At 60.7% G+C, this 57,671-nt stretch carries 44 protein-coding genes and 1 pseudogene (1 of these 45 running past the window's edge); 24 read left to right on the forward strand and 21 right to left on the reverse strand.

Annotated features, from left to right (window positions below; genetic code table 11):
• Positions 1-203: pseudogene (locus tag ACQKRQ_RS23895) on the reverse strand (hypothetical protein); the annotation flags it as partial.
• Positions 204-762: 559 nt separating this feature from the next.
• Here ACQKRQ_RS23895 and ACQKRQ_RS23900 point away from each other — a divergent pair.
• From ACQKRQ_RS23900 to ACQKRQ_RS23930, 7 genes are all read left to right on the forward strand, one after another.
• Positions 763-1,752: a CobW family GTP-binding protein gene (locus tag ACQKRQ_RS23900; protein WP_427479822.1), complete on the forward strand. Its 990-nt coding sequence runs from the start codon at positions 763-765 to the stop codon at positions 1,750-1,752.
• 24 nt (positions 1,753-1,776) lie between these two features.
• Complete coding sequence (locus ACQKRQ_RS23905) at positions 1,777-2,280, forward strand: DUF1097 domain-containing protein (protein ID WP_427479824.1); 504 nt, start codon at positions 1,777-1,779, stop codon at positions 2,278-2,280.
• 25 nt (positions 2,281-2,305) lie between these two features.
• A complete protein-coding gene (nthB, locus tag ACQKRQ_RS23910; RefSeq protein ID WP_427479826.1) occupies positions 2,306-3,049 on the forward strand; it encodes a nitrile hydratase subunit beta in 744 nt (247 codons plus the stop codon).
• Positions 3,050-3,082: 33 nt separating this feature from the next.
• On the forward strand, positions 3,083-3,724 hold the full coding sequence (gene nthA / locus ACQKRQ_RS23915) for a nitrile hydratase subunit alpha (protein WP_408179760.1): 642 nt from the start codon (positions 3,083-3,085) through the stop codon (positions 3,722-3,724).
• A gap of 2 nt (positions 3,725-3,726) precedes the next feature.
• A complete protein-coding gene (locus tag ACQKRQ_RS23920) occupies positions 3,727-4,074 on the forward strand; it encodes a nitrile hydratase accessory protein (RefSeq protein WP_427479828.1) in 348 nt (115 codons plus the stop codon).
• An 84-nt stretch (positions 4,075-4,158) separates the two neighbouring features.
• Entirely contained in the window at positions 4,159-5,214 is a 1,056-nt protein-coding gene (locus ACQKRQ_RS23925) for a HoxN/HupN/NixA family nickel/cobalt transporter (protein ID WP_132379814.1), read from the forward strand.
• Positions 5,215-5,269: 55 nt separating this feature from the next.
• Entirely contained in the window at positions 5,270-6,274 is a 1,005-nt protein-coding gene (locus ACQKRQ_RS23930) for a GlxA family transcriptional regulator (RefSeq protein WP_408179758.1), read from the forward strand.
• A gap of 113 nt (positions 6,275-6,387) precedes the next feature.
• On the opposite strand, the gene ACQKRQ_RS23935 is transcribed toward ACQKRQ_RS23930, so the two are convergent.
• A complete protein-coding gene (locus ACQKRQ_RS23935; protein ID WP_243658403.1) occupies positions 6,388-6,654 on the reverse strand; it encodes a DUF3331 domain-containing protein in 267 nt (88 codons plus the stop codon).
• Positions 6,655-7,324: 670 nt separating this feature from the next.
• The gene (locus ACQKRQ_RS23940; RefSeq protein ID WP_132381217.1) at positions 7,325-8,005 is read right to left on the reverse strand and encodes a response regulator transcription factor; all 681 of its coding nucleotides are present in this window, start codon (positions 8,003-8,005) and stop codon (positions 7,325-7,327) included.
• Between the two features lie 231 nt (positions 8,006-8,236).
• On the opposite strand from ACQKRQ_RS23940, the gene ACQKRQ_RS23945 reads away from it, so the two are divergent.
• The 3 genes from ACQKRQ_RS23945 (at position 8,237) to ACQKRQ_RS23955 (ending at position 15,236) form a co-directional block, all read left to right on the forward strand.
• A complete protein-coding gene (locus ACQKRQ_RS23945) occupies positions 8,237-13,831 on the forward strand; it encodes a trifunctional serine/threonine-protein kinase/ATP-binding protein/sensor histidine kinase (RefSeq protein WP_427479831.1) in 5,595 nt (1,864 codons plus the stop codon).
• A 208-nt stretch (positions 13,832-14,039) separates the two neighbouring features.
• The gene (locus tag ACQKRQ_RS23950) at positions 14,040-14,408 is read left to right on the forward strand and encodes a response regulator transcription factor (RefSeq protein WP_427479833.1); all 369 of its coding nucleotides are present in this window, start codon (positions 14,040-14,042) and stop codon (positions 14,406-14,408) included.
• A 252-nt stretch (positions 14,409-14,660) separates the two neighbouring features.
• Positions 14,661-15,236, forward strand: coding sequence for a hypothetical protein (locus ACQKRQ_RS23955; protein ID WP_427479835.1), 576 nt, complete (start codon positions 14,661-14,663; stop codon positions 15,234-15,236).
• A 150-nt stretch (positions 15,237-15,386) separates the two neighbouring features.
• On the opposite strand, the gene ggt is transcribed toward ACQKRQ_RS23955, so the two are convergent.
• The 6 genes from ggt to ACQKRQ_RS23985 form a co-directional block, all read right to left on the reverse strand.
• A complete protein-coding gene (ggt, locus tag ACQKRQ_RS23960; protein ID WP_427479837.1) occupies positions 15,387-17,024 on the reverse strand; it encodes a gamma-glutamyltransferase in 1,638 nt (545 codons plus the stop codon).
• A gap of 63 nt (positions 17,025-17,087) precedes the next feature.
• On the reverse strand, positions 17,088-17,984 hold the full coding sequence (locus tag ACQKRQ_RS23965; protein ID WP_132379807.1) for an ABC transporter permease: 897 nt from the start codon (positions 17,982-17,984) through the stop codon (positions 17,088-17,090).
• Entirely contained in the window at positions 17,984-18,928 is a 945-nt protein-coding gene (locus ACQKRQ_RS23970; RefSeq protein ID WP_132379805.1) for an ABC transporter permease, read from the reverse strand. Before ACQKRQ_RS23970 ends, ACQKRQ_RS23965 begins: the two co-directional genes overlap by 1 nt.
• A gap of 6 nt (positions 18,929-18,934) precedes the next feature.
• Complete coding sequence (locus ACQKRQ_RS23975; protein WP_427479840.1) at positions 18,935-20,437, reverse strand: ABC transporter substrate-binding protein; 1,503 nt, start codon at positions 20,435-20,437, stop codon at positions 18,935-18,937.
• Positions 20,438-20,538: 101 nt separating this feature from the next.
• The gene (locus tag ACQKRQ_RS23980; protein WP_427479842.1) at positions 20,539-21,672 is read right to left on the reverse strand and encodes an ABC transporter ATP-binding protein; all 1,134 of its coding nucleotides are present in this window, start codon (positions 21,670-21,672) and stop codon (positions 20,539-20,541) included.
• Positions 21,669-22,691 carry an ABC transporter ATP-binding protein gene (locus tag ACQKRQ_RS23985; protein ID WP_427479844.1) on the reverse strand — a complete coding sequence of 341 codons (1,023 nt, stop codon included), beginning with the start codon at positions 22,689-22,691 and terminating at the stop codon, positions 21,669-21,671. The genes ACQKRQ_RS23980 and ACQKRQ_RS23985 overlap by 4 nt, the downstream gene beginning before the upstream one ends.
• A 128-nt stretch (positions 22,692-22,819) precedes the next feature.
• Between ACQKRQ_RS23985 and ACQKRQ_RS23990 the strand changes: the two genes are divergently transcribed.
• The 3 genes from ACQKRQ_RS23990 (at position 22,820) to ACQKRQ_RS24000 (ending at position 25,528) form a co-directional block, all read left to right on the forward strand.
• Positions 22,820-23,686: a LysR substrate-binding domain-containing protein gene (locus ACQKRQ_RS23990; protein WP_408179750.1), complete on the forward strand. Its 867-nt coding sequence runs from the start codon at positions 22,820-22,822 to the stop codon at positions 23,684-23,686.
• 91 nt (positions 23,687-23,777) lie between these two features.
• Positions 23,778-24,737 (forward strand): AraC family transcriptional regulator, encoded by a 960-nt coding sequence (locus ACQKRQ_RS23995; RefSeq protein WP_408179749.1) that lies wholly within the window; start codon positions 23,778-23,780, stop codon positions 24,735-24,737.
• Between the two features lie 89 nt (positions 24,738-24,826).
• Positions 24,827-25,528, forward strand: coding sequence for a fumarylacetoacetate hydrolase family protein (locus tag ACQKRQ_RS24000; protein ID WP_408179748.1), 702 nt, complete (start codon positions 24,827-24,829; stop codon positions 25,526-25,528).
• A gap of 203 nt (positions 25,529-25,731) precedes the next feature.
• Here ACQKRQ_RS24000 and ACQKRQ_RS24005 read toward each other — a convergent pair whose 3' ends face one another.
• Genes ACQKRQ_RS24005 through ACQKRQ_RS24015 form a run of 3 tightly spaced genes read right to left on the reverse strand, consistent with a single transcriptional unit; the run spans position 25,732 to position 29,109 of the window.
• Positions 25,732-26,538 carry an NAD-dependent epimerase/dehydratase family protein gene (locus ACQKRQ_RS24005; protein WP_132379791.1) on the reverse strand — a complete coding sequence of 269 codons (807 nt, stop codon included), beginning with the start codon at positions 26,536-26,538 and terminating at the stop codon, positions 25,732-25,734.
• 34 nt (positions 26,539-26,572) lie between these two features.
• Complete coding sequence (locus tag ACQKRQ_RS24010; RefSeq protein ID WP_427479846.1) at positions 26,573-27,316, reverse strand: GntR family transcriptional regulator; 744 nt, start codon at positions 27,314-27,316, stop codon at positions 26,573-26,575.
• Between the two features lie 53 nt (positions 27,317-27,369).
• Positions 27,370-29,109 (reverse strand): IlvD/Edd family dehydratase, encoded by a 1,740-nt coding sequence (locus ACQKRQ_RS24015; RefSeq protein WP_408392172.1) that lies wholly within the window; start codon positions 29,107-29,109, stop codon positions 27,370-27,372.
• Positions 29,110-29,251: 142 nt separating this feature from the next.
• Between ACQKRQ_RS24015 and ACQKRQ_RS24020 the strand changes: the two genes are divergently transcribed.
• A complete protein-coding gene (locus ACQKRQ_RS24020; RefSeq protein ID WP_408494972.1) occupies positions 29,252-30,250 on the forward strand; it encodes a 2-hydroxyacid dehydrogenase in 999 nt (332 codons plus the stop codon).
• Positions 30,251-30,291: 41 nt separating this feature from the next.
• A complete protein-coding gene (locus ACQKRQ_RS24025; RefSeq protein WP_427479848.1) occupies positions 30,292-31,221 on the forward strand; it encodes a dihydrodipicolinate synthase family protein in 930 nt (309 codons plus the stop codon).
• A 70-nt stretch (positions 31,222-31,291) separates the two neighbouring features.
• Here the strand turns inward: ACQKRQ_RS24025 and ACQKRQ_RS24030 are convergent, their stop codons facing one another.
• From ACQKRQ_RS24030 to ACQKRQ_RS24045, 4 genes are all read right to left on the reverse strand, one after another.
• Positions 31,292-32,458 carry a mandelate racemase/muconate lactonizing enzyme family protein gene (locus ACQKRQ_RS24030; RefSeq protein ID WP_427479850.1) on the reverse strand — a complete coding sequence of 389 codons (1,167 nt, stop codon included), beginning with the start codon at positions 32,456-32,458 and terminating at the stop codon, positions 31,292-31,294.
• A gap of 110 nt (positions 32,459-32,568) precedes the next feature.
• Positions 32,569-33,861, reverse strand: coding sequence for an MFS transporter (locus ACQKRQ_RS24035; protein ID WP_132379779.1), 1,293 nt, complete (start codon positions 33,859-33,861; stop codon positions 32,569-32,571).
• Positions 33,862-33,934: 73 nt separating this feature from the next.
• On the reverse strand, positions 33,935-35,242 hold the full coding sequence (locus ACQKRQ_RS24040; RefSeq protein ID WP_427479852.1) for an MFS transporter: 1,308 nt from the start codon (positions 35,240-35,242) through the stop codon (positions 33,935-33,937).
• A 99-nt stretch (positions 35,243-35,341) separates the two neighbouring features.
• Positions 35,342-36,889, reverse strand: a complete 1,548-nt coding sequence (locus ACQKRQ_RS24045) for a UxaA family hydrolase (protein WP_427479854.1) — start codon at positions 36,887-36,889, stop codon at positions 35,342-35,344.
• Between the two features lie 236 nt (positions 36,890-37,125).
• Here ACQKRQ_RS24045 and ACQKRQ_RS24050 point away from each other — a divergent pair, with 236 nt between their 5' ends.
• The 3 genes from ACQKRQ_RS24050 (at position 37,126) to ACQKRQ_RS24060 (ending at position 40,756) form a co-directional block, all read left to right on the forward strand.
• Entirely contained in the window at positions 37,126-38,064 is a 939-nt protein-coding gene (locus ACQKRQ_RS24050) for an SMP-30/gluconolactonase/LRE family protein (protein ID WP_427479856.1), read from the forward strand.
• A gap of 86 nt (positions 38,065-38,150) precedes the next feature.
• Complete coding sequence (locus tag ACQKRQ_RS24055; RefSeq protein WP_427479858.1) at positions 38,151-38,555, forward strand: heme-binding protein; 405 nt, start codon at positions 38,151-38,153, stop codon at positions 38,553-38,555.
• 41 nt (positions 38,556-38,596) lie between these two features.
• On the forward strand, positions 38,597-40,756 hold the full coding sequence (locus tag ACQKRQ_RS24060; RefSeq protein ID WP_427479860.1) for a malate synthase G: 2,160 nt from the start codon (positions 38,597-38,599) through the stop codon (positions 40,754-40,756).
• A gap of 360 nt (positions 40,757-41,116) precedes the next feature.
• Here ACQKRQ_RS24060 and ACQKRQ_RS24065 read toward each other — a convergent pair whose 3' ends face one another.
• Positions 41,117-41,395, reverse strand: a complete 279-nt coding sequence (locus tag ACQKRQ_RS24065; RefSeq protein ID WP_408179739.1) for an HU family DNA-binding protein — start codon at positions 41,393-41,395, stop codon at positions 41,117-41,119.
• A 2,897-nt stretch (positions 41,396-44,292) separates the two neighbouring features.
• On the opposite strand from ACQKRQ_RS24065, the gene ACQKRQ_RS24070 reads away from it, so the two are divergent.
• Positions 44,293-44,433, forward strand: a complete 141-nt coding sequence (locus ACQKRQ_RS24070; RefSeq protein WP_165923958.1) for a hypothetical protein — start codon at positions 44,293-44,295, stop codon at positions 44,431-44,433.
• Between the two features lie 1,033 nt (positions 44,434-45,466).
• Here the strand turns inward: ACQKRQ_RS24070 and ACQKRQ_RS24075 are convergent.
• Complete coding sequence (locus ACQKRQ_RS24075) at positions 45,467-46,441, reverse strand: ParB/RepB/Spo0J family partition protein (protein WP_408317773.1); 975 nt, start codon at positions 46,439-46,441, stop codon at positions 45,467-45,469.
• Entirely contained in the window at positions 46,438-47,655 is a 1,218-nt protein-coding gene (locus tag ACQKRQ_RS24080) for a ParA family protein (protein WP_408224030.1), read from the reverse strand. Before ACQKRQ_RS24080 ends, ACQKRQ_RS24075 begins: the two co-directional genes overlap by 4 nt.
• Positions 47,656-48,891: 1,236 nt before the next feature.
• On the opposite strand from ACQKRQ_RS24080, the gene ACQKRQ_RS24085 reads away from it, so the two are divergent.
• Positions 48,892-50,388, forward strand: coding sequence for a replication initiation protein (locus ACQKRQ_RS24085; RefSeq protein ID WP_408179737.1), 1,497 nt, complete (start codon positions 48,892-48,894; stop codon positions 50,386-50,388).
• A gap of 84 nt (positions 50,389-50,472) precedes the next feature.
• A complete protein-coding gene (locus ACQKRQ_RS24090; RefSeq protein WP_427479863.1) occupies positions 50,473-50,847 on the forward strand; it encodes a putative quinol monooxygenase in 375 nt (124 codons plus the stop codon).
• A gap of 605 nt (positions 50,848-51,452) precedes the next feature.
• Here the strand turns inward: ACQKRQ_RS24090 and ACQKRQ_RS24095 are convergent.
• Positions 51,453-52,220: an N-acyl homoserine lactonase family protein gene (locus ACQKRQ_RS24095; RefSeq protein ID WP_427479865.1), complete on the reverse strand. Its 768-nt coding sequence runs from the start codon at positions 52,218-52,220 to the stop codon at positions 51,453-51,455.
• A 1,025-nt stretch (positions 52,221-53,245) separates the two neighbouring features.
• Between ACQKRQ_RS24095 and ACQKRQ_RS24100 the strand changes: the two genes are divergently transcribed.
• Positions 53,246-54,238 carry a LacI family DNA-binding transcriptional regulator gene (locus tag ACQKRQ_RS24100; RefSeq protein WP_408179736.1) on the forward strand — a complete coding sequence of 331 codons (993 nt, stop codon included), beginning with the start codon at positions 53,246-53,248 and terminating at the stop codon, positions 54,236-54,238.
• A gap of 393 nt (positions 54,239-54,631) precedes the next feature.
• Here ACQKRQ_RS24100 and ACQKRQ_RS24105 read toward each other — a convergent pair whose 3' ends face one another.
• Positions 54,632-55,531, reverse strand: coding sequence for a LysR family transcriptional regulator (locus ACQKRQ_RS24105; protein ID WP_408179735.1), 900 nt, complete (start codon positions 55,529-55,531; stop codon positions 54,632-54,634).
• A gap of 374 nt (positions 55,532-55,905) precedes the next feature.
• Here ACQKRQ_RS24105 and ACQKRQ_RS24110 point away from each other — a divergent pair, with 374 nt between their 5' ends.
• Both ACQKRQ_RS24110 and ACQKRQ_RS24115 read left to right on the forward strand, forming a co-directional pair.
• On the forward strand, positions 55,906-57,201 hold the full coding sequence (locus ACQKRQ_RS24110) for an MFS transporter (protein WP_427479867.1): 1,296 nt from the start codon (positions 55,906-55,908) through the stop codon (positions 57,199-57,201).
• A gap of 183 nt (positions 57,202-57,384) precedes the next feature.
• A protein-coding gene (locus ACQKRQ_RS24115) for a polysaccharide deacetylase family protein (RefSeq protein ID WP_427479869.1) crosses the window boundary here: on the forward strand, positions 57,385-57,671 show its 5' end (the start). It continues 493 nt past the right edge of the window; 287 of the gene's 780 nt are visible here — the first part of the coding sequence; it begins with the start codon at positions 57,385-57,387; the stop codon falls past the right edge of the window.

Below are 57,671 nucleotides of genomic sequence, written 5' to 3' on the forward strand. Positions count from 1 at the left end.
CGCGCGGTGAAGCGCGCGGCGTTCAACGGGTTCTCGACGATTTCCTCGCACGCGAACGCGACGCCAGGCGAGTACGCCAGCGCGAGGTCGCGCTGATTGATCATCTGCTTGGTCGGGGCGATCGCGATCTTCCCCGGGGTGGGGAACTCGTGGTAATCGAGGGCGGCTTCGCGAATGTTCTGTGCGGCAGTCTTGTTTGTCATTCTGGTGTTACTCGCAAACTATGATCGGTACCGTTGGATATCGAATGCATCAGCAGTCGCCATTGAACGTATAGCTGGTGGGCAATGCATGAAGGTGCCGCCTGAGACATCGCATGTGGGTCAATGTACGGGGAACTCGGAAGTGGGAAGTAATAGCTTATCCGCGGGAGGCACGTTATGACTTCACCGAAAATCACTTGTTTATTTACTTTCAGTGAAAACTGACATCGCCTTCTGAGAGCGGAACAGCCGTAGGCAATGCCCGTTATTGCTGAATCCGCGCTCATTAGCGTTTTCCAGAGTCGTCATCGCCACCGCAGCGCATAGCTACCGAACATTGCGCACCGTCGCAGGGCATCGAATCTCACACCTGCACCAGCGCTTGGCATCGGATTCATGCCGCCTGATCGCACCATGTTGTCCTCAATGTCCGCCTCGGACAAAAACAGCCACATTTCCCGTGCATTCGGGACAAGCTGATTTCCTGCACAGACGGATGACGGCGACAGGCCTGGTACTCGCTCTATTGAGTCAGTCTCGATCAGCAACGGACTCTCTCATGACTCGCACACCCACACCGCTCAAGCTTCCCGTCACTGTCATCTCCGGGTTTCTCGGCTCGGGTAAAACCACTCTCGTCAATCAGTTGCTGCAGCAACGGGCGCCGGGATCAATCGGCGTGGTCGTCAACGAATTCGGCGAAGTCGGCATCGACGGACAATTGATCGTCGCCGAAGAACAGGCGCTGGTCGAAATCAATAACGGCTGCGTGTGCTGCACGGTGCGCGCGGACCTCGTCGATAGTGTGAAAGCGCTGCTGGCGCGTTCGCACACCGGCACGGCCCCCATGCAGCGCCTGATCGTCGAGACATCCGGACTCGCCGATCCGGCACCGGTCCTGCAAACGTTCCTCGCCGATCCCGACCTGCGCGAAGCCGTGGATCTCGAATCGGTCGTCACCGTGGTCGACGCGCTGCATCTGCGCCGGCAACTCGATGACGACATTGCGCGCGAGCAGGTGGCGTTCGCCGACGTCATTCTGATCAACAAGCTCGACCTGATCACGGAAGACGAGCTAGTCGCCGTCCAACGAACGATCCGTTCTTTGAATCCAACCGCCGCCATCATCACCTCGACCCGCTCGCAAATCCGCGCGGACGCTCTGCTGGGTGTGCGCCGCTTCTCGCTCCCCACGCTGCTCGCGATCGAGCCCGATCTGCTCGACGAAGGCGCTCACGACCACGAACACGACGTGTCGATCCAATCGTGCGCGCTGGTCGAAAAGGGCGACCTCGATGCCACGCGCTTTAACCGTTGGATTAACGAACTCGTACAAAAGCAAGGCCAGCAACTGATGCGCATGAAAGGCGTCCTCAACTTTCACGCCGAAGCGCGACAGTTCCATTTCCATAGCGTGCATATGTTGCTGGAAGCCAAACCCGGACGCGCATGGCAGAAGGACGAGCCGCGCGAGAACAAGTTCGTGTTCATCGGCCGCAATCTGGATTTTCCACGACTACGCGAATCGTTTCTCAGCTGTATCCACTAGCCAACTTATCTCGAGGAGTCTGCAATGAAAAAGACTGATGCGCTTACCGTCAGTATCGGCGTGCTCGCCGTCGTCGACACCTACGTCACGGCAACGGTGTTTCCAGTCCCCGTCTGGGTCACGTTTATCGCGTGGGCATCGTTCTTCGTGGTCGGCGGCGGTCCGCGCGGCTTCGTGCAGAGCGTCGCGTCGAATCTCACCGGCCTCGTCATCGCGTCGCTCTCGTTGATGGCGATCGCCAGTAGCGGCACGGCCCCGCTCGCCGCAGCGATCTGCGTCGGCGTCGGAAGTGCGGCGATGGTGCAGGTGTCGAAACTGAAGCTGCTGAATGTGCTGCCCGCCGTCGTGTGGGGCTTCGCTTCGACGGTCGGCACCACAGTCGCCACCGGTAAGGCGATTACCACGGTCGGTATCCAGAACCCCGCGTTGGTGGCTGCCGCCGCGCTCGTCACCGGCGCCGTCTTCGGCATCGTCTCCGAAGCGTTCGGCGAAGCACTAAGCCACAAGGCTCAGCCTCAACTCAACTGACCCCCCACTTCAGGAATCGCACGTCATGAAACTACAGCACAGCCTTGGCGGGCTCGAAAACCTCGGACCCGTCAATGTCGAGACACGGGTTTTCGTCGAGCCGTGGGAGAAGCGTATTTTCGGCATTCATACGGTGATGATGGCGGAAAGCAGGCATCTGTCGGACGCATTGCCAAAGTACCCGGTGGCGACGCTGCCTACCACGTTCAGGAATACGTGGACCTGGGCGTCGCTGCGCACCGGCGCCGAAGGCATGCAGCCGTTCGAATACTTCAAATACCGGTACTACGAAAAGTGGCTGATGGGGATTTCGCAATTCTTCATCGATCAGGGTTATGTATCGGCCGACGAGCTCGCGCAGAAGACCGCGCATTACCGCGCCCAGCCCGATGCGCCGTTGCCCGCGCAGCCGAATCCGGCCATTGCCTCGCAGATCAACGACTACCTTGCAAAAGGCGATTCGGGGCTGAACGCACTGACGCAGACGCCGCGCTTCGAACCCGGTGCCCAGGTGTGCATCGCCGATCCGGCCGCCGTCGATCACACGCGTTTGCCCGGCTACCTGCGCAACAAGCGCGGTGTGATCGACTTCGTCTATCCGGGTGCCTACTCCTACTTCGTTTCGACAGGGCCAGATGGCATCGGCGAGCCGATGCCCGTCTATCGCGTTGCATTCAAGGCCGAGGACATCTGGGGCAAGGAAAAGAGCGAGCCAAACACGACGATCTACGCCGACCTATACGAAGCGTATCTCGATGCATCGAACTGAATCTCTACACCCATCACCTGGTATGGAACCAACATGAGCGAACTTTTCAAATACGACGACGAGCGCGAGGCCGCGAGCGCGGCCAAGGTACGGGCGCTCGAAGCGCTTCTGATCGAGAAAGGAGTGCTGGGCAGCGACTCGGTCGATACCGTGCTGGCTCATTTCGAAACGATGGCTGGCCCGTTCAATGGCGCGAAAATTGTGGCGCGCGCGTGGATCGATCCGGCGTTCAGAGAACGCCTTGTCGAAGACACGCCGAAGGCGATTGCGGAAATGGACTTCCCGGCCGGGATGGAAGGCGCGGAAGGCGAACACATGGCCGCAGTCGCCAACGGCGACGGCGTTCACAACCTCATCATCTGCACGCTCTGCTCCTGCTATCCCTGGCCTGTGCTGGGTCTGCCGCCCTATTGGTACAAGGACCCGGTGTTTCGCGCGCGCGGCGTGCGCGAACCGCGCGCCGTGCTGAAGGAGTTCGGCGTGCCGGTTTCGGACGAGACAGAAGTCAAGGTATGGGACAGCAGCGCGCAAATCCGCTGGTTCGTCATCCCGGAGCGGCCCGCGGGCACTGAAGGCATGAGCGAAGCGGAACTGGCCGCGCTCGTGACACCCGAAGCGATGATGGGTGTGGCGCTGGTGCCCTCGCCTGACGCATCGCCTCGGCCGGCGGTCTGATCATGTTTACCCGGTTCGAGGAATATGCCGCCTCCAGCATGCTTGGACATCCGGACTCTCCGCCGCGCATGCACGGCAAACTGCTGTTCGACAAGCCATGGGAGCGGCAGGTATTCGGGCTCGCGCTTTCGCTGTCGAAGGCGGGGCACTTCGAGTGGGAAGACTTCCGCCAGAATCTCATCGAGTCGATCGCGGAATGGGAAGACGGATACTGCGCGGGGCAGCCACCGTGGGACTACTACGAGCGCTTTCTGCTCGCCCTCGAAAAGACCGTGACGCAGGCTGGGGTGCTGTCGGCCGCAGACATGGCGTCGCTGAATCTGCGCGCATTGCGTCCGTCCAGCGACTGAGCCGTGCCCTTGCGTCCGGCGTTCAGACAAGGGCACGAGAATGCTCGCCATATCGCGTAACGAAGTTTCATCAGGATATCTATCATGCTCAAGCAACTGTCCAATGTACTTACCGGATCCGATCCTCAGGTCCAGCGCAAGCTCTTTGGCATTTACGGCCTGCTGCTGGTAACTAATGCCGCCGCGTGGATCTGGGCGTTCGTGTCGTTCTGGGACCACCCGGTGCTGCTTGGCACCGCGTTGATCGCCTATGGACTAGGCTTGCGCCATGCGGTCGATGCCGATCACATTGCCGCGATCGACAACGTGACCCGCAAGCTGATGCAGGAAAAAAGGCGCCCTGTCGCCGTGGGCTTTTTCTTCTCGCTCGGTCACTCGACCATCATCGTCATCGCCTCGCTCGCGGTCGTGGCGGTCGCAAGCGTGCTGAGCACACGCTTTGCCCAATACAAGGAATTGGGCGGCCTGATCAGCACGTCGGTGTCGACAGTCTTTCTGTTCGCAATAGCGTTCCTGAACCTGCTGATTCTGAAAGCGATCTTCCAGGCATGGCGCCACGTTCGCGCAGGCGGTGCCTACGTCGACGACGACTTCGACATGTTGCTAGCCGATCGCGGCTTTCTCGCGCGGATTTTTCGCCCGATGTTTCGGCTCGTCACGCGCAGTTGGCACATGTTCCCGCTTGGCTTTCTGTTCGGACTGGGCTTCGACACCGCGACTGAGGTGAGCTTGCTCGGCATGTCCGCGTCGCAGGCTTCGCACGGCATTTCGCCATGGGCGGTCATGGTGTTCCCGGCGCTCTTCAGCGCGGGAATGTCGCTGGTGGATACGCTCGATGGTCACCTGATGCTTGGGGCCTACGGCTGGGCCTATCTCAAGCCGATTCGTAAGATCTACTACAACATGACGATCACACTGGTGTCGGTCGCGGTCGCGCTGCTGGTCGGCACGATCGAGGCCTTGGGCCTGATTTCTGACCACTTGAAGCTCGAAGGCAAGCTGTGGGATGCTATCGGGACGCTGAACGACAACTTCGGCACGCTGGGCTACATCATCATCGGCATCTTCGCCGCGAGCTGGCTCGTATCGATGGTGCTTTACCGAACCCGGCGCTTCGACGAACTCGAGGCGAGCCGCTAGGCGAGCGCATGCGGCATGCGTCGCGCCAGCCTCGGCTCCATTTTGACTGACCCCTATGCGCAAGATCACCGTCGGAATGGTGCTGTTCCCCGGATTCCAGCTGCTCGATATCGCCGGGCCCAAGGACGCCTTTGCGGAGGTCCGCATCCTCAGTCAGGGAGCCTGCGAATACGAAATGCTGACGATCGGCACGACGCGCGGTAGTGTGCTGTCTTCCAGCGGGCTCACGGTAATGCCGGACCGGACCATCTTCGATCCGTGTCCGCATTTCGACACGGTAATCGTGCCCGGCGGCCTTGGCGTATTCGAAGTACTCGAAGACTCGACGCTCAGCGAATGGCTCGCGAAGCAGCACAAGAGCACGAGGCGGATCGCCGCTATCTGCAACGGCGTTTTTGCTTTCGGCGCCGCCGGCATGATCGACAACCGTACGGTCACGACCCACTGGATGGACGCCACGCGTCTTTCGTCAATGTTTCCGAAGGCGAAGGTCGAACCCGACCAGATCTACGTAAAAGACAGCGGCCTCTACACGACCGCAGGCGTGACCGCCGGCATCGATCTCGCGCTGGTCATGATCGAAGAAGACTTCGGCAAGCAAATGGCGCTCGACGTCGCAAAGTATCTGATCGTATATGTGCGCCGCGCGGGCGGCCAATCGCAATTCAGCCCCCTGTTGGAAACCCAGGCCGCCAGCGATTCCCAGATCCAGTCAATTCAGCAGTACCTGCTCGACAACCTTCATCTGAATCACACGACCACGTCGCTTGCGCGCCGCCTCAAAATGAGTCCGCGCAATCTGTCCCGCATCTTCACCAAGGAATGCGGCGTCAGCCTCATCGCATTCCTGAACGACGCGCGCATCGATGCGGCGCGCCGCTACCTCGAAAGCACCCGCCACCCGATCGGCGAAATCGCGAAGCGTTGCGGCTTTGAGAGCGCGGATACGCTTCGGCGTACGTTTAGCCGCCGGCTTCAGATCAGTCCCGCCGAATATCGGCAACGCTTTCGCTCCGGCGATCCGGTGAACGACGGGGCCGCTGCTCTGCGTCACCGATGACGAAAGCGATAGCTAACCGTGCGAAATGCGCGTGATCGTCGAGACGCGTCCGGTTTCAAGTTGAACTGTTTGTCGCCAAACCCTGGCGCGCACTCTGCGACGGCCCGCGCGTCTCAGCCACGTGTGCTGGCCTTGCGCAGCTCGCTGGCCAGAATCACTGCTTCGCTGTTGAGTGGTTTGAACGATCCGCGGATTCGGGGACGGTAGACCGGGTCGCCCTTGCGGATGCGCTCGCCAGACAGGGCGCAACGCGCCGCCGCGGGAGCGAAGCATAGTGCCCAGATTTGCTCCTCGTAGTTGCAACGCGTCGGGTCGTGCCAGCGCAATGCGAAGAGCGAATTGGACAGTTCCTCCACGATCGTCACAGTATAGGTACGCACGTCACCGCCCTCCGATTTACGCGAATTGAGCGGCTCACCCCCCAAGCGGGAGCGACCGCACAGGTCCGAGGACTCCGCATCGGGTCTGGCGGAGAAAAAGAGTGACCGATGGCTGCGAGCGTCGTCGTCCACGGGTTCCGAACCTCGGGCGCTGAAGTAACCCGGTCCGGCCGAGGCGATGAGGGATGTTCACGATCGTTTGCGATCCTTAGCAAAGAGTGAGGCAGCGGCCGAGCAACTCCCGACTTTGCGGCTACTGGATGCATATGGCGGAGAAGTCGACGGTACGGCGATAAATGGTCCTCCCTAGCCACGGCACGAACGTGTACTCGCCGTAGGAGTTGCTCCCGATATGGATCCAGCTGCGTAGAACATATGACACGATGATTCCTTGGGGACGTTAAGAAGCGAACCGGTCGGGCGGCCATCCGAAAGCGCCATGGGGTCGTCGGGCCGAACTGCGAGCTTTGCGCTGCAAGGAGAGCAAGCGTGCCGCGATAAGAGAAGGGTAGATTTAGCCGGAGGGCGAGTCTACTCTACGGTTGGATATACCGATGCCGCATTAGCGTAACCGGCTTATACGGACGTATAAGTGCGGTAAGGAGATTTCACTGAGCTTGCTGCGTCAAGCGAATCTCCTGTTGAGCGGCAAACACGGGCAGATCCGCGCTCAGCACTGACGGCCGTCGGGCAGACAGGGCTTGATACCAAGCGATTCGGCCTTGCGCACGAGGTCTGGCATAGAGCGCGCGTTCATTTTTCGCATGACCTGTCCACGGTGCACCTTGACCGTGATTTCGCTCAAGTTCATCTCAGAGGCAATCTGCTTGTTCAGCAGGCCGGACAAGACAAAGCCCATCACCTCTTTCTCGCGCGGCGAAAGAGACTGGTACGCAGCGCGTAGACCGGCTAACGCGGCTTCCGCAGCGAGCCGTTCGCTGTCTCGCGCCAAGGCGTGGGCAACTGCGTCGAGCATGTCCTGGTCTTTGAATGGCTTCGCAAAAAAATCAAGCGCGCCAGCCTTCATTGCCTTCACCCCCATCTCGATGTCTCCATGACCGGTCATGAATACGACGGGAATACGCATGCCGCTATTGACGATTTCCTGGTGAAAAGCCATGCCGCTTTTCCCGCGGAGTCGCACGTCGAGGATGAGGCAGCTCGGTCCTGCGGAATGAGGAAACTGGAGAAATTCGTCCGGCGACTCGAACGTTTCGACGCGCAAGCCTACCGAGCGCAAAAGCAGGTCAAGGGCCAGACGGATTCCTTTGTCGTCATCGACGACGTAGATGACGGACGCGTCGGTTGTTTCGGATTTGTCCGTCGTTCGGCGGGTCGGTCTAGTGGTCATCTTGACACCTTGGGAAGCCGGAATGCGGTCGCACCCCACTGGCATGGACCCATTTTCAACTTGCCAATGCTTCTGCGTCTCATTGGCAACCGAGTAAACTAATTGTAAATCGTTGCCGTCGTCACGTGATTATTTTGGATGTGGCCAACGTCCGTGCAGGCATGGACCCCATTCAACAGCGGAATGCAACGTGCAGGTGTCGGGCCGGGTCGCGGCAGACAAGGGGGGACAATGATAGTCGCGAATTGTCAGACCATTGATCGGGTCTACGTGACGGCGGGCTCGGACCTCTACCGTGCCCGACGCTTGACAGATGGGCGGCCGGTGCTTCTGAAGCTCCTTCCCGAACACGCCGGCGCAGTCCAGTCCGCTCGTTTCAAGCTCGAATATCTGCTCCTTCAAAGGTTGAACATTGCTGGCGTTGCCAAGCCGCTTACCCTGATCGATGACCGCGGACGCCTGGTATCGGTTATGGAAGACTTCTCGGGCGAATCGCTCGAGACAATTTTGTGCCACGGCCCGCGCCCGGACCTGCCTCGCTGCCTCGCTATCGCCCATCACCTGGCCGATGCATTGGCGGGCGTCGATACCGCCCACGTCATCCATCGAGATCTGCGGCCGGCCAATATTCTGGTCGCGCCAGACACTGGCCATGTTCTGCTGGTGGATTTCAGCCTCGCAACGACCCAGGAACACACCGTCTCGCAAGAGGACATTGTCGTATCCGTGGGCGAGTGGGCGTATATGTCCCCCGAACAAACCGGCCGCATGAATCGGCCGGTTGATTACCGGACCGATTGCTATTCGATGGGCGTGTTGCTCTATCGCATGCTGACCGGTCAGTTGCCGTTCCAGGCGAGCGATCCGCTGGAATGGACGCATTGCCACATCGCCCGTATGCCACCGCCGCCGTGCGATATCGCGCCCGCGGTGCCGCAACCGGTGTCCGACATCGTGATGAAGCTGTTGGCCAAACTACCGGAGGATCGCTATCAAAGCATGCGTGGCGTGCAAGCCGATCTTGACCGCTGTCTGGCGCAATGGTGCGCCTCCGGCCGGATCGAGCCGTTCCGGCTCGGCACGGACGATCTATCGGATCGCTTCCAGATTCCACACAGACTGTACGGGCGCGATCAGGAATTGAATGCGCTCCTCGGTGTATTCGAACTCATGGCGGCCACCGGCCGGGCGGCGCTTGCCACCGTATCCGGGTACTCGGGCATCGGCAAGTCGTCGCTCGTCGACACCTTGCGCAAGCCGATTGTCACGAAGCATGGCTACTTCATTTCAGGCAAGTTCGATCAGTACCAGCGAGACATTCCGTATGCCACCCTTACGCAAGCGTTTGGCGAGTTGGTGCAGCAACTGCTGGCCGAAAGTGCAGCACGCATCGCCAGCTGGCGACAACAACTGCAGGCTGCGGTCGGGGTCAATGGCCAGCTTATTCTCGATGTGCTGCCCAAAGTCGAGTTGATCATCGGCACCCAAGCTCCGGTACCGGCGCTGCCGCCGGCGGAGGCACAAACCCGGTTCCGCCTGGTCTTCCGGCAATTCGTGACCGTGTTCACGAGCAAGGCACATCCGCTAGTCCTCTTTCTGGACGATCTGCAGTGGATCGACGCCGCCAGCCTGGCGCTCGTCGAACACCTGCTCACTCACCCAGACACCTGTTATCTGATGCTAATCGGCGCGTATCGCGACAACGAAGTGAGCCGAGCGCATCCGCTTATGAAGAGCCTCGATGCGATCCATCACAGCGGCACGCCGGTGATCGACATCCAGCTCGCGCCGTTGTCCGCCGTGCATCTGAATCAGTTGGTCGCCGATACGCTGCATGCGCCACACGCGTCCTGCGGGCCGCTCACACAGCTCATTTGCGAACGCACCGAGAGCAACCCGTTCTTCTTTATCCAATTCCTGGATGCGCTACACAAGGAGGGGTTGCTGCGGCGCGATGCACAGATTCAGGCATGGCAGTGGGACCTGGAACAGATCAAAGCGAAAGACTTCGCCGACAACGTCGTCGATCTGATGTTGCGCAAGTTGCGGCAACTGCCGATCCCGGCACAGGAAGCGCTGCAGCTGGCCGCTTGCCTCGGCAACAAGTTCGACCTGCGGATTCTCGCGCGGGTCAGCGGCCAGGCCGAACTCGAGCAGCAACTTGCGCCTGCCGTGCGCGAAAATTTGATTCTGCGCACCCATGGCAGCGGTAAGTTCCTGCACGACCGGATCCAGCAAGCGGCTTACTCACTGGTTCCCGAAGAGCGCCGCAGTGAAGTACACCTGCGCATCGGTCGCGTGCTCCTCTCGAACATGACGGCCGACGAGCTCGCCGATCATCTGTTCGATGTGGCAAACCAGTTCAATCGGGGCGCCGCGCTGATCAAGGCGCCTGAAGAATGCGAGCGTATCGCTGAACTCAATCTCAGCGCCGGCATGCGTGCCAAGGCAGCGACGGCCTACGCATCGGCACTGGCCTATTTCACTGCCGGAGACGCACTGGTGACAGAGGATGGTACGAACCGGCACGATGCGCTCACGTTCTCGCTCGGCTTTCAGCGTGCCGAATGCGAATTCCTCAACAGCTACCTGACGACGGCGGAACAACGGCTGTCGATGCTTTCAAACCGCGCCGCAAACCTCATCGATAAGGCCGCCGTCGCGTGCCTGCGCATGGCCCTTTATATGAACGCGGGACAAGCCGACCGCGCCGTTGAAGTGAGCCTCGAATATCTCCGTGCCGTCGGCGTTACGTGGTCGGCGCACCCGCGGAAGGAGGAGGTGCAGCAGGAGTACAAACAACTGTGGCAACGGATGGGCAGCCGCTCGATCGAGCAGCTCCTCGAATTGCCTCTGATGACCGATCCCGTGTGCCGTGCCACCCTGGACGTACTAACAGCCGTCCAGCCGCCCGCCCATGCCACCGACATGAACCTGTATTGCCTCGTCGCCGGTCGCATGGCGAATCTGAGCCTCGAGCATGGCAATAGCGATGGATCGGGATTCGCCTACGTCATGCTCGGCATGACCCTCGGGCCGCAATTCGGTGATTACGAGGCTGGATTTCGGTTCGGCAAGCTCGGCGTCGATCTCGTCGAGAAGCACAGGATGGATCGCTTCAAAGCTCGCGTCTACGCCGGCTTTGGCGCCTTCATCGTGCCCTGGACGGCGCACATACGTTCGGGTCGAGCCATACTGCGGCTCGCCTTCGACACGGCCAACCAAACTGGCGACCTTACGTTTTCGGGCTATTGCGGCAACAACCTGATCACCAATCTCCTGGCTGCTGGAGACCCACTCGGCGATGTGCAGCGAGAAGCCGAAAGTGGCCTCGAGTTCGCACGCAAAATGCGGTTCGAATTCGTCGCCGACGTCATGACTGCGCAACTCAGGCTGATCAATGGACTCCGCGGTCTGACGCCCGAATTCGGCTCCTTCAACGATGCCGCGTTCGACGAAGACCGGTTCGAGCAGCATTTGGCCGCAGATCCAGGGCTGGCACTTGTCGCTTGCTGGTATTGGATTCGCAAGTTGCAAGCGCGTTTCCATGCAGCTGACTACGCTTGCGCCATCGCGGCGGCATCGAATGCTGAACCGTTGCTGTGGGCGTCGCCATTCTGCTTCGAGGTGGCGGAGTATCATTTCTATGGCGCGCTGGCGCGCGCAGCACACTGCGATTCGGTATCGGCTGACGAACGACCCAGGCATCTGGAGGCGCTGTCCGCTCACCAGAGGCAGCTCGAGACGTGGTCGAACAATTGCCCCGAGAATTTCACGAACCGCGCCGCGCTGATAGCCGCGGAGATTGCTCGACTCGAGACGCACGACCCCGACGCCATGCGGCTTTACGAACAGGCCATTCGTTCGGCACGCGAGCACCACTTCGTCCATAACGAGGCAATCGCTTATGAGCGCGCATCGGCGTTCTACCGGACGCGTGGATTCGAGACTATTGCCGACACATACATGCGAAAGGCGCGCGACTGCTTTGCGCGCTGGGGCGCCGACGGTAAGGTCAGACAGATCGACGCGCGCGCGCCGCAACTGCGCGAAGAGCCGGCTTCATCGGCGGTCACTGCATTCGGTAGTGTCGAGCAACTGGATCTGCTATCGGTCACCAAGGCCTCCCAGGCCATCTCTGGCCAGATCGTGCTCGAGGATCTCGTCGACACGCTGATGCACATCCTGCTTGAAAATGCCGGGGCTCAGACCTGCCATTTGCTGCTCGCACGCAACGAGAGTCTGGTCCTCGCGGCGGAAGCGAGCGTCGAGCAGCAGACGATCCAGGTACGGCGGCATCTGGGCCGGGCGCGGCCCGCACAGGCGTTGCCGGAATCGGCCGTACGCGAATCGGTGCTGCCCGCGTCCATCATCAATTACGTGCGCCGCTGCCAGGAGCGGGTATTGTTGACAGATGCGATGCAATCGAATCCCTTTGCGGCAGACGACTACTTTGCCCGCCGGCGACCGAAGTCGGTATTGTGCCTGCCGATCATGCGGCGCTCTGCGTTGATCGGCCTGTTGTATCTGGAGAACAACCTGGCCACGCATGCTTTCCCTCCCGAACGCGTGACCGTGCTGGAACTGCTGGCCTCGCAGGCTGCGATCTCGCTGGAGAACGCGCTGCTCTACGCCGACCTGCAACGCGAGAACAGCGAGCGCAAGCTGGCCGAGGAGGAGCTACGCCTGCGCGAAGCACGCATCCGGCGGCTGGTCGAATCGAACATCATCGGAGTGTTCTTCTGGAACGTGGCCGGTATCGCCACCGACGCGAACGACGCGTTTCTCCGGATCGTAGGTTATTCGCGACAAGATCTGCTGTCCGGCCATGTCCAATGGGCCACCATGACACCTCCGGAATATCGCGCCGCCGATGCGCGGGCGATTGACGACCTACGGCAGCGCGGGAGTTCCCCGCCCTATGAGAAGGAATATATTCGCAAGGACGGCAGTCGCATCCCGGTTCTGGTCGGCGGCGCGCTAATCGAGGGCTCGGAGGAAAACGGCGTGGCGTTCGTGCTCGACCTGACCGAACAGAAGGAGGCCGAGGCGGAACTCGCAGCGCGGCGGACCGCGGCCAAACAGGCAGAAGAGCAGTTGCAAGCGTTGCAGGTGGAACTGGCTCATGCAACTCGCGTAACAACGCTTGGGGAACTGAGTGCATCCATTGCACACGAAGTCGGCCAGCCGCTAGGCGCGATCGTGACCAGTGGCGAAGCCTGTCTGCGATGGCTCGGCCGCGGGGAGTCGCAGCCGGAAGAGGTGCGGGCCTGTGTGCAGCATATGATCGGCGAAGGTAGGCGCGCGAGCGAAATTGTCCGGCGTATCCGCACGCTCACCAGGAAGGCTGCCCCGCGGAAGACGCCGCTGCAACTCAACGATGTGATCAATGATGTCGTAGCCCTGGTTCAGCGCGAAGTCCTGAATCATCGCGTTTCGTTGCGCCTCGAGCTTGACTCCGGGCTGCCTGCGTTGCTCGGCGATCGGGTCCAGCTTCAGCAAGTGCTCATCAATCTGGTCATAAACGGTATCCAGGCGATGGCTGACATCGGCGGCGACTCACGTGAACTACGGGTCGAGTCCCATCGGGATAGCGATGGTCACGTCGTGGTCGCCGTACAGGATTCTGGCCCGGGGATCGATCCGGAAAGCGCAAACCAGCTGTTCGACGCATTCTTCACCACGAAGGCCGAAGGGATGGGCATGGGGTTGTCGATCTGCCGTTCGATCATCGAGGCCCACGGTGGACAAGTGTGGGCGTCCAACAATGCCGGGCACGGGGCCATTTTCCAGTTCAGCCTGCCTTCGATTAGCGAAGCGTCCTGAAGGGCGATCCGGCGTGATAAACAGGACAATAATTGGTAATGGTCGAGAGCAAGATCGAGACGCATCCGGATCGACGCTACGCTTATGACCCGTTTATACATTCGTATCATTTCCGTGCTGCGGCTTCCGAGCTACGATTGATTTGAGTCGCATGCCACACGATTTCGTCTGGCACGCTCCGCTTTCAGTGTGTCGAGGCCCGTCGCTTGTGTCTTCTCAAATTGTTTCCATCGTCGACGACGATGAGGGTGCCCGGGTGGCGACCGCGAGTCTGGTTCGTTCGCTAGGGTGGCAGGCGCGAGTGTTTGCATCGGCGGAAGAATTTCTGGAGTCGGGGTCAGTCGGCGAAACGTCATTCCTGATTTCGGATATACGGATGCCGGGCTTGTCCGGAATCGAACTGCACGACCATCTTCTGGCCCTCGGGTACGCCATTCCGATCATTTTCACCTCGGGATTCCCGACTGACGCCGTTGAGGCCAAAATCCAGGCCAGAGGTGCGCCCCCTTTCCTCGAGAAGCCCGTTGACGCCATCACTGTCGAGCGATTGCTCAATCTTGCGCTGGGTCGGCCATAGCGCGTTCGCAGTTCGTCAGGAGATTGCCGTCGCGCCGGGCCACGCAATCCGGTCGCTCACAGCTTCAGTTCCCCTGCTTCGTCAGGACGATTTTCTTCGCCTTCCGCCATCACGCGAGTTATACGCGGGTATGAGATTCCTATCTACATGCACCGGCGTTCGAACCGTTCGTAGAATGGTTTCGTGTGGCTCGCACCTGTACATTGTTTTCAAGGCCAGTGTGCGAGCACGATGCACCTGGCATGGTCAGTCTTGTTTATCACCAGTTCGTTCGATCAATACGCGAACTTAAATCCGGTTTCTCGACGATTGACGCTCACGGTTTGTCTCGCGGCCTTTGCCGTGGATCTGCTGCGCGCATCGCGGCCCATGCTGTCAGCCGGTGGTGGCCGCCGCACTTGCGGCATATCTGAAGGAGGAGCAACCGATGATGACCGTCGTGCTTATCTACATGTCCGGCTTCCTCGTCGTCGTGGCCGCTTTGCTTGTCGCAATGATCAAGACCACCGCGCGTCCAAATCGTTGAAACGAGGAAATGTCGTATCTATCCGCCGCCGTTATTCGCATCTGCGTGATTTGACCACGCACATGTTCGATGTTGTGGAGGTTGTCATGTTCATCCAGTCCAACCAGATAGCACTGCCTTTTTCGTTCGAACTCGACCTGTGCGCATGGGCAAACGCCGTGTACGAAGAAGCCGTCGGAGAAGGCTTCATTCGCGTGCCCTGGGAGCCGGACGATGCGATCGTGCGGCGATTGCAGGCTTACTTCCACAGTGGCCTGTCGCCTGCCGAAGCCGCGAGCGCGTGTTTCTGTCTGAACCACTGATGATCGCGCCTGACGCTGAGCCTGAGACCGCCCGTCTGTCCAGCCCGATCAAATCGTACACGGATGCGTGGCATCGTTGAGCCCGAGCCTCGCAAGGGGCGGGTCGCCACCTGCGAGGCTCAGGCATCTTGTACGGCACGGCTGCCAGGATCAGAACCCGGCGGCCAGCCCGTCGCGCCGGGTGTCGCTCGCGGCGACATAACCGCGCTCAGGGTCGTTGCGATCGAGCTTCCAGATGTACTGTCCCGAGCCGAAGTCCATATACGGATCGTCGACCGACTTGATCGTATGGCCGAGACCCTCGAGAGCACGCACCGTGTCCTCATCGAGCGTCGCTTCGACGTCAACCGTGAAGTCGCGATTGACCTTCCAGCGCGGCGCGTCGCACGCGGCCTGCGGCTGCTGACCGTAGTCGAGCATGCGCACGATCGATTGCAGATGGCCTTGCGGCTGCATGTCGCCGCCCATCACGCCGAAGCTCATCACCGCTTCCTGGCGACCGTCGACCTGCTGGGTCAGGAAAGCAGGGATGATCGTATGGAACGGTCGCTTGCCGCCCTCGACCACGTTCGCCGACTTCGGATCCATCGAGAACCCGTAGCCGCGGTTCTGCAGCGAAATGCCGGCGTCCGGCACGACGATGCCCGAGCCGAAGCCCATGTAGTTCGACTGGATGAAGCTCACCATCATGCCGCGCTCGTCGGCCACCGACATGTAGATCGTGCCGCCCGCCTTCGGCATGCCGAAATCGAACTGCGTGGCACGCTTCGGGTCGATCAACTTCGCGCGCGACTTCAGGTACGCGTCGTCGAGCATCTGTTCGGGCGTGACCTCCATCGAGCGCGGATCGGCGACGTACTGGTAGACGTCGGCGAACGCGAGCTTCATCGCTTCGATCTGCAGATGCTGCGATTCGATGCCGTCAACCTGCAGCGCGCCCACGTCGAACTGTTCGAGAATGCCGAGCGCGATCAGTGCGGCAATGCCCTGGCCGTTCGGCGGAATTTCGTGCACCGTGTGGCCGCGATAGTCCTTGCTGATCGGCTCGACCCAGTCGACGCGATAGTTGCGCAGATCGTCCATCGTGAGCGCGCCGCCACCCTGGCGCGAAAACGCGGCGATCTGTTCGGCGATCTCGCCTTCGTAGTACGCGCGCGGGCCCTGTTCGGCCAGCTTGCGCAGCGTCTTCGCGTGCCCGGGGAAGCGCACCAGTTCACTCACTTCCGGCGCGCGGCCACGCGGCATGAACGTCTCGGCGAAGCCCGGCTGGTCCTTCAGTTCCGGCACAGCGGCCGCCCACTTGTACGCAACGACGCTCGCCACCGCATGGCCGCGCTCGGCGATTTCGATCGCCGGCTCCATCAGGTCGGCGAACGGCAGCGTGCCGAACTTCTGATGCAGCGCCTCCCAGCCGGCGATTACGCCCGGCACCGTCACTGCATCCCAGCCGCGCTTGGGGTGCTTCGCGAGACCGTTTTCCTCACCGTACTTACGTTTGAAGTAATCGACATTCCACGCGGCGGGCGACACGCCCGACGCGTTCAGCCCATGCAGCTTCGCGCCGTCCCAGACGAGCGCGAACGCGTCACTGCCGAGGCCGCACGAAACCGGCTCGACGACCGTGATCGCCGCTGCCGCGGCAATCGCCGCATCGACGGCATTGCCGCCTTTCCACAACATCCGCAAGCCGGCTTGTGCGGCAAGCGGGTGGGACGTCGAAACGATGTTGCGCGCGAACACGGGCAAACGGGGTGTTGGATACGGGTTTTGCCAATTGAAACGTGTCATTGAAAAACTCAAACGAGAGTAATGAGGGGGCCGTCGGCCCATCGAGGCGGTGACGGACTCGGGTTACGACTCGCGCGGATCGAGCGCATCGCGCAGGCCGTCGCCGAGCAGGTTGAAACCGAGCACGGCCAGAAAGATCGCGATGCCCGGAAAAATCGACATCCACGGCGCCTGACTGACAAAATCCTTCGCGGTGTTGAGCATCGAACCCCACGACGGCGCCGGCGGCAGCTGGCCGAGCCCGAGAAACGACAGGCTCGCTTCGGCGATGATCGCGGTCGCGATCGTCAGGCTTGCCTGCACGATGATCGGCGGAAGCACGTTCGGCAGGATGTACCGCACGATGATCCGCGCGTGGCCGAGGCCGATTGCCCGCGCGCCTTCGACGTATTCCTCGGCCTTCACGGTGATCGCCTGGCCGCGCGTCAGCCGGACGAAGCGCGGCATCGCGGAGATGCCGATCGCGGCCATTGCGTTGGTCAGGCTCGGTCCGAGGAACGCGGCGAGCGCGATGGCGAGGATCAGGAACGGAATCGACAGCAACGCATCGGCGATTCGCGAGATCACTCCGTCGACGAGCTTGCCGAAATAGCCGGCCAGCAAGCCGAGCGGCACGCCGATCACGACCGCAATGCCGACCGACACGACGCCCGCCAGCAGCGACGCGCGCGCGCCCCACAGCAGACGGCTCAGCACGTCGCGGCCGAGTTCGTCGGTGCCGAACCAGTGCACGGCAGAAGGCGCCTGCCGCACGGTCATGAAGCTCGCCTGCACCGGGTCATAATGCGACAGCCACGGCGCGAATACCGCCATCAGGACGATGAGCAGCACGAGCGCCGCGCCGAACACGGCGGCGCGATTGCGCATGAACTTCGCGATTCCACGACGCTTGCGGCGCGGCAGTGCGGTCGTCTGCGACGCAGCGGCCGACGCGTGAACGGGGTTGGCGGAAGTAGCCATCAGCTGCGTCTCAGTCGGGGATTGAGGAGGACGTACAGCACGTCGGCGCACAGGTTCACGACGATGAAGCACAGCGCGGTGACGAGCACGACACCCTGCACGACCGCGTAGTCGCGATTGAACACGGCATCGACAATGAGCTTGCCGAAGCCGGGGATCGTGAAAACCTGCTCGGTCAGCACCGCACCCGCGAGCAGTTCGCCGAACAGCAGCGCGAGCACCGTGACAATAGGAACCAGCGCGTTGCGAAAAGCGTGCTTGACGACGACGGTGCCGCGCAGCAGCCCCTTGGCACGCGCGGTCCGAATATAGTCGGTGCGCAGCACGCTCAGCATCGCGCTGCGCGTGTGGCGCATCAATTGCGCGCCGAGCGAGGCGCCGAGCACGAACGCGGGCATCAACATGGTCTTGATGCTGAGCCAGAAGTCTTCGGCCGGCGACACGTAGCCGGACGACGGCAGCAGGTGCCAGCGCACCGAGACGATGAAGATCAGCATGATCCCGAGCCAGAAGTTCGGGATCGACATGCCGGACAGCGCGAAGATGTTCGCGCCGTAATCGAGCGCGCCGCCGCGGCTTGCGGCGGAGATGACGCCGGCCGGAATGCCGATGCCGATCGCGAAGATCATCGCCATCGCCGCGAGCTGCAGTGTGACCGGCAGCTTCTGCGCGATCAGCGACGTCACCGGCACGTCGGTGCGCAGCGACGCGCCGAGATCGCCGTGCACGACGTCACGAACCCACAGTGCGTACTGCGTCGGCACCGGTTCGTCGAGGTGGTACTTGACGCGCAACGACGCGATCAACTGTGGATCCTGATCTTCCCCGGCCATGGCCATGACCGGATCGCCGGGCAGCAGCTTCTGCAGGCCAAAGATCAGCATCGACACGAGAATCAGCGTCGGAATGGCGACCAGCACGCGATTTGCAATGATCTGCAGCATGATCGGTCAGCCCTTGACACTGACGCCGCGTAGGCGGATCAGGCCGTCGGGATAAGGCGTGAAGCCTTGCACCTTCTTCGACAGTTCGAACGGCCACGGCTGGCTGTAGACGTAGATGATCGGATCGTCGTCGGCGAGCAGCCTGGACGCCGCGTCGTACTGCGTTTTGCGGTCCGCGGCGGTCAGCTTCACGCGCGCGGCGTCGAGCAGCTGGTCGACTTCGGCGTTGCAGTAATGCGCGTAATTGAGGTTGCCGGCGCACGTGTTGAACTGATGCAGGTTGCCGTCCGGATCAACACGGCCCGACCAGCCGAGGTACATCGCCTCGAAGTCGCCGCTGTGCGCGGCATTGAGCTCGGTCGCATAGTCGGTCGGCCGCAGCTTCAGGTTAAAGCCGGCTTCGCCGACCATCGCCTGCATCATCTGCACGATCTGGCTCGACACCGTGTTGTTCGGGTAAGTGAACTCCATGTCGACGTGCTCGTGGCCCGCCGCCTTCAGCAGCGCCTTCGCCTTCGCGACGTCGCGATGCGACATCGGCAGCGACGCGTTGTAGTACGGGCTCGACTTCGGCACCGCCTGATTCGCCGGCGCGAAGATGCCCGCGCCGATCACCTGGTTGATCGCGTCACGGTCGATCGCGAGTTCGAACGCCTGCCGCACGCGCTTGTCTTTCAGCAGCGCGTTGCTGCGCTTGCCGTTGCCGATGTTGAACGTAACGTAGTAATAGCCGAAGCCGCTGACCGGCGCGAACTTGTAGCTCGCGTCGCTCTTGACCGACGCGACATCGGACGGCGCGAGGCGCTCAAGCATGTCGAGCGAACCCGAACGCAGGTTTGCGAGGCGCACGGTGCTGTCCGGAATCGGCAGGAAGATCACGCGCTGGACCGGGTATTTGTCCGCGTCCCAGTAGCCCGGGAATTTCTCTAGCACGACGCGATCGTTCTGCACGCGCTGAACGAACTTGTACGGGCCCGAACACACAGGATGCGCGGCGACGCCCGCCGGATCGGCCAGCGTCTTAGGCGCGAGCATCATGCCGGCGCGGTCGGTCAGCGTCGCGAGCAGTGCGGCGTCTGGCTGCTTCAACACGATTGCGACGGTGTAGTCGTCGATCACGTCGACGTGATCGACCGACGCAAGTTCGCTCTTGCGGTTGCTCGTCGGCAACGTGCGGTCGCGGTCCAGGTTCGCCTTGACGGCGGCCGCATTGAACGGCTCGTCGTCCTGAAACTTCACCCCTTGCCGCAGCTTGAACGTGAGCGTCTTGCCGTCGGCGCTCGTCGTCCACGACGTCGCCAGCATCGGCACGATCTTCAGGTCGGGCGTGATATCGACCAGCGCGTTGCACAGCGACGCAAATACGATCCGGTCGACGAGCTGCACGCTGCGTGCGGGGTCGAGCGAACCGATGTCGTCCTGCAAGCCGATCCGTATCGTCTGGCTGGTCTGGGCCATCGCGCCGGTAGCGCTGAGTGCGAGCGCCGCGGCAATCAATATTCTTCGCATGAGGACTTCCCTTTGTTTTCCAATTCACAAACGGTTTGGTGAGCGGGCAGCACAGCGGCGGCAGCTCGATTCTTCACCCGATTTTCATCTCGACCACCGGCTCAATCGCCGCCGCCAGCGGCGAGCGTCGCCTGGCGGTCGCGGTAGATCGCGAGCCGCTCGATCAATTTCGGGCTGACGCTCGTGGCCAGCGGTGCGCCGCCGCCGGCGTTCTGGATCTCGCGCCAGAAGTGGCATGCGACCTGCCGTCCGTCCTCGAGGCGCTCGCTGATCGGCCGCGCTTGCGCGCAGTGCGGCTTCGCATGCGGACAGCGCGTATGGAAACGGCAACCGGAAGGCGGCGCGGTCGGACTCGGCAGATCGCCGGACAACGCGGGCTTCGCACGCCGCTCGTGCGGGCTGCTCGCCGGAATCGCGCGCAGCAGCGCTTGCGTGTACGGATGCAGCGGCGCGTCGAACAGTGCATCGACTTCAGCCAGCTCGACGATCTCGCCGAGGTACATCACGGCGACGCGGTCGCTCATGTGGCGAATCACCGCGAGGTCGTGCGCGACCATGATCAGCGTGAGGCCGAGATCCTGTTTCAGTGTTTCGAGAAGATTGATCACCTGCGCCTGCACCGAGACGTCGAGCGCCGACACCGGCTCGTCGCCGACGATCAGCTTCGGCTCGCCGGCCAATGCGCGCGCAATCCCGATTCGTTGTCGCTGGCCGCCGGAGAATTCGTGCGGGAAACGGTCCGCGTAGGCCGGTTGCAGGCCAACCGTGCGCAGCAGTTGCGCGACGCGCTCGCGATGCTCGGCGCCGTTGCGCGCGAGCCCGTGCAGCGCGATCGGTTCGCCGACGATCTGGCCGATCGTCATGCCCGGATTCAGCGACGCGAACGGATCCTGAAAGATGATCTGCATTTCGCGGCGCAGCCGCCGCAGCGGCGCGCCTTGCTGATGCGTGATGTCGTTGCCTTGATAGAAGACGCGGCCGTCCGTCGAGTCGATCAAACGGAGCAGCAGGCGGCCCAGTGTGGACTTGCCGCAGCCCGATTCGCCGACGATCGCGAACGTCTCGCCGGGGTCGACCGCAAACGACACGTCGTTGACTGCATAGACGGTTGGCGAGCGTGTGAAGAGATGCCGCGTACCGCCAAAATGCTTCGTCAGCGCGCGCGCCTCGATGATCGGCGTCTGCGAATTCGAGGCCGGGTGTGCGTGCGGCGTCGGTGTATTGGGCGTCGTCATGCAATTTCCTTGCGCAACAGCGGCGCGGCAACCTGTTCGACCGGAGCGAGCCAGCACGCGACCCGATGCACACCGGCTATTACCTTGTCGGGCGGCGCGGCGTCGGTGCAGCGTTGCTCGGCGAAGGGGCAGCGCGGCGCGAAGCGACAGCCGTTCGGCATCAACTCGGGCGACGGCACCGAACCGCGGATCGTCGCGAGCGCGCCTTCGCGCTTACCGACCGATGGAATCGCGCCCATCAGGCCGATCGTGTAGGGATGCTGCGGGTCGTCGAACAGATCGGCAACGGTGCCGTATTCGACGATGCGGCCCGCGTACATCACCGCGACGTGGTCGGCGACTTCAGCGACGACGCCGAGATCGTGCGTGATCAACACCATCGCGGTGCCGGTCTCGGCTTGCAGATTTTTCACGAGCGCCAGCACCTGCGCCTGGATCGTCACGTCGAGCGCGGTCGTCGGCTCGTCGGCGATCAACAGGCGCGGGCGGTTCGCGAGCGCCATCGCAATCATCACGCGTTGGCGCATGCCGCCGGAGAGCTGATGCGGGTATGCATCGAGCCGGGTTTCCGGCGCCGGGATGCGCACGAGCCGCAGCATTTCGAGCGCCTGCTCGCGCGCCTGCCCGCGCTCGACATCGCGATGTCGCCGGATGCTTTCGGCGATCTGGTCGCCGACCGTGAACGCCGGGTTCAGCGACGTCATCGGCTCCTGAAAGATCATCGACAGCCGGTTGCCGCGAATATCAGCCAGTTCGCGCTCGGTTAGCGAGAACAGGTCCTTGCCTTCGAAATGCGCGGTGCCGGCGACGCGTTGTGCAGGCGGGCTCGCGAGCAGACCCATCAGCGCGAGCGACGTCACGCTCTTGCCGCAACCCGATTCACCGACGATGCATAGTGTCTCGCCAGTGCCGACTGAGAACGACACGTCGTGGACGAGGTTCGGTACCTCGGCAGCGCGCGAGAACTTCAACGAAAAGCCGCGCACCTCCAGAACCGGTCGGCGGGCGGCATCGGTCATGCTGGGAAACTCCATATCGAGCTGGTAGTCCTGTTCAAGGCTGTCCTCGCGGCGATTATGTGGTGCGCTTGACGACAGAAAATATTAATATTTCTTACTGATACTTAACTTTTTCTTGGGGATGAGCGATGCCGACCCTGCGCATGTTGAGAACCTTTCGGGCCATCGCGCGCACCGGATCATTCGCGGCAGCGGCCAGGAGCGTCGCGCTGACCCAGGCGGCGGTCAGCTTGCAGATGCGCGGGCTCGAACAGGCGCTCGGCCGCCAGTTGTTCGACCGCAGCGGTCGGCAGATCGCGCTGAGCCGCCACGGACAAGATATCTGGCCGAAGGTCGAGCAGATTTTCGACCTCCTGGACGAACTCGAAGCGACGCCGGCGGACTCGATGGTCGGGCCGGTGACCATCGGCGCGGTGGTGTCGGTGATCGGCGCGCTCTCGCTGGTCATCGCGCGATTGAAGGCCGCGCATCCGCAACTGGATGTGCGGCTGCTGTCGTCGCGCTCCGACGAACTGGCGCGGATGGTCGAGGCGGGTGAGGTCGATATCGCGGCGGTCGTCGCGCGTGCCGACATGACGCTGCCTGACACGCTGAAGTGGACGACGCTATACACAGAGCCGCTGATGCTGGTGGTCAGCCGCGAAATCGGTGACAACGATCCGCGGCGAATTCTGCGCAGCCACCCCTTTCTGCGTTTCGACCGCCGCGTGCGCACCGGGCGCGTCGTCGAGCATGCACTGCAGACAGTCGGCCTGACGGTCAACGAATACCTCGAACTCAACTCGATCGAGACAATCGTCGCGCTGGTGCGCGAAAATGTCGGCGTCGCGGTGCTGCCGCTTCTGCATCGCGGCAACTGGCAAAACGATCCGCTACTACGCGTGCTGTCGATTTCGAATCCGCCGGTGCTGCGCACGGTCGGCATGATCCAGCGCGCGTCGTATGACCGGCGCGGCATCACGCAGGCGATTATCGACACGCTGCACAACGACTGAGCGGCCTGCGCCCACCGCTTCACAGCGGTGCGTCTGCACACGACGACATATGGTCTGATACAGTACCCTGAATCAATTGGAGCATGCAGCCATGAAGGCTTCACGGGCGGCGGCATCACGCACTTACGCGATGCCTGAGCGAAGCGATCGCCTCGATTTCTACATACGCGACCAAGCCTCACGCCCCGCAATTGAAGAGCCGCACAAGCACGAATATTTTCAGATTCAGATCAACCTCGGCGGCGATACCGAACAGCACATCGGCGGAGTACGCCGGCCTTTTCCTGCGGGTGCGGTCGCCTTTATCCTGCCGCATCGCTTGCATCTGATACCGCACCCCGCGCATTCGCGCTTCATTGTCATCAACTTTACGCAAGCGTTTCTACGCGCCAATACGGACGGAGTCGCGGGTCCCCTGGACCTCGAGGATGTGTCGATTACGCAGGCACCCGAACTCGCGCCGTTCAGGCTTCAGGAGTACATCGACTTCATTCTGGCGGACGCCGATCTCGCCGAAATCGAGCCGGTTCTGTCACGTATGCTGGAGGTCAATGAGACACGGCGCTTCGGTGCGAGCGCCCTCCTGCGCGGATACCTTCTCCAGTTGATTGGGATCGTATGCCAGCGACACGCGGATCAGCTACTTCGGCTTTCCTCGCGCAACGTCCAGAGACTCGGCCGACGAGACGCTCTGGTCCGTGTGGACCGTCATGTCGATGCCCATCTCGCGAGCAACGCGCTGTCTCTGACCTCTGCCGCCGCCGCTGCGTTTCTATCGCCGAACTATCTTACGCATCTGATCAAGAAAGAGACGGGCCGGACGTTTGTCGAGTGGGTGACCGAGCGACGCATCGCACGCGCAAAGGAACTGCTGGCAAACGACAACCGGCGCATCAAGGACATCGCGTTTCTGGTCGGCTATCGAGACGAGGCCTATTTTTCGAGGCGGTTTCGTCAGTCGGTCGGTCAGTCGCCGAGCGACTTTCGCGACATGCACCGGAGTGCGGGTCAACGAAACGGCGGGGCAACCGCGCGCGAGGAAGCACCGTAAGATCGTCCTGGTGTTCAGCGGATTTGTCCTGCTCGGCAGGTTCGCAGGGCGATATCGTAGGTAGGCCAATATTACTTGCGAGGCTTACCATGACCGAATACTCGGTGACACCACCCACGATCACCTCCGTTGCTGTCAGCGGTTCGACGAACCGCTTTCCCGTGCGCCGCGTGTTCTGTGTCGGACGCAACTACGCAGAGCATGCGCGCGAAATGGGCGCCAACCCGGACCGGGACCCGCCGTTCTTTTTTTCCAAGCCTGCCGATGCAGTCGTGCCAGCGACCGGCGTCCTTCCGTATCCGCCCCTGACCTCCGACTTGCACCACGAGATTGAACTCGTCATTGCGATCGGCAAGGAAGGAAAGATCATCGCCCGCGAAGACGCACTCGATTTTGTCTGGGGCTATGGAGTCGGTGTCGATCTGACACGCCGGGATCTTCAGGCGACGGCGAAGAAACTGAGCCGCCCGTGGGACTGGGCGAAAGGCTTCGACGCGTCTGCGCCAGTGAGCGAGATCAAACCGACGTCCGAGGCGGGGCATCCATCCAGTGGCCGCATATGGTTGTCCGTGAACGGAGAAGTCCGTCAGCAAGGCGATCTCAGCGAAATGATCTGGCCTGTCGCGGACATCATCAGTTACGTGTCTCAGGCCGTGACCGTGAAGCCGGGAGACCTGATCTTCAGCGGAACACCCGCCGGCGTCGGCGCACTACGCCCAGGCGACAAGGTCGCAGGTGGAGTGGATGGCGTTGCAAACTTCAGTTTCGAGGTGGGCCCGCTGGTCGGATGAACGGGGCGCGGGAAGTCGCCTGAAGATCTCCCCTGCGAACAAGTGCGACCGGTGCGAACCGAGGCGCACTTTCGCAGCGGGACTCGATTGTGGACGCACAGGTTCGACGTCCAACTGCTTCCTGTCGCAGGCTCATGAAGGAAGCTGATCCACGAGTACCTGCTTTACCGCGGTGCAATCGTTCCGACGATAGACCGCCACCCTCAATCGATCAGGAGCGGATCGCCGTCGAATTCGACGAGACAGCCGGGGCCGCCATGAAACAGCGCTTCACGCGCATCTTCCGTCTTTCCCGTTGCCGCGATCTCAGCCGCATAAAGTTCGGCATCATCTTCCGGCACGTACCCGAGATAGCGCACGTTGGCATTGTCCCAGCGATTGCGCGCGTTATTGGAGACGCCGTACACGACCGCGAAGTGGAAGTCCGGATAGTCGATACAGCGGCGCGTCACCTGCACCATGTCGCGATGGCTGATCCATGTGAAGAGGTGGCGCGGTACGGTCGGCCTGTTGTCCGGGCGAAACGAGCCGATACGGATGCACGCAACCGACATGCCGTGCTTGTCGGCGTACATCCGGCCAAGCGCCTCGCCGAACACCTTCGAGATGCCGTAGCGGCTATCAGGACGCGGCTCGACGCTGTTGTCGATCATCCGGTCGCGACGATGAAAACCCACTGCATGGTTTGAACTCGCGAACACCACGCGCTTGACGCCTGCTTGCCGCGCCGCTTCGAACACGTTGTAGCAACCCTCGATGTTCATATCGCGGATGCGCTCCCAGCGATCCTCGTCGGGGATGCCGGCGAGATGCACGACGACGTCGACGCCCTCCATGGCCGGCAGAAGATCCTCCAGGCGCGTGATGTTCGCCGTCACGATTTCCTCGCCTGCCTGTGCCTCGGCCTGCGGCGCAATATCGGCGAGGCGCAGCGCATAGTGGCCCTGGAAACCGGCGCGGAGCACGCGCCCAATGTGACCGGCCGCGCCGGTGATCAGTACTCGAGTCATTGATACCCTCTCCGTGATTCAGGTAAAAAAACAGCTAATCGGTTTCGCCTTTCTGTACGGCGTAGCCAGCCGAGCGGCGATGATGCGCTTCGAGATACGCATCGCGCGATGGCACCAGGTGGTCCCGGCATAACTTGATCAACGATTCCCGGTCGCCGCTCCGGAGCGCCTCGATCATCTGGTGATGCTCGGCACGAGCCTTCTCCAGATACTGGGGAAACACGATGGATACTGAACGGATCGCATGCGTGCGGCGTTCATACTCGCGAATCGCCTCGGTTAGAACCTGGCTTTCCGACAACGCAAAGAACGCATGGTGAAACGCCATGTTCGCGCGGAAGACGCGTCGCAGGTCGCCGGCGATGGCCGCTTCGTCGTGCTCTGCCTGAATTGCCGTCAGCGCATCGAGCGCCTCGCTGCTGACCGGAAAAACGATGCGTCGCGCCGCGTCTGCTTCCAGCAATTCGCGTAGCGCATACAGTTCAATGACCTCGCGCGGTGTAAACGACTTGACCAGCGCACCTACATTCTTGCGGCGCTCCACCAGGCCGCGCCGCTCCACCTCCGCCAGCACCAGACGGGCGACGTGGCGCTTCAGGCTGAAGCGCTCGCACAGATCGTCTTCGACGAGCCGTTCGCGCGGATGCAGAACGCCAAGGACGATCTGCTCCTCGAGCTCGTCTGAGACGCTGCGCAGCGTCTCGTCGATATTGCGGTCACGTTCGACCGTCTTCGCAGTGGGTGCAGCGGAGCGTTTGGGCTTGGCAGCGTTGCTCATAGAAAGGATCCGCAAAATGATCTAAGCCGCGAGCCTATACGAAAATATGATCTTTAACCCTTGTTTCCGTTGCCGGGAACGGTCGCGGTAATCCGGGTAGCTTGCAGAAAGTCAAAGTCGCAGCCCTCGTCGGCCTGAGTGATCGTGGTCAGAAAGAGTTTGCGATAACCACGCTCATCGGGGTCGGCCTGGCGCGCCGGCAACGCGGCGAGACGAGCCGCGATTTCCTCGTCACTGAGGGCAAGTTCGATAGACCGTTCCGCCACGCTCAGGCGAATCCGGTCGCCAGTTTGTACGACCGCGAGAGGCCCGCCGATGGCCGCTTCAGGGGTGACGTGCAGCACCACTGTGCCGGACGCCGTGCCGCTCATGCGGCCATCCGAAATGCGCACCATGTCTTTGACCCCCTGGCGGCCGAGCTTGCGCGGGATCGGAATGTAGCCGGCTTCCGGCATCCCGGGTGCACCGACCGGACCGATCCGCTTGAGCACGAGTACGTCATGTGCTTCCACGTCCAGTTCCGGGTCGTCGATACGACGAGCCAGATCCTCCGCGTCTTCGAAGACGACGGCCCGCCCTTCATGCTCCATCAGGCTGGCGCTTGCCGCTGACTGCTTGATGATCGCGCCGCCCGGCGCCAGGTTGCCACGCAGCACCGCAATTCCGCCTTGCGGAAAGATCGGGCGGCCAAACGGACGGACGACTTCCTGCGGGAAGCTCGCCGGGGCGGCATCCAGCTCCTCGCCGAGCGTACGGCCGGTCACAGTGAGCGCGTCGAGATGCAGCAGGCCCTTCATCTCGCGCATCACCGTGGTCAGCCCGCCGGCACGATGCAGGTCTTCCATGTAGTGCTGTCCGGACGGTTTCAAATCGACGAGGACGGGCGTCTCGCGCGCCATCCGGTCGAGTTGCTCAAGGTCGATGCGAATCCCGAGCCGGCCCGCAATGGCCGTGAGGTGAATGATGCCGTTGGTCGAGCCGCCGATTGCGAGCAGCACCCGCAATGCGTTTTCGATCGCCTTGGGTGTCAGGATGGCCGCCGGACTCAGGTCCCGCCCGATCATCGCCACAGCCTGCGCGCCGGTGCGCTCCGCAATGCGGATGCGATCGGCGGTCACGGCAGGCGCGGACGCACCACCCGGCAGCATCATGCCCAAGGCTTCCGCGATGCAGGCCATGGTGCTTGCCGTTCCCATCACCGAACAGGTCCCCACCGTTGCGACGAGTTGATTGTTGACGGCTTCGATCTCGGCTTCGTCGATCTGGTCGCCGCGAAAGCTCGCCCAGAAGCGACGGCAGTCTGTACATGCCCCCACCCGTTCACCGCGATGCGAGCCCGTCAGCATCGCACCCGTCACCAGCTGAATAGCGGGAACGCCCGCCGCCGCCGCCCCCATCAACTGGGCCGGTACGGTTTTGTCGCAGCCGCCGATCAGCACCACCGCGTCCATCGGCTGGGCCCGGATCATCTCCTCCGTGTCCATCGACATCAGATTGCGAAGGTACATGCTGGTCGGATGCGAAAAGCTCTCGGCGATCGAAATCGTCGGGAATTCGACAGGCAGGCCGCCAGCCAGCATCACGCCGCGTTTTACCGCCTCGATCAACTGCGGCGCGTTGCCATGGCACGGGTTGTAGGCACTGCCGGTGTTCGCGATGGCCACGATGGGACGCGACAGCGCGTCGTCGGTATAGCCCGCCCCCTTGATGAACGCCTTGCGCAGAAATAGCGAGAAACCTTCATCGCCGTAGTTCGTCAGCCCCTGCCGCAAGCCGCTTTTCTTCTCGCTCATTGTCGCTCCTAAATCGTCGATGAGATTATCAATAATCTTGACGGGAATGTTACCGATACTTATAGTCTCTCCGCAAGCGATTCTTTTCTGTTGCGGTCGGTGCCGCATATCCACTCTCCAACAGCCTTCCGCCGAGGTCTTCATGAAGCATGTCGTGGCCTATCGTTCGTTGCCTCCTGCCGTGCTGGGGCTCCTTCGTGAGCACTGCTCCGTCGAGCTGGTCGACGTTTCATCCGGCGACCTCGCGCCGTTCAGGCACGCACTGGGCGCGGCTCACGCAATGGTCGGCAACAATCTCAAGATAACGCCGGAGATCCTCGATGCGGCGCCTCTGCTCGAGGTCGCATCCACGATTTCGGCCGGCTTCGATGCGTTCGATGTCCCCGAACTCTCACGCCGCGGCATCGTACTGACGAATACGCCGGAAGAAGTCACCGAAACCACCGCCGATCTCGTATTCAGCCTGATTCTCGCAACCGCCCGGCGCATTTCGGAACTTGCCGATTGGACACGGCGCGGCCAATGGACGCGTACTGTCGGCGAGGCGCAATTCGGTGTCGACGTGCACCACAAAACGCTGGGAATCGTCGGGCTCGGGCGCATTGGCAGCGCGGTCGCCAAGCGCGCCGCCCTCGGCTTCGGCATGGACGTGATCTATTCCAACCGCTCCCGCAACCCGGAAGCGGAGGAGCGCTACGGCGCGCAATGGCGGCCGCTTCCCGAATTGCTCGCCACGGCGGACTTCGTTTGCGTGCTTGTGCCGCTATCGCCCGCCACCGAGCGACTGATCGGCAGCGCCGAACTCGGGACCATGAAGCCGTCGGCCATCCTCATCAACTGCGCTCGCGGCCAGGTCGTCGACGAAGTCGCCCTCATCGAACATCTTCGTGAAGGCCGCATTCGCGGCGCCGGTCTCGATGTGTTCGAACGCGAACCGGTGTCGCCGGACTCGCCGCTGCTCCAGTTGCCGAACGTGGTAGCGGTGCCGCATATCGGTTCCGCTACGCAACAGACGCGCGAAAACATGGCCATGCGCGCGGTACGCAATCTCATCGACGCACTCGACGGCCAACTCTCGTCGACCTGTGTCAATCCCGAAGCGCTCCACGCCCGCTCGTCTGCGCAACAGATCCCGGGCTGAATGGCGCGAAACACGCTCACTTCAATCAAAAGGAACACGCGATGACTTCAGTCAACCGACCCCGCGGCGTTTACTCGCCCGTGGTCACGCCGTTCACAAGAGACCTTCTTCCGGATCACGACCGCTATGTCCGTCATTGCCGATGGCTGATCGAACAGGACGTCGGACTCGCTGTTTTCGGCACCAACTCGGAAGCGAATTCGCTCGCCGTCAGCGAGAAAATGAAGCTGCTCGAAACGTTGGTTGGCGCAGATATTCCGCTCGATCGTCTGATGCCAGGCACAGGCTGCTCGGCCCTCACCGACACGGTCGAACTAACACGCCATGCGCTTTCGCTAGGGGTGAATCATGTGCTGACGCTGCCGCCGTTCTTCTACAAGGGCGTCACCGACGAAGGCCTGTTCCGCAGCTATGCGCAGATCATCGAACGCGTGGGTTCCGACGCACTGCGCATTTATCTGTATCACATCCCGCCCGTGTCCCAGGTGCCCCTCAGCCTCGCGCTCATCGAGCGGCTGCTCGCTGCTTTCCCGGGCGTGATCGCCGGCGTGAAGGACAGTTCGGGCGACTGGAGCAACACGCAGGCCATGCTCGAGCGCTTCCAGCCGCATGGCTTCGATGTGTTCGCCGGCAGCGAGACCTTCCTGCTGGCCACCATGCGGGCGGGCGGCGTTGGCTGCATCACGGCAACCGGAAACGTCAATCCGGCGGCTATCGTGCAGTTGTATCGTCACTGGCAATCGGCCGACGCCGATGCCCGTCAGGCAGCACTGGATGCCACGCGTGCGGTGTTCGCCAAATTCCCGATGATTCCCGCACTCAAGGCAGCGATCGGCGTGTATTCCAACGATGCCGACTGGGGCGTCGTCCGCCCGCCTCTCGTCGATCTGACACCAGTGCAATGCGATGCGCTCGCCACCGCACTCCGCGAAATCGGCTTCTCGATGCCAGGGGTCGAAGTCACGGCCTGATGCCCTGAAGAAACGCCCGCCGGTTGCATGCGCAACCGGTGGTGTTTTCCAGCTATCCATGGCTTCGGCTTCAGGCCCAATCGTCTAGCGCGTATTCGTTCAGCGCGGCTTCATCGAAGTCGAATCCGAGGCCTGGACGAGTCGGCACGGTCAGGTTGCCGTCTGCGAACGACAGTTGCGTGTCCACCAGCCGACGGAAATTCAGCACCTGATCGTCAGGAAAAAATTCGACATAGCGCGCATTGGGCGTCGACGCCACCAGATGCACGTGCAGATCGTGGAACCAGTGCGGACACATCGTCACACCCACGGCCGCGGCCGACGCCGCAATCCGCCGCCATTCGCTGATCCCGCCGCATACCGCCGCGTCTGACTGAAGGATCATGGCCGCGCGCTTGTCGAGCAGCTCCTGATGCCGCCAGCGCCCCGCTTCTATCTCGCCGGTCGCAACGGTCACCGGCGTGCGTCGGCTCAGTTGCGCATGACTCTCGATGTCGTCGGGACTGAACGGCTCTTCGATCCAGTACGGGTTGAACGGCTCGTACCGGCGCATGTATTCGAGCGCGGTCGGAACGTCGGACCATGCGTTGTTGGCATCGAGCATCAGCAGCACGTCGCCGCCGATCGCTTCGCGGGCTGCCCTGATCCGCGCTTCCTCGCTGCGCGGATCAAGCCGCCCTACCTTCATCTTCACCGCGCGAAACCCCAGCGCCACATAGCCGGCCATTTCCTCGCCGAGATGCGCCGGCGTCTTGCCTTCCAGATAGTAACCACCGCTGGCATAGGCCGGCACGGTGGCGCTGGATGTGCCGCCGAGATAGCGGCTCAACGGCAGGCCCGCAGCGCGTGCATTGCGGTCCCACAAGGCGATGTCGATGATGGACAGCGCCCGCATGACTGAGCCCGCACGCCCTTGCAGCAACGACTCGTCGTACATGGCGCACCACGAGCCTTCGACGTCGAGCGCGGAGCGCCCACGTAACAGCGGCGCAAACAGTTCGCGCACGGCATACGTGACCAGCATGCCCGCGCGGTTGCCGCTGTAACAAAAGCCGATGCCGTGCTGGTCATCGGCTGTCGTGACGCGTACTACGGTGTAGTCGCGGGCAGTGACGAGGCGGGTCGAGAATGCAGTGTGGCGGTCAAGCGGCACGCGGATGGTGCGCGCCTCCACCGAAACGATCCGCGAACGTGTCTGATAATCGGTTTGCTCGGATTCAACAATGACATGTTTCATGGCAGTAGATCGACTCGAAAAAAACGGGATACTCGCGCGGCCACGCGTACGGCCGCGGGCGGGTGGCTCCGCCTGCGCCTCCCGGCTCCTTGCGTGGCGGGACGGACCGTTTATGCGGCGGTGGTATGCGGCCCGGCTGTCTCGCCTGCCGCGCGCCGGCCGATGACCAGCAGCATTGCCAGCACGCCGACCAGATCGACCGCCGCGCCGAGCATGAAGCCGCTGCTGTAACCACCCAGGTACTGGACCGCCAAACCCATCATGGTCGGACCGACGATGCCCGAGATGTTGCTCATCAGGTGAACAAAGCCGCTTACGCCCCCAAGATGCCTGCCGGGCACAAGCTCATGCATGGTGGCCCAGCACGCTTGCGACGAAGCCGTCAGAAACAGTACGGCGAACGCGACAAGCAGTACTGCGGGCGTCACGGAATCGACCATGCTGACGCCCACCAAGGCGAGACCCGACAGCGCGAGCGGCACGATCGCCGAGACCTTGCGCGCCAGCAGCTTGTTGCTCATGCGCTTGAAACACGCGTCGGCAAGCAGGCCGCCACCGAAGTATCCAATCCCGCCGCATGCCCATGGCACGGCGCTCAGAAAGCTCATCTGCTTCATGTCGAGATGCAGCGCGTTGGTGAAATAGCTCGGCATCCAAGAGATGAACACGAACAGCGTGTAGTTCACCGCAAACAGGCCGACGCCAAGCGCGAGCGTGCTCGGACGAAACAGGTAGCTGCGCAGCGGCGTGCTTTCTTCGCCGCCTTCCGCAGGATGTGCCGCACTGCGGCTCGCTTCCACCATCTCGCGTTCGGCCTCGCCGACCCGCGTGCTTTGCGCCGGCTTGTCGGTAGCGAACATGCGCCAGGCGACGATCCACACCAGCCCGAACGCCGCGATGATCACAAACGACGTGCGCCAGCCGTAGGCGATGGCAATCAGTCCCACCACCGGCCCGGCGATCGCACTGCCTACCGTCTGGCCTGAAAACGTAAAGCCGACCATGGTCGCGGTTTCATGCCGGGGAAACCAGTTGGTGATGGTCCGGTTGGTCGTCGAATTCATCGGACCTTCGCCGAACCCGAACAGCGCCCGGGAGATCAGCAACGTGCCGAATCCAGTCGCGGCCGCGGTCAACCCGCAGAGAATGGACCACGCCCCCATCGACCAGGAGAAGACCCGGCGCGGCCCATACTTGTCGGCGAGTTGTCCGCCTACGAATGCGAAGATGGAATAGCCGAAGAAGAAACTGCTGAACACTACGCCGAGTTGCGACGGCGAAAGATTCAGCTCCTTGTTCAGGACAGGCGCGACCACGCCAAGCGCCGCGCGGTCCATGTAATTGATCGCGCCCGCGATAAACAGCAGCAAGGCGACAACGTAGCGATACTTCCCAGTCTTCATGTTGTCTCTATTCCATGTAATTGAGGATACCGAATGTTGCTATCTGGCACTTCTCTCGAGTGCCATGGAGGTACTACTTGTTGACAAGCCTGGCGGGAAGCTGCGTCAAGATGAGACCTGCGGAGACAATCAGCGACCCCGCAATCAGGAACAGGCTCGAATCAAGAGAATGCGTGACCGTCTTTAGCCACCCCACCAGCGCAGGGCTTACGAAGCCTGCGAGATTGCCCGTCGAATTGATCAAGGCAATGCCGGCCGCCGCACCGGTGCCGCCGAGGAAGGAAGTGGGCAAGGCCCAGAACATGGGTAAGGCCGTAATCACGCCCGAAGCGGCAAGCGTCAGGCCAAGCAACGCAATATACGTATTGTTGCCCGCGTAGGCGCACATCACGAACCCCGCAGCCGCCATGCATTGCGGCAACACGACGTGCCAGCGGCGTTCACGCGTGCGGTCCGCGTGGCGGCCGACCACGATCATCAGAATCAGCGCGGCAAGATAAGGCACGACCGTGAGCAGGCCGATGGTGAAGGCGTCCGTGATTCCGGAACTCTTTATGATGGTTGGCTGCCAGAAGCCAACTGCATAGGAGCCCATCACGATACCGAAGAGAATCGTGCACAAGGTCCAGACTTTGAGCGACGTGAAGACCTCGCGCACGGAGCCGTGGCTTTTGGTGCGTGCTTCCGCATCGATTTCCGACGCTATGAATTCGCGGTCCTGTACCGGCAGCCACTTTGCGTCCTTCACCCGATCATCGAGGAACCAGAAAATGACGGCTGCGAGGATCAGCGCGGGGGCGGCTTCCAGAATGAACAGCCACTGCCAGCCGGCAAGGCCCGCGTGCCCCGCGAGGCGCTGCATGATGAAGCCGGAAATCGGGCCGCCGACAATGCCCGCCACCGGATTGCCCGCCATCAGGAAAGCAATCATCTTGCCGCGCCGGTGCGATGGAAACCAGTAGGTGAGATACAGCACTAGCCCCGGGAAAAAGCCCGCTTCGGCCACGCCCAGAAAGAAACGCAATACGTAGAACATCGTCGGCGTGGTGACCCACGCGGTCGCGGCCGAGAGCACGGCCCACGTGAGCATGATCCGGGCGATCCAGCGGCGCGCGCCGAGCCGGTGCAGCAGCAAGTTGCTCGGCACCTCGAAGAAGAAATACCCGATGAAAAAGATGCCCGCGCCGAAGCCATACATCGCCTCGCTGAAGTTCAGATCGCTGAGCATCTGGAGCTTGGCGAAGCCCACGTTGACCCGATCCAGATACGCCACCACGTAACAGACGAACAGCAAGGGCATGAAGCGCCAGGTCACTCGCGTGTAGATCGAGTTGCTTGTCGCGCTGTCAGGTATTTGTATTGCCGGGGTTTGAGTACTCACAGGCTGTCTCCGCCATTTGTTCGACTGCCTACGGGCGACGGTTTTACTTATAGGTGTAAATGGCCGTTCGCCCTCGCAATGCGCCGAGCCACTGCGCACTCAACTCATGATGCCGATCTGCCACGGCACGAATTCGTGGTCACCCAGTCCGAGCATTTCGCTTTTTGTGCGCTCGCCCGACGCGGCGGCAAGAATCGCGTCGAAGATTTTCTGGCCCGTGCTGTGGATCGAAGCGATGCCATCCAGAATCCCTCCGCAGTTAAGATCCATGTCTTCGGTCAGACGCGTGTACATCGGCGTATTGGTGGCGAGTTTCAGCGATGGCACGGGCTTGGCGCCGAACATCGAACCGCGCCCTGTCGTGAAGGCAATAAGATTTGCACCGCCCGCAATCTGACCCGTCGCGGAGACGGGGTCGAAGCCGGGGGTGTCCATGAATACGAGTCCAGATTGCTTCACCAGCTCGGCGTATCGATACACTTGCATGAGGGGCCCGGTGCCGCCTTTCATCGCTGATCCAATCGACTTTTCGAAGATGTTCGCCAGTCCGCCCACCTGATTGCCAGGGCTGACCTGGCCGTTGATCTGAACGTCTCGACCGACCGAATACTCGTCCTTCCACCAGCGGATCCGCTCAACCAGTTTCTCGCCGACTTCGCGGCTGACCGCACGCCGCGTGAGCGTATGCTCCACGCCGTAGATTTCGGGTGTTTCGGAAAGGATGGCGGTGCCGCCATGACGGACCAGCAAGTCCATCGCCGCACCGAGCGAAGGATTGGCGGTGATCGAGGAAAAGCCGTCCGAGCCGCCGCATTGCAGACCGATTTTCAGATGGCTTGCGGGAACCGTCGTGCGTTTCACGCGATTGGCATCGGGCAACAGCGCCCGAACCGCAGCTACGCCTGCCTCGATGGTCCGACGGGTGCCGCCGTTCTCCTGCATGATGAATGTGTGCAGCCGCGAATCAGCCTTCAGACCTTCCTGATCCATCAGTCCGGCCAGTTGGTTGCGCTCGCATCCCAGCCCGACAATCAGCGCCGCGGCAAGATTGGGGTGCCGCGCGTAACCCGCCATCGTCCGGCGCAGCAGCGCCATCGGCTCACCGCTCATTTCCATGCCGCAACCGATCGAGTGCGTGAACGCGACCACACCATCTACGTTGGGGTAGTCCGCCAGGCGTTCCGGCGTGAACCATTCGGCGATTCTGTGCGCGACCGTGGCGGAACAATTGACTGTCGACAACACACCGATGTAATTGCGCGTGGCAACCTCGCCGTTATCCCTCACGATGCCCTGGAACGTGGCGCGCCCGGCTTCGGGCACCATCTCGACGGGCTGGTAGTCCGCTCCAAATGCGTAGTCCCGGTCGAACTCACGGAACTCGACGTTATGGCTATGGACCATCGTGCCTGGCGCAATATCCGTCGCGGCGAAACCGATCACCACGTTGTATTTGCGAACCGGTTCGCCCTTTTTGATAGGCGTCGCCGCGATCTTATAACCTGCGGCCACCTGGCTGCGGCAAACAAAATCTTCCGCTGGAACCGGCGTACCGATTGCGACGTCGATGCGCGCAATGACCACATTGTCAGCGGGATGCAACCGAATCACCGGCCCGGTTACGTTCTTGCTCGTCGTCTCAGTCATCAGGCATTGCCCTTCTAGAAATTTGCGCCAGGCGGTCACAAAAGGCACGAAACGAGTAATCGCTTTCTTACATAACCGCTACGACCCATGCGTCACTGCTCTAGGCTCAAGAATTTCAGGCATCTTATGGCACTTCATGGACTAATTCAAGAGAAAGCGCTTACTCATTTCCCTTTATACTAGCGATCGTGCCGCCGCAATAGGCGGAAATGCCGGGGCCTGAACAGGAGAGTGAGATGTGGCAACAAGCTGAGCGATACCCCGACCCGCGGGTGATTTCGCTAGACCCTTCCTTCGATAAATACCGCGTGGCCTTTTCGGCCGTCGAACGGCTGGCTACCGGTTACCGGTGGACCGAAGGCCCGGTATGGTTCGGCGATGGACGTTACCTGCTCTGGAGCGACATTCCGAACAACCAGATGCTGAAATGGGAGGAGGAAACGGGCGTAGTCAGCGTGTTCCGGAAACCTTCCAACTACGCGAATGGCAACACCCGCGACAGACAGGGGCGGCTCGTTACGTGCGAGCACGGCCGCCGCGTCACACGCACTGAGTACGACGGCAGCATCACCGTCCTTCTCGATTCCTTTGAAGGCAAGCCGCTTAATTCCCCCAACGACCTGGTCGTGAAGTCGGACGGTTCTATCTGGTTCACGGATCCGCCGATGGGCATCTCCGGACACTACGAAGGAATCAAGGCGGAGCAGGAACTCCCCCACTCCGTATATCGAATTGATGGCGCGACGGGCGAAGCGTCCGTAGTCACTCGCGACTTGAAAGGACCGAACGGCCTGTGCTTTTCACCCGACGAGAAACTGCTCTACATCATCGAATCGCGCGGTGTGCCCAACCGGATGATCCACGTCTACGAAGTGGACGCGGATGGCCGCGGAATCGGTGAAGGCCGAATGTTCTACGACGCGGGCGCCGGCACGATCGACGGCATGCGCGCGGACATCGACGGCAATCTGTGGTGCGGCTGGGGCATGGGCAATGACGAACTCGATGGCGTCATGGTTATTTCGCCAAAGGGAAAGATGATTGGCCGGATCGCCCTGCCCGAGCGCTGCGCGAATTTGTGCTTTGGTGGACGCGCGCGTAACCGGCTGTTCATGGCGTCGTCGCAGTCCATTTATGCGGTGCACGTCAACACGCAGGGCGCGCTAGGTGGATAGCCCTGTTCGCCACGAAACGTATCACGGCCTCCGGCATGCGCCGGTGGCGACACTTCACTTCGAAACACTGACTTGATAGCCCTGACATGCAAAGCAAACCCGTATTGACCGTTGTAGAAGCTACGCGAATCCTGGAAGCCGCGCGCGTGGAAGCAGAGAAAAACCAGTGGGCAGTCACCATCGCGGTCGTGGATGACGGGGGTCATCTGCTGGCCCTGCTCCGCCTCGACGGCTGTGCGCCGATAGGCGCTTACATCGCAACCGAAAAGGCGCGTACCTCCGCGCTCGGTCGACGCGAATCGAAGCAGTACGAAGACATGATCAACGGCGGCCGCACCGCGTTCCTGAGCGCGCCGCTGGCCGGCACGCTCGAGGGCGGCGTCCCGGTCGTGGTCGACGGACGCGTTGTGGGTGCAGTCGGCGTGTCCGGTGTCAAACCGGATCAGGATTCGCAAGTGGCCAGAACCGCGGCAAACAGCCTCAATGGCTGATTGATTGATATTTGAAACTGTTGGAGCAAATGATGGGTGAAATGATCGACAGAAACGGGCTGCGTGTCGCGGCTGTTCTCAGCAAATTTGTCGACGATGAGGCGTTGAGTGGGACTGGCATCGACAGCGAAGCCTTCTGGAAAGGCTTCGCTGCCCTCGTCCACGACCTCGCCCCCAAGAACCGCGCGCTGCTCGCAGAACGCGGTCGCCTGCAGACGGAATTGGACCAGTGGCACCGCGCGCATCCGGGGCCCGTGCGCGATCTGAAGGCATACCGCGCATTTCTCGAAGGCATCGGCTATATCGTATCGGCGAGCGCAGCCGTTAAGGCGACGACCCAGAATGTCGACACCGAAATCGCCGGGCAAGCCGGCCCGCAACTCGTCGTGCCACTGTCGAACCAGCGCTACGCACTCAACGCCGCGAATGCGCGCTGGGGCAGCCTCTACGATGCACTCTACGGCACCGACGCGATCCCCGAAACCGACGGTGCCGAGCGCACCGCCTACTTCAATCCGGTGCGCGGTGCACGCGTGATCGCGCGCGCCCGCGCATTCCTCGATGAAGCCGCGCCGCTCGTCAACGGCTCGCACGTCGACGCCATCGCGTACCGCGTGGAATGTGGCAAGCTCGCTGTCACGCTCAAGAACGGCTCGTCGGCGTTGAAGGTCCCCGCGCAGTTCATCGGCTATCAGGGCGATGCAGGCTCCCCTTCCGCCGTCCTGCTCAAACATCACGGCCTGCACTTCGAGATCCAGATCGATGCAACGGACTCCATCGGCAAGACCGACGCTGCGCGCGTGAAGGACGTGCTGATGGAAGCGGCCGTCTCGACGATTATCGATTGCGAAGACTCAGTTGCCGCTGTCGATGCCGCCGAAAAGGTCCAGCTTTACCGCAACTGGACCGGCCTCGCGAAAGGCGAGCTGACCGAGCAAGTCACGAAGAACGGCAAGACCTTCACGCGTCGCCTGAACGCCGACCGCACATACACCACGCCCGATGGCTCGACCGTGAAACTGCATGGCCGCTCGTTGCTGTTTATCCGCAATGTCGGGCATTTGATGACGAATCCGGCGATCGTCGATCGCGACGGTCGCGAGATACCCGAAGGCATTCTGGATGCCGTAATGACGTCGCTGGGCGCGATGCACGACCTGCAAAACAAGCTCAATTCGCGGACCGGATCGATTTACATCGTCAAGCCGAAGATGCACGGCCCGGCCGAAGTCGCGTTTTCCAATGAACTGTTCGACCGTGTCGAAGATCTGCTCGGGCTGCCGCGCCATACCATCAAGATGGGCATCATGGACGAGGAGCGCCGCACGAGCGTCAACCTGCAGGCGTGCATTGCGGCGGCATCGGCGCGCGTGGCGTTCATCAATACGGGCTTCCTGGATCGCACCGGCGACGAGATGCACAGCGCGATGGAAGCCGGTCCGATGATGCGCAAGGGGGATATGAAATCGTCGGCATGGATCGCCGCTTACGAGCGCAATAACGTGCTGGCCGGCTTGAGCTCGGGATTGCGCGGACGCGCGCAGATCGGCAAAGGCATGTGGGCGATGCCCGACCTGATGCATGCGATGCTCGAACAGAAAATCGCGCATCCGAAAGCGGGCGCAAACACGGCTTGGGTGCCGTCGCCGACTGCCGCGACGCTGCACGCGCTGCACTACCATCAAGTTGACGTTCAGGCCGTGCAGCAAGAGTTGGAAAAGACCACCTACGACAGCGTACGCGATGAGTTGCTCGATGGCTTGCTGACGATTCCTGTCGTCGAAGAGGCGCAGTGGTCAGATGAGGAAATCCGCAAGGAAATCGAGAACAACGCGCAAGGGATTCTGGGTTACGTGGTGCGCTGGATCGATCAGGGCGTCGGCTGTTCGAAGGTGCCGGATATACACGATATCGGCCTGATGGAAGACCGCGCGACGCTGCGCATTTCGAGCCAGCACATTGCGAACTGGCTGCATCACGGGGTGGTGTCGGAAGCGCTGGTGAACGAAACGTTCAAGCGCATGGCGAAGGTGGTGGATGCGCAGAACGCCAACGACCCGCAGTACCAGCCAATGGCCGGTCATCTGGACACATCACTCGCGTTCAAGGCGGCGAAGGCGCTGGTTTTTGAAGGGCGGTCGCAGCCTAGCGGGTATACGGAGCCATTGCTGCACAAGTTCCGACTTGGTGCGAAGTGGTAGGCGCAGCATAGCGCAGTCGAAACCGTGGTCGATTCAGCATGCGTCGCGGGCGGCTGGTGGCATCCCGCGTACGCATGTGCTTGGCAACTTGCGGCCGGGGTGTAAATAGCCGCGTTGACAATATGTTCCTTTTAGTGAGGATACCCAGGCGTGTGGACGCGAGGCATGCCGGAGTGCGAACGCTTCCGTATTCGAGTTCGGCGTCGTGCTGATAAGCCGCGCCAAAAACAGGTAGGTTCGCCAGGAGTGGTGGTGACGCCGACGCGAACCCGCGTGGTCCGCGGAACATGTCGGCCACCTGCGACGTGTTCGCAACGGACAGCCGCCGGCATATCACCGACCGGCGGCTGTCGCACGCTGTCAGGATCCGTTCACTGCATCCTTGAACGCCTTGCCGGCCGTAAACTTAACCGTCTTCGCTGCGGGGATCTGGATTTCGGCGCCGGTCGCCGGATTGCGGCCCACGCGTGCGGCGCGGGCTCCCGTCGAAAACGACCCGAAGCCGATGAGTTGAACCGTGTCGCCCTTCCTGACGGCGCTCGTGATTGCGCCGATGAACGCATCGATCGCTTCGCCTGTTGCCGCCTTGCTCGCGCCAGTCGCCGCAGCGACCGCATCCACCAGTTCCTGTTTGTTCATTGTCGATCCGTTGTTTTCTTTGTGGAAACCGTCACCCTACCCGATCGCCGCGCGTTCGCGCAATGACAAACAGCGCGTGATCCTCTTCGCGACTCGGTAGCCATCGGTAGCGTTGGCGTACGAGACTAGAACTACAGAATACGTAATATTTGATACATGTCGGTTTGCGAAGGTATCGGCCGGTAATTTTTGTTGGCGCTTGTCGATTTCGCAGCCTTAGAATGCGCCTCGTCGTGAAACATAAGGACAGCCGCGCCTCGAAAGTCCTCCAAGTTATTGTTTGTACATCGTTTTTTTGCTTCCGCATTGATCGTTTAATTGTTTCACGAGAAGCTGTTTAGTCGATGTCTTGGGTCCGCTTCGTGAATACCGCCCCTGCGAGCTCCAACCGTAGCTAAGCATTCGGGCGGGTCGTGGAGGTGCTCGTAAAGCTCCGCGCTGCTGGCGTCCTCCCCGCAACAGCACGAAAACGGCTCCTGCATGCGCGGCGTCGGCACCTTGTACGTGACCGATGCACGCACTATCACGCGCTCTACGGTGACGACTAAATCGAACGACTTACTGCTGATCTATGGTGTCGCTCTCAATGTCGGCGTCGCTAAGGATGGGCTCACGGGGCTGTGACTTCGGCGTCCGGCCAACTTTGGCATAGATCGAGGGTCGAAACTTTCGAAGGTTTTGCAGCGGATCAGTGGACAGTATTCACTCGGGGCGCAACAGTTTTTGCACGTGTCGTGAAAGCAATGTCAGGGCTTCGCCTGTGCGTCGAACTGAGACGCGTATAGCGTGTTCTTGCTCGGGACGCGCATTCGGGACTTCCGATCAGGCGAGGACACGCGATGTGATCGCAGGAATCATAGACTATTGATTTACCATTTCGATAGATAATACATATGAAGGCATATCATTTCTTGCCGGCGCTCAGCTGTCTAGCGGTTCCGTCTGAGGGCACACGACTGTGATAAGCATCCACCGTGAATAGCGGCGCGACGACAGCACGCGCCGGCACGTCGCAGTCGCGATGTTTTCAAAGGTAATCCGACATCGCGGGAGGCCGGGAGCCCTCCACTGCGAACCGCAACGTTTGCACAACCGGCCGGACGAGTCCGCGGTTTCAGTCAAAAAAATCGAGCCTAACTAGAGTGGCTTCCTCTAATTTGCGACTTGGTAGTCGTACGGCGTGCCGGAAGAATCCCGGATGAAGCGGCTGCCGCAACTCATGGAATGTATCTAGCGTATTGATGAACATGAGCCGTCATGGCCACCGCGGCAAATTGATGCCGGCACCCGCCTGCTTCGCCATTTTTTGATGTAGCTGTCTCGTTCGAGGGAGACACCCGGCGGTCTCTCTTTGCGGTGTTGTGCGTTGGTTTTACTACCAGCTGGCAGGGGTCCGAATGCTCACCTGGGCCCTATTGATGGGTCCAGCACAATAAGGTCGCAACCGGGCGGCGCCGCGCGCCGGTGAACTTGACCGCTCATTGTCTCCGTATCGACACTGCTCCAACGCCGGATCGCTGGACCACGTCCAATCAGACGACGCGCCATGATGAACCGCATCGAGAGGACGACGCGGCTGGAAGCATCGCTCGCTGAGATGCGCGACCATCCACGCAAGCACTATGTCTGAGTAACCGCTACCTGTCCGAGAACCGTGTGGGCGTGTAGAGGTTCAGTCGCTGGCCGACGTCGACGACCGTTCTTTTTGGGTGAAGGGCACTACTAGAAGGACTGCGTTCTGAAGAGGAAGACTCGACTTCAGCATGGCTTGGGGAAGTTGGCTATCGGCCAGTGCATCACCAGCAAGCAAAGACTCTAACCGTACTGCAGACCTGCATCGAACTGTGCGGCCGAATGCTGACGCAGCGACGCCGGAACGGCAATTCGCGTCCGAGGAGCAGTGCACGAACCTCGGTCGTTCACTCCGGGCGCAAATCGTGATGACGCCGGTTGGGCGGATCGCTGAGTCAAGCGACGGCAGCCGGGCCCGGAATCGCGCGCCCGGCTTTTAACTCATCCCTGGTCTCTCCCTTACAACAACGTCGAAGCGATCCTGATACGCCTGCCCTGTTCCGCGACGTCCCGAACACCCCCGAGGCCAGAAGGGGCTTGAATGATTCGCCTTGCCAGCGTCTGGAGGTTGGCAGACTGAGATCTCGGCGGCTCGATGGACATTGTGCAAGCGCGGAGGGATTTCTCACGCAGTCGTATCCAGGGTGAAGCGGCACGAAGGCACTCAGGATAGCTGTGCGCTGCGCCGGTTTGCCGGACGTCGATTTGCAGTGGTACAACGTGTTTGTACTGCGGGAATGTGCGCGTGGCGATTAGCGTACGCTACCTTTGCGGCAACCCATGTCGGGACATCGCGGAGTCGGTGACAGAAACGAAAACCGGCCATTCCGTCGACGAGGGCTGCCGAACAGGCATTAGAAGTCATTCACGCGCGGCGGCGGCATCCTTTCCCCTAAATGCGCGAAGTTCATCCACTCACGGCGTACCGTGTCGCTCGAAGTGAATGGCCCCCGCGGTATTTGGCGCACAGTATCGCCTCGCGCGCGCAACTGTCCTTCTGATCGGTTTCACCAGCGTGCAGCGGGATGATACTTTCCACCTCGTCCGCGTCCCGCCCCTAGCCCGGGCCCGAGTAGCACGAAGACTCAGACATCCTCGGAAGGTCTCGATTCTGTAGAACCGAAAGTGACGGACGGGGTCCGTTCGCATCTGGTGATCGAAGTCCTGCACACTCACCGCCTATCGCGAGACTGATTCTGAGGATGCGAAAAAGCGAGAAGTTTCGTCTCTCTCGCGGGGTGATCCCAACCACGCAGACCCCAGCCAAAGCATCTGCTCATTCTGTGGACTGGTAGTGGATCTTGCGCCACGGATTAGACTAGCCCGTGACGCGGACACCGCTGCGCCTCGCGGAGAACGAAATTCTCGCGCTGGACGTGCGGGAACCACGCCCTTCGCTTGAAGCGGCGCCGCACGCGCTGCACCACACGTTCGTCAACCTGCTCGCGCGGACCACCTGCGCGTAGATGTGCTGCAGCGTGGGCTGCGTTACGCATTCCTCCAGAATGCGACGATCTACATATCGGTAGAGCAGGCCCGCAACCTTTGGGGCAACGGGATAGGTCTAACACGACCGCGCCTGAGTGAGGTAGAGGAAGGCACCGCCACTGGAGGCACTTTCCGCCTAGCTATCAGCGGCGAGCAAATGGACAGTCGAGTCGTTGCGCTGTCGTCATATATTTGCTCGCCTATGGGCCGAAAGGTGAGGATTGAACGCGTGTCAGCGATGCTGGCACCTCTACACGAAGAAAGTCGGACAGATCGAAGCAAATCGACAGTCAACGGCGAGTGTCAGTAATACCGACACTCCGAACAGGGCGCGTCGAAGAGTCGCTGTCGCAACCTGTCAGTACACTCGTGGCTCCTCATGTAGCGGTTGCGCAGATTCCAGTGCATATAAACCTCGGCCACGCGGTCACGCCAACCAAGCCGGTCCCTCACATTCGCAAGAGGAAATACCGTGACCCTAGGCAACGCCGACGTGAGGGCGGTCCGCAACTACAGCAGACGCCACACTCGAAAGCACATCAAGGAGCGTTTGGCATACGTTGAGACCCACGTGATGACCGCGATCCAGTTCATTTTCTGGGCGTCGCTGCGCGCAAGGCTCTGTCCTCTGTGGAATGCACAAGCTCGCTGCTGACTCGTGCGTGGAAGACGACCTCAAAAGAGCTAAGGTTTTCTGCTTACAGTCCTTCTTGTTCAAAACTCAGAGTGTCAGTAACACCGACACTGCTCCCACAGGGCCGGGCCGGCCAAACGTCCACGTCGGGACGCGTCGTCCACCGTATGCGGTTCAGAATCTGTCGGTACAAGTATCGCTGACACATGTGCGCCCAATGTCGCGCCTCGCCCGAGCGAAACGCGAATCGCAGAGACGGCCTGCCATCGACCTCCGCCCTGTCGGCGACAGAGTCCGGTGTCAGTATTACTGACGCCCGCGTCGGCACAAAAAAAAGCCCGCTCGACGCGGGCTCCTTTGTCGCAAGAAATGCTAGGTCACCGCGGCTCGCCCTTGTACAGCTCACTGATAAGCTGCCGAATTCGCGCCTCTTGTGCCTCGGTCAAAGCCGCAGCCTTGATTTTCACGGTAAAGCTATTGACGTCCTTGGTAATGCTTCCCGCCTGGTCTTTTCCGGCGAAGAATTTCTCGATAAGCCTCTCCCGAGCCGTCGTCCCCGACGCACGCCGGGTCACCATCGCGATAATCGCCGGCGCAAGTTTGCCTTGGGCCAGATCTCCCTTGACCACATCTGGCCAGAGTTCGCGTGCAGCCAACTCAGCTTCGCCGCCGTGCTTCTTAAGGGCCGAGACAATTTCCTCTGCAGCGTTACAGCCGAGTAGGGCAGGCTGCAAATCGAGGTCCTTCTTCATGAAGTCCGGCAGATTTTCGAAGGCAAGAAATTGATATAGCCCGGTGCGTGAGAGGCCCACTGCCTCTGCCAGCCTTTTGCGGCTAGGAAACTCGCTCTCAGACCGACGAAGCGAGATGGCCACTTCATAATCGGTGAGGTCGTCCCGATCCATATTCTCGACCAGCGCCAACACAATCATGTCCTGGTCGGAGCACTCGATGACCACCGTCTTGATGTACTCCGCCCCGAGTATCTTGTGTGCTCGCCAGCGTCGCTCCCCTGCCACAATCTGGTAGGCCGATTCAACCCGACGAACCACGATGGGCTGCATGAGCCCGACTTCGCGAATCGACTCTGCCAGCTCGGACAGCTTTGCTTCATTGAATACGCGCCGCGGCTGCCAAGGATTGGGAATAATTTCTGTCACTGGCAACTGCGACGTCGTCCCGGACGACTCAAGCTCCTGTACCCTCAACTGCGCGGCCGCCAATGCTCCGGCCATCCCCGGTGCCGTCTCTGTCCGACTGGCGCGACGGCTGGCATCGGGGGTTCGTTCCGCTGTCGACCGAAGATTTGCGGTCTTGGCCAACATCTGATCACGGATATTGTTGGCGCTCATTGTGCTGGCCTCCATTGCTTGACGAACATGTCATCGACCCATCGGCAATAGTCAATTAACGGCTGCTTGACGCGCGCTAAGGATTTCGCCTGGCTATGCGAGCTGCTGATGTCAAAAACGGTCGTAAATGCGAGAGCACCTGAGCTCATTACGGAACTGGCAGGAACCTCAAACGGGTCCAGCCAGTGACGATACGCGCCTTGTGCCCACGTGCGGACAACCGGTGCCGCGGAAGTGCTGTTGTAATTCACGCGGGTTAGCAGCACAGAAACGAAATCGTACTTTTTGTTAGCTTCGTATTTGATGAACGACTTGGCGACGTCCGAGAAAAGTCGCCAGAAGGAAAGCGAGCTGAAGAAGTCGAGATTCTCCGGGACCATCGGCATTACCATGGCGTCCGCTGCCATCAATGCATTCAGGTTGAGATACGACAGAGAGGGCGATGTATCCAGAATGATGTAGTCGTAGTGCTTGCGCAATGGCGCTAGTCCATCCCGGAGCACCTGCCAGAATTTGAATCCTGCAAGCTTCATCTGCATCGCGGGAAGGTGATACTCAGCCCCGACCAGTTCTGTATGCGCCGGAATGATATCCAACCCATCCCAGTACGTTGGCTGCACCCGGGAGAGCAGACCTCCTTCGACCTTTTGGTCATAGACAAAAGGAAGCACTGTATCGTCCGGAGATACCTCTTTTTCGGCATACAGCCCACATAGCTCGGAAAGCGAAGCCTGGGGGTCAAGGTCGACAACGAGAACCTTTCGCCCGCGCAGGCTCAACCCTTGGGCAAGGCACATCGACGTTGTGGTTTTAGCCGAGCCCCCCTTCAACTGCGACGTGATGAGTACTTTGCCTTCGAAATCGCTCGGTCCAGCTACCAAGGGCGTCTGGTAGATGTCCGACACCTGCTGTACCCAATTTCGGGCTTCAGCTAGTGTAAATAGCCGACTTCGGCTTCGTCCTGTCCCGGTGGACTGCCCTTCCGGCAACACGCCATCCCCCTTGGTTGCGAGGTATTGCACCTGCTGACGCGTCAGGCCGCATAGCTCTGCGACTTCTCCAGTCGTAAACACCGGCGCTTCCTTGCGCGGGCGCGGCGCGAGAATTTGGTCCCGTAGTTCAGTTGCATAATCGGTGACGACGTCCGCGAAATCTGAGATTTCCTCAAGCGTCACGGTTCGGTCTATCGGCATCGGTTGGCTGACATTGGCCATTTCGGAGTTTTCCCTGGAAATTGAAGCTAAACGGAGAATACAGGAAAAACGCAAAAACGGCGTTATGTTGTCGTCCAGTTTCTCAAATATCGTTCGTAAGCCACTGTTTTTTATGCCTTCAACGATATCTGTGGCAGCCAACGTGAACGAAATCACCCGCACAAAATCTCTCACCTTTAAAGCAGGTGACGCAGCCGGGCGATGCAGTTATGGACAAAAGGTGAGAGTTTTTGTCCACTAACCCGCCTGACCGAGCCGAGGAAACGGGCTGAGAGGCTGGAGCTCAAGACATCCGGTAGCGATGAGAGCACATACATTGGACGATTACATTACATTTTTATTTCGTTTGACTGAAGCAGAGGGCAAAGGTGAGAGATTGTGTGCATCGAGACAAATGCCAGTATCGGACGCGCATCCGCATGCACAAAATCCCTCACCCTACGACTATCGACATTCGCCGCTGAAGCTTGTACGTAGGACGATAGTCGCGGCGTAAGTGAATGTGACCGACGGCGTGGACGAAAGACCTCGCGTGTATTGGCCAGCAGAAAATGCTGCACACAATCTCTCACCTTTGAAGCAGGCGCGAAGAACATCACCGAGACGACGTTCCTATTGCATGTGAGGCGGCACTGCTTCTCTCATTCGAAAAGCACCATCGTTCTCGCCATACACTCCTAAACGCGGCGGGAGACTTGTTGTCTCACTCATTTGAGCGCGGAGAGTTGACAGCCCTTTAGGTCTCACGGCATATCTGACCTTTACGCTCGACTCTGATGTCTATCGCCGGCCGTTGAGCTAGCCACGTTGCCGAGCGGTTTGTTCGTTGTTTTAAAAAAAAACGAACTAACAAACCTACAGGGGAAATACCATTCCTTTGTTATCAAACAGTTAGTGCCGGACAGGTGAGACTCAATGTGCCGAAGGTGAGAGAAAATGTGCACCTCAGGTGAGACATCTGGGTGCAGAAGGGGAGATTTATAGTGTGCCGAGGTGAGAGACAAAAGCGCGTTTTACCGAAGGTGAGAGATTTTCCTGCGTCACCTGTGGATAACCGGCTGAAACCCTCTACCATCATGGGCTGCGGCTCCGACTTTTTCACTAGTGGTGAGAGATAGTGTGTCGAAGGTGAGAGATGATGTGCATACTGTTCGTCTCAGTGCCAAAGGTGAGACTTTCTTATTGACATCTCACCTTTGTATGCCTAGAGTCTGCTGAAATTTCCAGGGAACAGGCATGTCCAGCAGCGTCGACCGGCGAGTCACTCCTCTTCAATTTGCACTGGACCTATTCGTCGAGATGGCGCCGGCGCAAAGGTCCATCGATGAGACTAGTCCGGATAAGGATATCGGGTATCAAAAGAACCGGGTCTTCGCGCGGATTATCGGATTAGGACTGTCCGCCAGACGCTTTGTGGATGCCGCTTACTTCATCGTCGCGCAGGACCCTGAAATTCAGGAAACCTATGACGTGACGCTCAGCTTTTTTAAATGGCTGATGCGCTATGACAGCAGGAATAAGAAACATTTTTCCAGCGTCATTCGCAGCGTCAAATCTTCGATGCTCGAAGTGATGAGTGCACCGGTAGTGTCCGTAGATTCGAAAGGACGCATGCTGGAGGAACCTCTCGAACCCGGCGAAGAGGGCAGTGCCGGCGATGACGATGCGGATGAGGACTTGGCCGTCCAGAATGAAGACGGGGACTGGCTTGAGTTGATCGGCCGCGTCAGTGTCAGAAATGGCCGGATTCGCTTCCGCGTGCCTATCGAACTGCAACGCCTCATCAAGGACCCTGAGAACTCGTACTGGACCAGCCTGCTAGTCACCTCGAGATTTACGCTTATCTACGCTCGAGGCATTTACGACCATGTCTTGCCATCCGTACCCAGCGGGCTAACAGACTGGCTGTCACTCGACCTTGTTCGAAACTTGCCTGGCAAGTCATGGGCAAACAACGCTGAGTTCAAGTACTTCAAGCGCGATTATCTCGAGCCAGCCGTCAACCAAATCAACGAACTGTCCGACATCGAGTTGTCGTATGAGACCCGTGCCGGAACTCCCGGCTCGCGAAAGAAAGACCAGATACGTTTCCGGCTCAAACGCAAGGAAGGGGCATTGGCATCCAAAGCGGCCATGCTGAACTCAGTCGTACTTTTCAAAATGCTTCAAGATGAATTCGGACTGTCTGAAAAACAGTTTGAAAAAATCGCTGAGAACAGGTTCGTCTGGACGGACGAGCGCATTCAACAAGCCATCGACTACACCCGCTGGACAATCAGGCAGGGTATCAAGGTGAAAAGAGCATCCGCCTACCTCATGAGGGCTCTTTCGGACAACTACCGGGTATCCGACGCCGACAGGCAGGTCGAGTTGATTCAGGCCCAGCTTGTTGAGGCCGCGACGGGGGAACAGGGGACGAGGTCTGACAGGCAAAAGGAAGTCGAGGCCAGCCTGGCGGCAGCCAACGCGGCCGCCGATAAACGTCGACAGGAGGAGATTCGTCTGGCGCGCGAATTCTTCGACACAGCGGACAAGAAGACACGGGAGGACCTCGTCCGCAAGTTTGTCGCGTCGAGCACGATGGGACTGCGCGCTATTGAGCGTCAAATGCTCAAACCGGCTAATGTCACTGAAGCCAACATTCTGAATCTGCCAGACGTTGCCAATACGTTCAGTTCGTACGTCGCCGGCGAAATTAGAAAAGCTGCGCGTGTACGCGCGCGGAACCCATAACGTTCTGTACGGTTATCAGCAATCCGGCACTTCGCTGCGGAAGTTGTCCGACCAGAACCGCACGGTGAGGCCCTGTCAGCAAGCATGTCCAAATGCGGCTATCATTTTCGCGCGGCGATCGGCGCCGAAACAGGAAAGGAAGAAATCCGGATGATCCATGTCATTGCAACGATCACTACCCAGCCCGGTCAACGCGAAGCCGTGCTGGCGCTTTTCAACAAAAACCGTCCGGCGGTGCTGGCGGAAGAGGGGTGCATTAGCTACGAGGCTGTAGTCGACGTACCGGACTTCGGGACGATTCAGACATCGCTCGGCACTGATACCTTTGCTGTAATCGAACGCTGGGAAAGCGCGGAAGCGTTAAAGGCGCATGCGGCCTCCGCGCATATGGCCGAATACGGACGCAATACTCGTCCGTTGCTCGTGAGCCGCGTCATTAACGTGCTCCAGGCTTGCTGAAGGGCCGGACTCGCGCAGCCCTGCGTTTGATGAGCAGGGAATGTCTGAAGCAGTCAGGCACCTGAACGATCAATGATGCGGTGAATGCGTTCGGTGCATATTGGCTGTGACGGTGCGATGGGATCAGTGTGCTCTTGGCCACTCCTGCGCAGCGGAAGCCGAATCAATTGCGCGCGGATCTGGGAACGGAACGACGCTGGTACTTGTGGCCCGCCTACAGGGCTCGAACCCGTTCTTCACGAACAGCAGGAAAATCGGGAAGACGCTGCTTCGAATAGACGAATCGCCAAACGTACGGCCGCCCGTTGCAACGCGTTATGGACCATGGTCCGCGATAGTTCTGCGATGCTCCACAGCACCCGCGTCATGGCGATGAGCGCCTTGCCGTATCTCTGGTCGGTGAGCCAGCCCAGATCGGCTGCGCGATGCATAGCCGGGAAACAGCGCGCCGGAGGCGAAGTCGAGTACCGCGGAGGTCGACGCCAGCTCGCTGCGATGGCCGGTATCGCGAAGCCCAGGTTGATGCGATATGAAGTTGATCATCGTCGCCCTGCGGCCGAAACCATCTCTGCCTCATCGCCTGTTTCCGTTGCAATACCGACCGCTTACCGGACCTGCGGCGGGGGATACACCTTGCAATCGAAAACCTTTGGCTCATGCGCCGGCAGCACTGTTGCTCCAAGCGCCGCGATGCGGCGGAAGCTTTCGTCGTAAGCGCGCAGGTCCGTGTGGTTGCCGTTCGGGATCGGCTCGCTGCCATCCTCCGGCCAGTTCTCGTAGAGTGGAATCAGGTCGCCCGCGATGAGATACGGTCCTGCCTGCGTGTCGACCAACACACCCTGTGAGCCCGCCGTATGTCCCGGCAGGCGCAATACGCGGATGCCCGGCACCACGTCGGCGTCACCGAACGCCACGTCCATCCGGTCGAGAATGTCCACCCACGGTGGAGCGCGGCCGCGCTGGTTGGTTTCGTAGATCGGACGCTGGAACGGCACCGGCCAGACTGCCTCTTTCAACTCGGCTTCCTGGACATGAAAGCGTGCGTTCGTGAACAACCGCGCGCCGCCGACGTGGTCGTTATGCAGATGAGTGAGAATGACCAGTTCGACGGAAGCCGGGTCGACGCCTTCGCGCGCCAGACCGTACTGCAGCAGGTCGTCGATTCCGGCATCCGTCTCGGTGTAGCACTGCGGTGCGCGCGAGCGGGGACCCGGCCCGGCATCGACGACGATCGTTTGGCGAGCGCTGCGCAGCAACCACGCAATATACGGCGCGTGCAGGCGCGCGGAACCGCAGTTCTTGCGGTACAAAAAACACGAGCGCTCATGGTCGACGATATCGCCGCAGCGGATCGGTACGATGGTGAATGCCATGTCTGAGGCTCGCTTCAACTGCTTTGTGGTGCTGACGCAGCGTGCCCACGTGACGGGCCGGGCCGTGGCCGAATCTGGGTCGGTGATCAGATGAACGGTCGTGGGGCGAGTTCGGTCGTTTCCATTCCCACCGATTCATGAGGAAGGTGATGCTGCGATCTTATCGGTACACATGACTCCGCCGCGCGCATTGCCGGGCGATAAGGTGCGTTGTCGCGGCCACAGTATAGGTAAAGTGAGTAAGCGCTTTCTCTCCAATTTATTGGGGGTTTATCCGAGAAAAGCCCCCGGACTCTACGTGCTTTTGATTAAATTTTGAAGGAAATCTCAAACGCTAGAGAAACGATTACTTAAATTGTGTATTTGGCGAATGCCACTTTGGGTGCCGCTGAGCCCGGTCTTCGCACGCCGACGTCAAACGCGTGGTGCCCGCGAGTTCGAATCACCCGATGGGATTGCAGCGATGCCACCGGGTAATCGCCAATGCGCTCGGCTGGATGGACGCGGAACAGGCACGGCATATCGGTCGCATGCATGCGGATCAACTGGTTTCGTCCCGGCAGTACGCCGACGGCGCTGCGCCATCCTTTCGTTTTGCTCAGCCATCACGACACGATGCGACTGACAAAGCGCTGCATCGATTACCCCGACTAGCAGTTCGTGATCGCCCCCAGTGTGTAGAGCAATGCGCGCAACCGCAGGGGCAAAACGCACGGCAGCTGGGCTACGCGCCGGGAGAATAGCGCACGATGGTACGCCGTACAGATCGCGGCCACGGGGCGGGTGAAGGATCGGCACGAGGCGCTCTTTCCGGCAGCTTCGACTGACTCGTACAGTCCTGACGCGAACGCTGAACGGAGCGAGCAGGCGAAGGCCCGCGCCCAGCGGTGGCCATTTCTCAAGGTGCCGCGTTATAGTATGCCGCACAGGGAAGGCGCGATGGTGCGCCTCGACATCGGGCAGGGTGGAAGTTGACCAACGAGGCAAAGAAAAGAGCGCCGCGCCGCAAATCGAATGCGATTTCCGTGATCGATGTTGCACGCGCGGCAGGGGTATCGACTGCGACCGTTTCGCGCGTGTTGAACGGCAACGCAAAGGTAGCGGCTGAACTGCAGAACCGCGTGCGCGACATCGCGCAGGAACTCGGCTATACACCGCACGCCGCGGCGCGTGCGCTGGCATCGCAGCGCTCGAAAACGATTGGCGCGGTGATCCCATCGCTGGAAAACCAGAACTTCGCGATCGGCGTGTTCGCGCTGCAAAAGCGCATCGGAGAAGCCGGCTATACATTGCTGCTCGGATGCTCGTACTACGACCAGGAAGACGAACTGAAGCAGGTCCGTGCCCTGATCGCGGACGGTATCGCCGGGTTGATGCTCGTGGGCCGCAGCCACTCGCCTGCGCTCTACGAACTGATCAAGAAGGAACAGATTCCGCTCGTCAATGGCTGGACAGTCGATCACGACCACCCGTATGTCGGCTTCGACAACGTGGCGGTCGGCCGTCGGCTTGCCGAGTATCTGCTCGATCTCGGGCACACGCGCTTCGGCATGATTACGCAAATGACGCAGCACAGCGATCGTGCGGCTGATCGCATCATCGGCGTGCGCGCGGCGCTGCAGTCGCGCGGGCTGCAGTTGCGCCACGAACATCTGATCGAGATGCCGCACAAGATCATTGAAGGGCAGATGGCGATGAAGGCGTTGATGAACGGCCCTGAGCGACCGACGGCCGTCATTTGCGGCACCGATCTGCTTGCGATCGGCGCGCTGGCCGAGGCGCGCGAGTCGGGTATCGACGTACCGGGCGACCTGTCGATCGCGGGCATCAACGACATCGAATTTTCCAGCTTCACGTCGCCGCCGCTAACGACCATGCGGCTCGCCGCTGATGAAATCGGCGCGCGCAGCGCCGAGTATCTGCTCGCACGGATCGAAGGACGACCGGTGAGTTCGCAGTATATCGTTCCGACCGACCTGATCGTGCGCGGCACGACGGCACGTCCTCGCAACACCTAGGTCGCCCACGCGCGGTGTGGCGCGTCATGGAAAGACGCAAAGTCGGGCGAGCACGGACTGCGGCGCGTGGCGACCACGGGCCGGCGATCCGTGTGTCCGGACAGACAGCTCGGATTCTGAGTGACTCCGACAACAAGTGCATGGCTGACGCCTACTCCGCACCATGCGCAGACTCAGCACGCAACGAGTGCGGCCGCATTCGCTTCGGCGGCAGCGCGCGCCTCAGATTTGCCGAACAGCAACGGCAAGAATGCCCATTTAGCGACCTGCGTCGGCAAGTTCCATGCACGACGGTCGACGTCTGCCAGAGCTCGACCGCTCCCTGTCCTGATGAACACGCCGTACGCCGGTCTCGCGCTGTACGGCGCGCAATAGTCCACCCCCGCTCGCCGACTACCCCGGAATAAGCACGCGACTGCGCGTGAGCACCTCTTTGGCCAACTCCACGATGGTATCCGCGCCGCTAAGACACTCTTCCTGATAGGCGACAAAGAACCCTTGCTGAGTGATTGGCCGCTCAGTGTTCAGCACGTGAATCAGCCCGGAATCGATCTCCGCGCGCATTATCGCGGGCGACAACACGGCCGCCGCGTGTCCGGCCGCGACGAGCCGCGACATCATCGACAGGGAATTGCATGAGCTGATGTTGTCCGGATTGCAACCTGCGCTGCGAAACCAGTTCATCACCAGCGAATGGTTCGATGACGGTTGCGAGACGGTGATGATCGGCACCGACGCAAGATCGTGAGGCGCGATTTTGTTATTGGGCACGAGTTGCGGCGACGCAACCCAGTGCAGATCGGTGTGGCCGATGGCGGTCTCGACCACGTGGGGCGCATCGGTGGAATCGTTCAGTATCGCTATGTCAAGTTCGTGCGCGCCAAGCTTGCGTCCGAGCGCGACGCCCACATCGATCGTGAGTTCGATCTTCATGTGCGGATAGCGCGTCTTGAGTTGCGTCAGTAGATCCGCAAGCCCAGCGTGGGCGATGGACTCGATCGCGCCGAGACGCAGAAGCCCGTACATGGGGTCGGTACGTTTCGCGATCTGTTCGAGTTTCTCGGCGAGCTTCAGCACCTGTTCCGCATCGGCGAGCGCGTCGCGGCCTGCGAGCGTGAGTTCGGAGCGCGTCCGGCTGCGCGTGAATAGCTGCACGCCGAGATGTTCTTCGAACTCCTGGATACGCGCCGAAATGGTCGGCTGCGTGAGATGTTGATGACGCGCCGCCGCATGAAACCCTCCTAACCGCGCCACCCAGTAAAAGGTTTCAATTTGCTGAAGAGAAATACGCATGATCGAAGGTTTCTATCAGATGGTCTCGCTAACTTTGATTATCTCCCGGAAAAATTGCATTCGTATACTCGGTGCACTCCTTGGTTGCCTCTCTATCGACACCGAAGCGCTCTGACGATGAATTGGGAATCCTTATGATAAGAGAGTCACTGCTCGCTCTCGCACTTTCGAACGCGTTCGCCATTCCAGCGTTTGTGCAAAGCAGCGTCATGTTGTACGGGATGATCGATGAGGGGCTGACCTACGTCAGCAACGCGGCCGGCCATAGTCAATGGGCCGCTGCAAAGCGGCGTCGAGGGCGGCGTGCGGCCCTGCGCGTGAGATTTTGATAGCGCCGCCCGAGCGGCAACCACTACTGAAGCAGGGGAGTGAACATGAACACGAGAATGGCAGCGGTGGCGCACGGCCGTAAATCATCGGTTCGATGGAGGATCTTCTGGTTCCTGCTCGTGCTGATCACGATCAACTACGTGGACCGCGCTTCGCTGTCGGTCGCGATGCCGCTGATCTCGAAGGAGTTCTCGCTCCCGCCGATGGTGCAAGGCTTGATTCTGAGTTCGTTCTTCTGGTCGTATACGGTGATGCAGATTCCAGCGGGCCTGCTGGTCGACCGTTTCAAGCCGCGCATCGTGATCACGGTGGCGACGCTCGTCTGGGGAGGCTTTCAGGCCGGCGCGGGATTCTGCACGAACGCTGCTTCACTGCTGCTCATGCGTCTCGGTCTTGGGTTCGCCGAGGCGTCGATCGCGCCCGCCGGCGGTAAGCTCAATGCGCTATGGCTGACGCGCAACGAACGCACAAGGGGCGCGTCGCTAATGGACGGCGGAGCGCCGCTCGGCGCAGCGGTGGGATCGCTGTTGATCTCGGCGTTGATCGGAGTATTGGGCTCGTGGCGCCTCGCGTTTGTGGTTGCGGGTGTCGCCACGACGCTGGCCGGCGCCCTGGCCTGGGTCTATATCCGCAATCATCCGCGCGAGCATCCGGCGGTCAACGAAGACGAAGCATCGTTCATCGAGCGTTCGCACGAGGAAGAACTGGAGCGCGAGCCGGCCAACGCATCCGGGCGTGCAATCGACTTTCTGAAGTATCGCTCCTTCCTGTTCATGTTCTTCGGCTTCATGTGCTGCAACACGTTGTTCAATGGATTGCTCACGTGGATGCCGAGCTATCTGATCAAGGAGCACGGCCTCGATATCCGTCAAATGGGTGGGTCGAGTTTCATCATTTATTTTTCGGGCTTCGCCGGCGAACTCGTCGGCGCGTGGCTTGCCGATAAGTGGCTGGCGGCGGGCGGCAGGCCGAACACGGTATTGCGGACGATTTTCGGCGCGGCTGGCGTGATTGCCACCGTCTCGGTGTTTTCGGTGGCTTACTTGTCCAGCGCGACGCTGGTCGTCGTGTTGCTCTCATGCACGGTTTTCTTTCTGCGCTGGGGCAACCTGTACTGGTGCATTCCACCTTTGCTTGCCACGCGCAACAAGGTCGGCACACTAGGTGGCTTTCTGAACCTGGGAGCGGCGGTCGGCGGCATTGGTGCGCCGATTCTGGTCGGCGGGATTGTCCAGGCGACCGGTTCGTATTTTCTCGCCATGATGTTCTTTGCGGCGACCGGCGTTGGCTTGCTGCTTTGCTCACTCGGCATCGACTACGAGAAGAAGTTGCCTGTATGAGACCCGCGCTACCGCTTTCCGGTCTTCAATTAATAACTGTCAGTAAGGACTTTGATGAACCCAGATGACTCGCATAGCCAGCCTTGGCAATGGCCTGAAGCCCATTGGCGGAAGTTGGTCGACCAGGTACGCGCGGGACGCGCGCTTCGCCCCAATGGCTGGCCTGCTGGAGCGCGCTGCGCGGTGGCGCTCTCATTCGATTGCGACCACGAAACCAGTGAATTGCGCGAGGGCGGAAAGTCGATCGGCCGGCTCAGTTGGGGGCAGTACGGTAGCCGGGCGGGCATGCCGCGCATTCTCGACGTGCTGCGCAAATATGCCGTGCCGGCCTCGTTCTTCGTACCCGCGGTCACTGCGCTATTGCATCCGGAAGAAGCGCGCAGCATCGTCGGCGACGGCCACGAAATCGGCCTGCACGGCTGGATTCATGAATTGAACTCGGTGCTCCCGCATGAGGCGGAGCGCGATCT

It is taken from the genome of Paraburkholderia sp. NPDC080076, from assembly GCF_050281145.1.
Lineage (GTDB): Bacteria > Pseudomonadota > Gammaproteobacteria > Burkholderiales > Burkholderiaceae > Paraburkholderia.

Bases quoted from the DNA above. Each gene is read 5' to 3' on its own strand.
- ACQKRQ_RS23900 (WP_427479822.1), top strand. From the start codon at position 763: ATGACTCGCACACCCACACCGCTCAAGCTTCCCGTCACTGTCATCTCC.
- ACQKRQ_RS23905 (WP_427479824.1), top strand. From the start codon at position 1,777: ATGAAAAAGACTGATGCGCTTACCGTCAGTATCGGCGTGCTCGCCGTC.
- nthB (WP_427479826.1), top strand. From the start codon at position 2,306: ATGAAACTACAGCACAGCCTTGGCGGGCTCGAAAACCTCGGACCCGTC.
- nthA (WP_408179760.1), top strand. From the start codon at position 3,083: ATGAGCGAACTTTTCAAATACGACGACGAGCGCGAGGCCGCGAGCGCG.
- ACQKRQ_RS23920 (WP_427479828.1), top strand. From the start codon at position 3,727: ATGTTTACCCGGTTCGAGGAATATGCCGCCTCCAGCATGCTTGGACAT.
- ACQKRQ_RS23925 (WP_132379814.1), top strand. From the start codon at position 4,159: ATGCTCAAGCAACTGTCCAATGTACTTACCGGATCCGATCCTCAGGTC.
- ACQKRQ_RS23930 (WP_408179758.1), top strand. From the start codon at position 5,270: ATGCGCAAGATCACCGTCGGAATGGTGCTGTTCCCCGGATTCCAGCTG.
- ACQKRQ_RS23940 (WP_132381217.1), bottom strand. From the start codon at position 8,005: ATGACCACTAGACCGACCCGCCGAACGACGGACAAATCCGAAACAACC.
- ACQKRQ_RS23945 (WP_427479831.1), top strand. From the start codon at position 8,237: ATGATAGTCGCGAATTGTCAGACCATTGATCGGGTCTACGTGACGGCG.
- ggt (WP_427479837.1), bottom strand. From the start codon at position 17,024: ATGACACGTTTCAATTGGCAAAACCCGTATCCAACACCCCGTTTGCCC.
- ACQKRQ_RS23965 (WP_132379807.1), bottom strand. From the start codon at position 17,984: ATGGCTACTTCCGCCAACCCCGTTCACGCGTCGGCCGCTGCGTCGCAG.
- ACQKRQ_RS23970 (WP_132379805.1), bottom strand. From the start codon at position 18,928: ATGCTGCAGATCATTGCAAATCGCGTGCTGGTCGCCATTCCGACGCTG.
- ACQKRQ_RS23975 (WP_427479840.1), bottom strand. From the start codon at position 20,437: ATGCGAAGAATATTGATTGCCGCGGCGCTCGCACTCAGCGCTACCGGC.
- ACQKRQ_RS23980 (WP_427479842.1), bottom strand. From the start codon at position 21,672: ATGACGACGCCCAATACACCGACGCCGCACGCACACCCGGCCTCGAAT.
- ACQKRQ_RS23985 (WP_427479844.1), bottom strand. From the start codon at position 22,691: ATGACCGATGCCGCCCGCCGACCGGTTCTGGAGGTGCGCGGCTTTTCG.
- ACQKRQ_RS23990 (WP_408179750.1), top strand. From the start codon at position 22,820: ATGCCGACCCTGCGCATGTTGAGAACCTTTCGGGCCATCGCGCGCACC.
- ACQKRQ_RS23995 (WP_408179749.1), top strand. From the start codon at position 23,778: ATGAAGGCTTCACGGGCGGCGGCATCACGCACTTACGCGATGCCTGAG.
- ACQKRQ_RS24000 (WP_408179748.1), top strand. From the start codon at position 24,827: ATGACCGAATACTCGGTGACACCACCCACGATCACCTCCGTTGCTGTC.
- ACQKRQ_RS24005 (WP_132379791.1), bottom strand. From the start codon at position 26,538: ATGACTCGAGTACTGATCACCGGCGCGGCCGGTCACATTGGGCGCGTG.
- ACQKRQ_RS24010 (WP_427479846.1), bottom strand. From the start codon at position 27,316: ATGAGCAACGCTGCCAAGCCCAAACGCTCCGCTGCACCCACTGCGAAG.
- ACQKRQ_RS24015 (WP_408392172.1), bottom strand. From the start codon at position 29,109: ATGAGCGAGAAGAAAAGCGGCTTGCGGCAGGGGCTGACGAACTACGGC.
- ACQKRQ_RS24020 (WP_408494972.1), top strand. From the start codon at position 29,252: ATGAAGCATGTCGTGGCCTATCGTTCGTTGCCTCCTGCCGTGCTGGGG.
- ACQKRQ_RS24025 (WP_427479848.1), top strand. From the start codon at position 30,292: ATGACTTCAGTCAACCGACCCCGCGGCGTTTACTCGCCCGTGGTCACG.
- ACQKRQ_RS24030 (WP_427479850.1), bottom strand. From the start codon at position 32,458: ATGAAACATGTCATTGTTGAATCCGAGCAAACCGATTATCAGACACGT.
- ACQKRQ_RS24035 (WP_132379779.1), bottom strand. From the start codon at position 33,861: ATGAAGACTGGGAAGTATCGCTACGTTGTCGCCTTGCTGCTGTTTATC.
- ACQKRQ_RS24045 (WP_427479854.1), bottom strand. From the start codon at position 36,889: ATGACTGAGACGACGAGCAAGAACGTAACCGGGCCGGTGATTCGGTTG.
- ACQKRQ_RS24050 (WP_427479856.1), top strand. From the start codon at position 37,126: ATGTGGCAACAAGCTGAGCGATACCCCGACCCGCGGGTGATTTCGCTA.
- ACQKRQ_RS24055 (WP_427479858.1), top strand. From the start codon at position 38,151: ATGCAAAGCAAACCCGTATTGACCGTTGTAGAAGCTACGCGAATCCTG.
- ACQKRQ_RS24060 (WP_427479860.1), top strand. From the start codon at position 38,597: ATGATCGACAGAAACGGGCTGCGTGTCGCGGCTGTTCTCAGCAAATTT.
- ACQKRQ_RS24065 (WP_408179739.1), bottom strand. From the start codon at position 41,395: ATGAACAAACAGGAACTGGTGGATGCGGTCGCTGCGGCGACTGGCGCG.
- ACQKRQ_RS24075 (WP_408317773.1), bottom strand. From the start codon at position 46,441: ATGAGCGCCAACAATATCCGTGATCAGATGTTGGCCAAGACCGCAAAT.
- ACQKRQ_RS24080 (WP_408224030.1), bottom strand. From the start codon at position 47,655: ATGGCCAATGTCAGCCAACCGATGCCGATAGACCGAACCGTGACGCTT.
- ACQKRQ_RS24085 (WP_408179737.1), top strand. From the start codon at position 48,892: ATGTCCAGCAGCGTCGACCGGCGAGTCACTCCTCTTCAATTTGCACTG.
- ACQKRQ_RS24090 (WP_427479863.1), top strand. From the start codon at position 50,473: ATGTCCAAATGCGGCTATCATTTTCGCGCGGCGATCGGCGCCGAAACA.
- ACQKRQ_RS24095 (WP_427479865.1), bottom strand. From the start codon at position 52,220: ATGGCATTCACCATCGTACCGATCCGCTGCGGCGATATCGTCGACCAT.
- ACQKRQ_RS24105 (WP_408179735.1), bottom strand. From the start codon at position 55,531: ATGCGTATTTCTCTTCAGCAAATTGAAACCTTTTACTGGGTGGCGCGG.
- ACQKRQ_RS24110 (WP_427479867.1), top strand. From the start codon at position 55,906: ATGAACACGAGAATGGCAGCGGTGGCGCACGGCCGTAAATCATCGGTT.